The sequence below is a fragment of the Citrobacter sp. RHBSTW-00570 genome, assembly GCF_013739755.1.
GTDB classification, from domain to species: domain Bacteria; phylum Pseudomonadota; class Gammaproteobacteria; order Enterobacterales; family Enterobacteriaceae; genus Citrobacter; species Citrobacter braakii.
Genome location: NZ_CP056400.1, coordinates 1 through 57,671, shown reverse-complemented (window position 1 = coordinate 57,671; position 57,671 = coordinate 1). Strand labels below are relative to the sequence as shown.

Here is a 57,671-nt window from a genome sequence, read left to right as displayed (position 1 = left end):
CAGCAGCGTTGCACAGCGCTCGCGAAAACTACCTGGACTATGTCTCTACCGCTCGGCTCGATCGGAGCGAACCGATCGAAAACGACGAACTAGCTCAGGCCGAGGTCGCGAGCGACTTCGCTGAAGCGCTCGATGACACGCTCCATGACTACGCCAATAAACTCGAAAAGCTCAGGACGATCGATTTCGGCCCCAAGTTGGCCGTCAACGAAGGCGCTGTCGTCAAGCTGTCCGGCCGCCACTTTGTGATCGCGGTGTCAACGAGCAAGTTTACCTGTCAGGGGCGTGAGCTCATGGGCATTTCCACGATGGCGCCGATCTTCGAAGCGATCGAGGGTGCCCGAGCCGGGGAGACCGTGCAGTTCAACGGCCGGGACCTCACCGTAGAAGACGTGGAATAAAGCCCTCCACCGCAGCCGGCGCGCTAGTGCCGAACGCCCTGCATCTCTTTCTGCATGCATACGGTCACTTGCAGCCGCATTGACCTGGCTCATCAAAGGCAAACTCATGACAACACCTTCATTCTTCATCACCCCCGGATACGGGACGCGCCTGCATGACGCGCTTCATTATTCTCAGGCAATGCGCATTGGTGACCGCGTGGAGATCTCCGGACAGGGCGGATGGAACGACGATCTCGTCATTCCGGAGTCGATTGAGGAAGAGATCGAGCAGGCGTTCAAGAACGTGGAACGGACGCTCGCGACCGCCGGAGCACGCTGGCCGCATGTGGTCCACGTCAATTCCTATCACGTCGGTGGATTCCCTCCCGTGATCAACGAAACAATGGCCAAGCTGTATCGCCACTACATGCCCGACCGCGCTCCAATCTGGACGCAGTTGGGAATCGAAGCGCTGGGGCTTCCAACCATGCGTATCGAAATTCGCGTAACAGCTATCATCGCCTGACCCCGCGGTTCGTGCAGGCGCCGTGCCGCGCTAATCCCGCACGCCCTGCGCCCGCTTCTCCATGCATATCATCGTATCGAGAGATCCGGTTATCATCGGCGTGCTCGGAGAACGGGGGGCCGCCTTGGCCTGGTTGGCGCGCCTCGGCTGCCTGCGGGCGATGGCCAGCACTGCCAGGAGCGTGAGCAACGCCGCCGCATAAAGGAACAGGCCGCCAGGGCCGACGATATTCATTGCAGCTGCTCCTATTAGGGGTCAGTTTGGAGATCGGAAATTTTTGTACGTTAAGCACATTATTCAACCAATTCGGATGCGTAAGTGATTGATTTATCGTCAGTGGCTATCGCTTTTAGGTTGTCGCTCTTGCTGTATCGCATTTAGGTTATCCGATTAAGACAAAATCCCCTGAAAACGCTGTATAGCGCGGGAGTACACCCTATTGCTATAGGTAAGTCTGTTCAAAAAACAGGCTTACCGTACAATAATTCTCTATATCCAAACTGACCCCAATGGAACGAAATCACTCGTTAAGCTCAAAACGCTTAACGTAGGAAAATTTCCGTTTTCCAAGCGGACCCCATAATGCGTGCACTGGCGCGACATCCGACGCCATTCATGGCCATATCAATAATTTTCTGGTGTGTACCGGGCTGAGAGGCGGTGTAAGTGAACTGTAGCTGCCATGTTTTACGGCAGTGAGAGCAGAGATAGCGCTGATGTCCGGCAGTGCTTTTACCGTTACGCACCACGCCTTCAGTAGCTGAACAGGAGGGACAGCTGATAGAAACAGAAGCCACTGGAGCACCTCAAAAACACCATCATACACTAAATCAGTAAGTTGGCACCATTACCGCAAACTTATGTAGCATAAGGGGTCGGTTCCGGCTGAGGGCGAAATGACACCCTAAGCGTTAGCTCTGTGTCGTTGCACGATGTCAGCGACGGTATTCTTGCTGATACCGAGCTCGCGTGCGATCCAGCGATAGCTGCGTCCCTCGGCCCTCATCGCAACCACCTTAGGCAAAAGTCGGTCTGATTTTGGTCGCACTCCGGCCTGACGACCAAGCCTCTTACCACGTGCCTTCGCAACAGCAAGGCCTGACTTGACCCGCTCGCTGATGAGATCCCGCTCAAACTCCGCAATGCCGGAAAGAAACGTCGCCAGCATTCGTCCATACGGCGACGAAAGATCGAACGCCATTCCATTCATGGCTATCACGGAAACCTTCCAGTTCTCCAGTTCACGTAGCGTATTGAGCAGATCGAGCGTCGAGCGCCCCCACCGGGAAAGCTCAGTGACCAGGATTGCATCAATTTGTCTGGACTGGGCAAGCGCCAGGACTTTCTTTCGCTCGGCCCGGTCGAGTTTAGTTCCTGAACCTGTTTCCTTAAATATTCCCACCACGTCGTAGCCGGCACGGCCGGCGAAGGCTCGCAGATCAAATTCCTGGCGTTCACAAGACTGATCCGCTGTTGAAACCCGGCAGTAAATGGCGGCACGATGTCCCAATTGAACCCTCCTGGATTTTTGTATCGGAACGCCCTGATTTATATGGGCTGGCTGTTGTCCAAAACAGACTATACTTCAAAAGGGACGAATTTGTATGTCACGACGCCATATTTTCACCGAACGGCAGCGAGCAGCGCTGTTCGATCTGCCCACGGACGAACTGTCGCTACTGAAGTTCTACACGCTGGGCGATGATGACCTGGAAAACATTAGGCAGCGCCGCAGACCGGAAAACAGGATTGGCTTTGCCCTGCAACTTTGTGCCTTACGATATCCGGGCCGTGCACTGGCTCCTGGTGAGATGATCCCGCGTGAAGTCCTTTCCTTCGTCGGTGCTCAGCTTGGAGTTCCGGCTGATGCGCTTCTCACTTATGCCACACGGCGCCAAACCCGTCAGCAGCACATGGACACGCTGCGCGAAATTTACGGCTACAAGACCTTCACGGGCCGTGGTGCCCGTGATCTGCGGGAGTGGACTTTCGGCCAGGCCGAAGATGCCAGATCAAACGAGGATCTTGCTCATCGTTTTATTGTGCGGTGTCGGGAAACTTCCACCATTCTGCCCGCAGTATCGACAATCGAGCGCTTGTGCGCGGATGCTCTGGTCGCCGCTGAGCGGCGGATTGAAACGCGGATTGCGGAAAATTTAACAGCGGATGTTCGCGATCACCTGGACAAACTTCTGAGTGAAATGCTCGCCGGCAATATCAGTCGTTTCATCTGGCTTCGCAACTTCGAGGTTGGTAACAACTCGGCTGCTGCTAACCGTTTGCTCGACAGGCTCGAATTTCTGCGTACCCTGAATATCAATCATAGTGCTTTGGCCAGCATACCTGCCCATCGCATTGCCCGGCTGCGTCGGCAGGGTGAACGCTACTTCACCGACGGTTTGCGTGACATCACTTCGGACCGCCGCTGGGCGATCCTTGCCGTCTGTGTTGTGGAGTGGGAAGCGGCGATTGCTGATGCCATAGTCGAAACCCATGACAGGATCGTAGGAAAAACCTGGCGGGAAGCGAAGCGCCAGCATGACGAAACAATTTCCGGCTCTAAAGCCACACTCACGGATACGATCCGTACCTTCACCGCGCTGGGAGCTTCGTTGCTTGAGGCCCGCAGTGACGGAACCCCGCTGGAGATGGCTGTCGCCAGTTCGGTTGCATGGGACCGGCTCGCTCAACTGGTAGCGACAGGGACTCAACTCAGCAACACGCTAGCCGATGAGCCTCTTGCATATGTCGGGCAGGGATACCATCGCTTTCGTCGTTATGCGCCCCGCATGTTGCGCTGTCTGAAGCTCGAAGCCGCGCCGGTCGCCGGACCATTGGTAGCAGCAGCTTTGTCGATCGGAGAGATGAAAGGTGTTGCATCGCCAGAAAGGCGTTTCCTGCGGCCCAGCTCCAAATGGAACCGTCATTTACGAGCTCAGGAAAAAGGAGATACCCGTCTTTGGGAAGTGGCGGTACTCTTTCACCTCCGGGATGCTTTTCGTTCCGGAGATGTCTGGCTCGCTCATTCGCGCCGCTATGGTGACCTCAAGCAGGTACTGGTGCCGATGATCGCGGCGCAGGAAAATGCAAAACTGGCCGTGCCTTCCAACCCACAGGATTGGCTGGCAGACAGAAAGGCGCGACTCACGATCGCTCTTAAGCGGCTGGCCCGGGCTGCCCGTAACGGCACTATTCCGCACGGTAGCATAGAAGATGGAACGTTGCGGATCGACAGGTTGACAGCAGACGTGCCGGATGGTGCCGAGGCACTCATACTGGATCTGTATCGCCGAATGCCGTCCGTTCGGATTACCGACATGCTGCTTGAAGTTGATGCAGCCCTTGGTTTCACAGATGCGTTTACCCATCTGAGAACCGGGGCTCCATGTCGCGACCGGATCGGTCTGCTCAACGTCCTGCTCGCTGAAGGGCTCAATCTGGGCCTGCGTAAGATGGCGGAAGCTACAAACACGCATGATTACTGGCAGCTCTCACGCCTTGCCCGCTGGCATGTTGAAAGCGAAGCCATGAACCAGGCATTGGCAATTGTGGTGGCCGCGCAGGGTAAACTGCCGATGTCACGCGTCTGGGGGATGGGCACGTCAGCATCGAGCGATGGTCAGTTTTTCCCGACAGCGCGGCATGGCGAAGTCATGAACATGGTCAATGCCAAATATGGTTCTGTTCCCGGCCTCAAAGCGTATACTCACGTAAGCGACCAGTTCGCGCCATTCGCTTGTCAGTCGATCCCGGCGACCGTGAGCGAGGCACCGTATATTCTCGATGGACTACTGATGAACGAGGTCGGTCGCCATGTTCGCGAACAGTATGCCGATACAGCAGGATTCACCGACCATTTGTTCGGAGCCAGTAGCCTGCTCGGCTACAATCTCGTTCTGCGAATCAGGGATCTGCCATCGAAGCGGTTGTACGTATTTAATCCCGATACGACCCCCAGGGAGTTACGCAAGTTGGTAGGTGGAAAAGCCCGGGAGGATCTTATCGTTGCGAACTGGCCTGATATTTTCCGTTGTGCCGCGACGATGACCGCTGGCAAAATCAGGCCCAGCCAACTCCTGCGCAAGCTCGCTTCTTACCCACGACAAAACAACCTTGCAGTTGCGCTTCGTGAAGTTGGTCGTATTGAACGGACCCTTTTCATTATTGAGTGGATCCTGGATACGGACATGCAGCGGCGTGCTCAGATCGGTCTTAACAAGGGAGAGGCCCACCATGCGCTCAAAAATGCGCTCCGTATCGGGAGGCAGGGGGAAATTCGCGATCGCACGACAGAGGGGCAGCACTACCGAATCGCTGGGCTCAATTTATTGACTGCGGTGATCATTTACTGGAATACCGTCCATCTTGGTCATGCCGTCACGGAGCGGCGGAACGAAGGGTTGGATGTTCCCCCTGAATTTCTTCCCCACATATCCCCATTGGGCTGGGCGCACATTCTACTGACTGGCGAATATCTTTGGCCCAAGGAACCGAAAGCTTAGGGTGTCATTTCGCCCTCAGCCGGAACCGACCCCAAGCTCAAGGATGTGCGCGAGAAGATGGCCGACTTGGCACGCATGGAGGCCGTGCTGTCTGAACTGGTGTGCGCCTGCCATGCGCGGAAAGGGAACGTTTCCTGCCCGCTGATTGCGTCACTGCAAGACGGAACGAAGCTCGCTGCATCGGCGCGGGGGAGTCACGGGGTGACTACGCCTTAGCGTGCTTTATTTTCCGAATTCTGAGACGACCCCCACACGGCACCGGCGCCCGGCAAGGTGGGCCGATTCCCACACGGCAGCGGCGCCCGGCAAGGTGGGCGGATTCCCACACGGCAGCGGCGCCCGGCAAGGTGGGCGGATTCCCACACGGCAGCGGCGCCCGGCAAGGTGGGCGGATTCCCACACGGCAGCGGCGCCCGGCAAGGTGGGCGGATTTCCACACGGCAGCGGCGCGGGGCCAGTGGGATTCAGGAGAATAGGTGTTTTACCGAATGCCCTGACGAGGCGTAAAAAAACCGCTTGGCGGCGGCCTCATAAAGCAGAAAACCCGCTCAAGGCGGGTTATCTGCTCTGTAGCCTGTGATGCTTCGCGGGCATCCGGCATACAGCGAGGTGAAATTCTTCTTTTGGTTAAGTGAATGGCATAACCGGATGGGCGGATTAGAGGAAAGGGGATTGCCTAGTAACCTACGCGCCACAGAGATGGAGGTGCGGGGAATGATTGAGCTGATTATCGCTATTCTGACCTTAATTGCGGCTGTATTGCAGTTGATCAACTGGTTCCTTTAATGGTGCCGGAGTCTGTGAAGGTGAAAGCCTGAACGGGCAAAACTGAAAGGTTTATAGCCGTCCTTCGGGGCGGCTTTTTTTCGGCAAAATTAGGGTTTTACCGAATAATGCAGAGTTTTAAGGTGAGAATTTGCAGACTTGGCGTTTTACCGAACATAGATACTCCCTAGGCTGATAGGTGCATTAGTTATCACCCTACCTGAACATATTGTAAAAGATGTCAGTCTCCAGTGACTTGTGTACTATCAACTGACAAGACTCTTACACGCAACGCAGGGGGATGGAGTTTTATGCTTAGAAAAATAATCAGGGGTAGCGGATTCACTCAGTCAGAAGAAAAACTGATAGAGTTCGCTGATGATGCTTTTTTTGGTCTTTGGTCTTATCCTAATGTTTATAGCGATGAGGGTTACTCTAAAAATAAAATTGGGAAAGAAGTTAGTGACTTATTAGTTATTTTTGATAAAGATATAATAATTTTTTCCGATAAAGCTATTACATACAATAAAAACAAAGATCCTAAGGTTGCATGGCAGAGATGGTTTAAAAAATCAGTCATACAGTCTTGCACACAGTTATTTGGCGCAGAGAAGTTTATAAAAGATCATCCCGAAAGACTTTTTGTTGACAAAGAATGCTCAGTTAACCTCCCCATTAAAATAGATAATTCTTTTAATTTTCATTTGGTGGCCGTCACTAATAATATTTCAGATCCGGCGATCTCGTACTTTGACAAAATAGAAAAAGGCAGCTCTGCTACTTTAGTTAACATATTTCCTTTAAACGCCCATCAATGTCTAGAAAATCCATTTTGTGTCGGAGACGTTTATCCTGATAAGACTTTTGTCCATATACTTGATGAGACTGCCCTAAAACTACTGTTAACCGAGTTAAACACAGCAACTGATTTCATTGGCTACCTTAACGAAAAAGAGAGGGTTGTAAGAGAAAGAACATTATTGGTCAGCGCTGGGGAAGAAGAGACTCTTGCTGCTTACATTATGGGTGATAAAACCATAATATCAAAAGAAATTATTGGAAACGATCAAGGGATGACCATACCGGAAGGTGAATGGAAAAACTATAAAACCACTTTCAATTATCAATATCAGCTCTCAATGAAAAAGGGTAGCGTTTTCTGGGATAACCTAATCCACAACTTCTCGACAAGTATATTGTCAGCTAACGTTGGTTTTTTTAGTGAAATTGAATTTTCTACACATGAATTAGGTGTTAGAGAATTAGCCAAAGAAAGTAGGCAATCTAGATATTACCTTTCAAAGAACTTTAAAGAGAAATTAAAAACAACTCAGCCTCATCTAAGAACGTCAAGAATGGTCGAATCAATCGATGAGCCTGGAAAGTTTTACTTATTCCTTTTTTTTCCTAACGATAGCAAGTTGAGTTACTCTGATTACAGAATTCAACGTATATCTTATATAAATGCTTATGCTGAGGTTGCCTTTAATAAATACAGACATATTAAAAAATTAATTACTATTGCAACAGAGCCGCAAAATACAGAAGGAAGATCTGAAGACCTAATATATAGCATATCCCCAGAGAAATTTACCAAAGAGCAAAATGAAAAAGCCAAAAGATTATCAAGAGAATACAAAATACTAAGTGATTTTTTACCTACTAAAACGACAAAGAGCGATAACTTTAAATCAGTTATATCAAAAGGTGAAAAAATAGGGCGGAATACACCTTGTCCATGTGGCTCCGGTGTTAAATTTAAAAAGTGCCATGGTGCGAATAATTAGCATTATTGTATGTATAACGGTAATGGCGCGGCAGAGAAACCGGCGCGTTCTGCCCTAGTGTTGGCCTGCGGGTTCCCCCGCACCCGCTGTATGTAGTATCGGCAGCATCTGAGAAAACCACTACATGTAGTTATCAGCGCCACAACGGCGCGGGGACGAGTGCGGTTCGGAAAAATTGGGGTTTTACCGAATCCGGCAAAAGATTGCTTCCTATAACGTCCGCTTCTGGCACACAGCAGCCGTTAAGATGTAAGGCCTTACGCCAACTAAATCTAATGGGACAGATTTAGTTGGTGATGGTCAAGTAATCTGCAAACGGTCACCAAGTAAAATGCAAATGGGTAGTCAAGTCCGATGCAATTACGCACCCGGCAAGGTGGGCCGATTCCCACACGACAGCAGCGCCCGGCAAGGTGGGCGGATTTCCACACGGCAGCGGCGCCCGGCAAGGTGGGCGGATTTCCACACAGCACCGGCGCCCGGCAAGGTGGGCCGATTCCCACACGGCAGCAGCGCTCGGCAAGGTGGGCCGATTCCCACACGGCAGCGGCGCCCGGCAAGATGGGCGGTTTCCCACACGGCAGCGGCGCCCGGCAAGATGGGCGGATTTCCACACGGCAGCGGCGCCCGGCAAGGTGGGCCGATTCCCACACGACAGCGGCGCCCGGCAAGGTGGGCCGATTCCCACACGACAGCGGCGCCCGGCAAGATGGGCGGATTCCCATATCGACATGTATGTAGCTTGTGTTATCCGTGGATTGTGCAGCTCAGCGGGTCGCTTGTCGTATGGCGTAGTGTCCCCCGTAACCGGCCGCGTGCGGCCGCTAACGCGCAGTACGGCGCCGCGACCCGAAGGCGGGCCGCCGTTCCCGCGCGCAGGCGCGCGGCGCCCACTGCGCACCCCCGTGGGGGACGTACGGCAGCTGTGTGGCGGTGAGCGGGATTAGGGCTTTGCAGGGAGGGGGCTGGGTCGGGCGATACGTTCAGCATTGCGGTTTCCGGCGATTTGCGGCCGGTGCCCGTTTAACTCCGGCGTGGTCGCCTTCCATGCCCTGACGGCATAAGAAAATAAAACCGCCATGCTGCGGTCATTCATGATTTTGTGGTGTAGCGATAAATAGTCATGCGAGAAACGTTGAAGCGCTTAGCAACTGCACCAACTGTCATTTCAGGATCAGCAAGTAAGATTCTAATTTGTTTAACATCTTCTTCAGAAAGTGACGGTTTTCTCCCTCCCACACGGCCCCTTGCGCGTGCAGCTGCAAGGCCTGAGCGCGTTCTTTCAATATTGCGGTTGCGTTCAAAGCTAGAGAATATCGCCATCAGATGAGTATAGATTTCCCCTATAACTGGCGCATTTGTGTCTATTCTGTCCTTGATGGCTATGAAAGTTATTCCGCGTTTCTTCAGGTCGTCGAGTAAAGTAATGACTTGACCCAATGAACCACCGAGCCGATCTAGTGCCCAAACTACTAGGGTATCTCCCTCGCGCAATGCTTTCAGGGGCACTGTTGCAAAGTTAGCGATGAGGCAGCCTTTTGTCTTATTCAAAGGCCTTACATTTCAAAAACTCTGCTTACCAGGCGCATTTCGCCCAGGGGATCACCATAATAAAATGCTGAGGCCTGGCCTTTGCGTAGTGCACGCATCACCTCAATACCTTTGATGGTGGCGTAAGCCGTCTTCATGGATTTAAATCCCAGCGTGGCGCCGATTATCCGTTTCAGTTTGCCATGATCGCATTCAATCACGTTGTTCCGGTACTTAATCTGTCGGTGTTCAACGTCAGACGGGCACCGGCCTTCGCGTTTGAGCAGAGCAAGCGCGCGACCATAGGCGGGCGCTTTATCCGTGTTGATGAATCGCGGGATCTGCCACTTCTTCACGTTGTTGAGGATTTTACCCAGAAACCGGTATGCAGCTTTGCTGTTACGACGGGAGGAGAGATAAAAATCGACAGTGCGGCCCCGGCTGTCGACGGCCCGGTACAGATACGCCCAGCGGCCATTGACCTTCACGTAGGTTTCATCCATGTGCCACGGGCAAAGATCGGAAGGGTTACGCCAGTACCAGCGCAGCCGTTTTTCCATTTCAGGCGCATAACGCTGAACCCAGCGGTAAATCGTGGAGTGATCGACATTCACTCCGCGTTCAGCCAGCATCTCCTGCAGCTCACGGTAACTGATGCCGTATTTGCAGTACCAGCGTACGGCCCACAGAATGATGTCACGCTGAAAATGCCGGCCTTTGAATGGGTTCATGTGCAGCTCCATCAGCAAAAGGGGATGATAAGTTTATCACCACCGACTATTTGCAACAGTGCCGGCAGATTTACCCGCTGATCTGGTTACACAGGCCAGTGCTTCTATCAGTGAAACCATTCAGGTGGTCAATAGCCTTGGTGGGGACGAGCATCTACTGAGCAGCGCCAAACTGGCCTTTTCTGCCTCACATAGTCTGGTATTAGGTACTGCCAGCGTACTGTTAATTCTGCTGGCGGTAGTCGTTTGGTTTACCCTGCCAGAGAGGAAAATACGGCAATTGGGCAAACAGCGTGCCACACCTCACTGATTAGGGTGTGGTTAACACTTCATTAATTAAACAGTCATTACTCTTACTTAACTGTGTGATATACCTATTTAGGGTTTGAAACATTAGAGTTTGAAATAGGTAAGGTCTGAGCAATGACTGAGCAAACGTCCCCCGCACAACTTGATCTCGATAGCGCGGCTCAGCCCCCCAGAGTTTATATCCGGGGGGACTGGGTGTTGGCGCATTACTGCGTTTTGGAGCCGCGCGTTGCGCAATTGCGCGCTAATATGCCCAGTGGGGGGGTATTTGATCTCAACCAACTGGGGGCGTTAGATACCGCCGGTGCAACGTTGTTAGCTCTGCTTCTGGGTGAGGACCGTGTAGCAAATTTACGCGAACTTGCGCCTAAATTGCCAGAAGAGCGGAGGATATTACTTGAAACGGTAAGCCATGTATTGCCTGACTTAACCCCTGAGTTGTCTGAAAAACCCACACGGTTTTGGCTTGAGATGCTGGCTAATACCGGCCGTTCGGTAGATAACTTATGGCAAGATATTAAGTCACTATTGGGCTTTATTGGTCTGGCGCTGGAAACCTTGCTGGGAACACTTTTTCGCCCCTCCCGCTGGCGCATTACCTCATTAATTGCCAATATTCAACAGATTGGCCTCAATGCTGTGCCGATCATTATGTTGCTCACCTTTTTGGTGGGGGCAGTTATCGCCTTTCTCGGTGCAACCGTACTCACTACTTTCGGCGCGGGCATTTTTACCGTCGATTTGGTGGTATTTTCTTTTCTACGTGAATTTGCGGTACTGCTTACCGCGATCCTGATGGCAGGGCGAACAGCCAGTGCTTTTACCGCTGAAATTGGCTTGATGAAAGCCAATGAAGAGATTGATGCTATCCAAACACTGGGCTTGAATCCGGTCGAACTGTTGGTGCTACCGCGCGTCTTGGCACTATTGATCTCTCTGCCGATGCTAACCTTTATTGGCATGGTTTGCGGTATTTTCGGTGGCATGGTGGTGTGTGCCTTAACACTGGATATCTCTCCCACTATGTTTTTGTCGATTATGCAAAACAGTAATGGGTTGCAGCATTTTCTGGTGGGAATAAGTAAAGCCCCTATTTTTGCTTTCCTGATTGCTATTATTGGCTGTCTGGAGGGGTTCAAAGTAACCGGTAGTGCTGAATCAGTCGGGGTTCATACCACCACCAGTGTGGTGCATTCGATCTTTGTGGTGATTTTGCTTGATGCCGTGGCAGCGCTATTTTTCATGGAAATGGGGTGGTGAGCCAAATGACGCAAGATGCAATCATTCAAATTCGCGATCTGGTTAACTGCTTTGGCGTACAGTGCGTGCATCAAGGGTTGAATCTTGATGTTAAGCGCGGCGAAGTTCTTGGCGTGGTTGGTGGCTCGGGTACCGGTAAATCTGTTCTGTTACGCAGTATTGTTGGGTTACGTCGTCCGACTGACGGGAAAATTCATGTTTTTGGCAAGGATTTAATGGCACTGTCAGGTCAATCCCGCGCCATGGTCGAGCGCCGATTCGGCGTATTATTTCAACGAGGCGCACTGTTCAGTTCTCTAACCGTGACCGAGAACGTGGCATTACCATTAATAGAAAACGCCGGATTACCCCGGTCTGAGGCTGAGCGATTGGCTCAGGTTAAACTGGCACTGGCTGGGCTACCGCCGGGCACTGGCAGTAAGTATCCAGCATCTCTGTCGGGTGGTATGGTCAAGCGTGTTGCGCTAGCCCGTGCCTTAGCACTGGACCCGGATATTCTGTTTCTTGATGAACCGACTGCGGGTCTTGATCCCATTGGTGCGGCGGCGTTTGACAGTTTGATCCGCACCCTGCGGGATGCCCTCAATCTAACGGTATTCTTGGTGACCCACGATCTGGATACGCTGTATACACTGTGTGATCGTGTGGCGGTGCTTTCGCAGAAAAAAGTGCTGGTGGTTGATACTCTGGATAAAGTTGCAGCGACTGATGATGGCTGGATTCAGGCGTATTTTCATGGCCCACGTGGCCGGGCTGCTTATCAGGCAGCGGCAATTAACAGTGGAGAGAGGTTGTAATATGGAAACCCGTGCTCATCATGTCGTTATTGGTTTGTTCACTCTTATTGTGGTGAGTGCCGCGCTGCTGTTTTGCCTATGGCTGACAAATTCCGGTTCTGATCGCCAGTTCAGATTGTACGATATCGTTTTCAATGAGCCTGTGAGTGGCCTGTCACAGGGTAGCACCGTTCAGTACAGCGGGATTCGAGTCGGTGAGGTGACGCAATTACGCCTGGACCGAGACAATCCGAATAAGGTTTGGGCACGTATTCGCGTTTCTGCATCTACTCCGATACGCGAAGATACCCAAGCTCGTCTCACCGTCGCGGGTATTACCGGCACCTCAAATATTCAATTCAGCAGTGGCAGCCAGACCAGCCCGTTGCTGGAGGGCAAAGATGACGAGGTTCCTATCATTATTGCTACCCCTTCGCCGATGAGCCAGTTACTGGCTAACGGTGAGAATTTCATGACCAATGCGAATGAAGTGTTGGTGCGTTTGAACCAGTTGCTGGCACCGGATAACCAGCAGCGCCTAGTAACGACACTGGATAATCTCGCGCTGGTCACCCAAACTGTGGCTGATCAACGTGGTGATCTCCGTACCCTGTTGCAGCAGTTGGCGCAGGCCAGTAAACAGGCTAATGAGACACTGACTCAAACCAATCGCCTGCTGCGTAATGCTAACGGCTTAATGGATGGGCAGGGGAAACAACTGGTCAGTGATGCCGCCAAAACCATGGCATCGTTGCAAAATACCAGTACCATCCTCAATAAATTGGTGAGTGAAAATAAAACCTCACTCAATAACGGGATGCAAGGGATGAATGAGCTGGGGCCGGCAGTAGATGAGCTGCGCAGAACATTAGCGACATTACGTGCCGCCGTTTCTCGTTTGGAAGAAAACCCAGCGGCCTTGTTGCGCGGCCGTGAAAGAACACAGGAGTTTACGCCTTAATGCTCTCTTTTAATGTGATGCGCTATGCAGGCCGCCGCGTGTGGCTATTGATGATATCCGGGGGGGCGATACTGCTCTCTGCCTGCACCATTTTACCTTCGGCCCCTGTATCACAAGTTTATCTTCTGCCGGTGCCACCTGCAGTCAGTGTGCCACACGCGCAGACAGTAAACTGGTCATTACGGGTTTCACAACCGGCGACGAACCAGTTTCTTAATAGCTCACGCATAGCGGTGCAGCCTCAGGGCCAGGAGATTGCGGTTTATAAAAACTCCCGTTGGAGTGATTCGGCGCCGATTTTGGTGCGCAATCGTCTTATTCAGGCGTTCCGTAGCGATGGGCGAATCCGTGCAGTCAGTAGCGACGATGATAGCTTGCAGGCTGATGTGGAGTTGAGTGGTGATCTGTCCGCGTTCCAAGGGGTATACCATGTTGGTAGCAGCGAAGTGCTGATCCGTTTTGATGCTCGGCTGGTAAGAATTTCAGATCGTAGGATTATTGCGACTCGCCAGTTTGACATTCGCCAACCGATAAAAGGTAACGAGATGAACGAGGTGGTTCAGGCCTTTGGCCTGGCCAGTGACCAGTTAGCCACTCAAGTGCTCAACTGGACGATGCAGCAATCCCCTGCGCAGGGTTGATATCTAAACCAGCACCGGTTGGTTTTATCTGAGGCGAGTTGGCAGTAGCTAACTCGCCTTTTTTATCGTCTAGTTTAATGATTCAAGGCGAATAATTGCGTCTAAGGGGAAAATATTCTCTTTATTGTTTTGTGATTAGTATCTCATTGAGTAAGGGATTAATGGTGTTTGAGTTATCTATTTCATTGTTTTTAATATGTTTTTATTTAAATTGTTCTGTGGTTATCTTTTTTGTTAAAGAGAACAATATTCTCCAAGCATTAAAAACAACAAGAAAATAGGAAAAGTATTTCTCCCCGTAAAACCCTAAGATAAAAATAATCCAAATCACTGATTAATTACTTCAAATGCAAAAAATAACACATCAACAATTACTCGATTGGTTGAAAAAGGAAGTGAAACTTTCATTAGGTTGTACTGAGCCTATTGCTATTGCGTATGCTGCCGCAGTGGCTGCTAAATATCTCAACGCACCGATATTAAAAATAACGGGGAATATATCGGAGAATCTGTATAAAAATGCGATGGGAGTCACTATTCCGGGAACAAGCTATTGCGGAGTCACTCTTGCGGCGGCAATAGGGGCTATTGGTGGTAACGCGGATGCCGATTTAGAAGTATTAAAAGATATTACTGCGACACAAATTACCGAAGCCTATATATTTAATGAATCAGGTAACGTGTGTCTAAACGCAGTAGATGCTACGGATTTTATTTTTATCGATATTACGCTATATAGTCTTAGTGATCAGTGCCGGGTAGTGATTCAAGGTAGCCATACTAATGTCACTGAAGTTTATATTAATAATATAAAGCAAATATTAGTCCGAGACCTAATTGCCGCCAATGATAGTGGGGTACTACCCGAATTTTCCCTTAACGACGCATTTAAATTTGTAACCGATGTCGCCGCTAAAGACATCATGTTTATGCTGAAAAGTGCTGAGATTAATACCGCGCTTTCTGACGAGGGGCAAAGGAAGAACTATGGTTTGAACGTGAGTGGCGCGTTGTCGCAAGCCAGAAAAAATGGCTTTATCAGCACTGACTTACTGAGTCAAATGTTGATCAACACCACTGCGGCATCAGATGCCCGTATGGGCGGCGCACCCTTACCCGCGATGTCAAATTATGGCTCTGGTAATCAGGGGATTACCGTGACAATGCCGGTAGTGACACTTGCCCGACATCTTAATACAGATGATGAAACACTGGCCCGGGCATTAGCGTTGGCCCATCTAGCCGCAATCTCAATTCATATGCGTTATACCCGATTGTCTGCATTGTGTGCGGCGTCAACGGCAGCAATGGGGGCGGCGGCAGGTATGAGTTGGTTATTGACCCAAGATTTTCAAACTATCTCCTACGCGGTCAGTAATATGATCAGTGATATTAGTGGCATTATTTGCGATGGTGCATCAAATAGTTGTGCCATGAAAGTGTCTACCGCTACCGCCTGTGCATTTAAGTCGGTGTTGATGGCGCAACAAAATAGTGTTGCAGGGGAGCGTGATGGCATTGTTTCCTGCGATGTTGAAGGTTCTATCAATAATTTATGTAAATTAGTGTTATCGCCAATGAGGCAAACAGATAAAGAAATTATCAGTATAATGACACGTAAATAAATATTACGGTTTAACCGCGTGGCCTAACGTCATTATTAATAATGATCGGCGGGCTATCGTTAAAATTTAAAGGGACAAATAATGAGCAAATCAAAATCGATCGCGACTCTGGTTATCCATGCCGGAGATCAAGTTGACCGGGGCAATAATGCTATTTTTCCACCGATTACTACCGCCAGTTCCTTCATTCAGCCAAATTTAGGCGAAGAAGGGGAGTTTTGTTATTCCCGTTGCAGTAACCCGACAAGATATGCATATGAAACCGCCTTGGCTGAGTTGGAAGGAGGTATCTATGCTACGGCAACCGCTTCCGGTATGGCAGCAACTGCACTTATATTGGAATTGCTACCTAAGGATTCCCATGTATTAGTAATGAAAGGGGTCTATGGCGGTACTTATCGGTTGTTTGAACGTCTGCGTAAACAAACTTCAGGTACGACATTCAGTTATGTCGATCTTAATGATCTGGCGTCAGTAGAGCGCCATATTCAAGAGAATACAGGTCTAATCTGGATCGAAACGCCCACTAACCCACTGTTGGAATTAGTTGATATTGAAGCAGTATGCCAGGTTGCCAAAAGCAGGGGCATAATGAGCTGCGGGTGATGCTGCCAACTTACTGATTTAGTGTATGATGGTGTTTTTGAGGTGCTCCAGTGGCTTCTGTTTCTATCAGCTGTCCCTCCTGTTCAGCTACTGACGGGGTGGTGCGTAACGGCAAAAGCACCGCCGGACATCAGCGCTATCTCTGCTCTCACTGCCGTAAAACATGGCAACTGCAGTTCACTTACACCGCTTCTCAACCCGGTACGCACCAGAAAATCATTGATATGGCCATGAATGGCGTTGGATGCCGGGCAACCGCCCGCATTATGGGCGTTGGCCTCAACACGATTTTCCGCCATTTAAAAAACTCAGGCCGCAGTCGGTAACCTCGCGCATACAGCCGGGCAGTGACGTCATCGTCTGCGCGGAAATGGACGAACAGTGGGGATACGTCGGGGCTAAATCGCGCCAGCGCTGGCTGTTTTACGCGTATGACAGGCTCCGGAAGACGGTTGTGGCGCACGTATTCGGTGAACGCACTCTGGCCACACTGGAGCGTCTTCTGAGCCTGCTGTCGGCCTTTGAGGTCGTGGTATGGATGACGGATGGCTGGCCGCTGTATGAATCCCGCCTGAAGGGAAAGCTGCACGTTATCAGCAAGCGTTACACTCAGCGCATTGAGCGACATAACCTGAATCTGAGACAACATCTGGCAAGGCTGGGACGGAAGTCACTGTCGTTCTCAAAATCGGTGGAGCTGCATGACAAGGTCATCGGGCATTATCTGAACATAAAACACTATCATTAAGTTGGAGTCATTACCCGCTATCTGGCTATTATTGTTCCCTTACTTACGTTGCTCTCTGCCTGTAGTAGCAAACCGACACCTCCTGTTGCTGCCGAGCCCTCGGCGGGCCTGATACAGAGCGGTTTCTTGCTTGAGCCGCAACATGTGGGGCATTTGCAAAACGGTGATTTTGCTTATAAGGGGTCCGCTTGGAAAAAGGAAATTATCCTACGCTAAGCGCATTTTTTGCACAGATGGCTACCGACTGAACGTAACGTGTGAGTCATGATCAGAAATGTGTTAACTCTAGGAATTGACACGACTTACTGTTCGATGGGGAAATCATGTTTAGCTATCTCAAGGCTATGTATCATCAATCAAAAATTCAGGCTGAACTCAAGGCACAGATACATGAACAAACTACGGTTAATGCTATCTGTCATCACCCTGAATCAATCGAGATCATTGCGGTTTGTTCGACTGATGCGTATTACCGAAAACGTAAGGACGCTGCTTTTCTGACAACCTGTTCTGTGCTCATGCGTACTTTAAAAGATGAATCCGTACCGATGGTACTACGGAAAACAGCATGGCGATTATTGAACGAAAGATACCAACGAATTAAGTTAAATCAGGCTTATAGGATAGAAAATTTCTTGCTTGTTGCCGATTTTGAATATGCTCTCGAAGAACATGATGAACTAGCAGAGTAGTACTAGTGAGGCGATGAATACCGACAGTTAACGTGCATGTGACTTAAACGTCCGAAACCGAACGATTACGTACAGCATGTAGACAACATGTCCGAAAGTAAGCAAAACCATTAACGGACAGCCGGATCATTTCGTACATCCCTTACGGTCAGGGGTTCGCGCTCAATGGAACGAAATCACCCGTTAGCTTAAAACGCTTAACGAATGGAAGGGACTTCCCCTAGATATGTGCCTGATTAACTTTCGTGCAATCATAGGATAAACATTGACCCAGAGGGATTCGTTATGACCATCACCACAGTCGGTATCGATCTTGCTAAAAATGTGTTTGCTGTTCACTGCATTGACCAAAATGGTAAAGCTGTTCTGGTTAAACCCAAGGTGTCGCGTGCAGCACTTTCTGAACTCATCGCAGGTTTACCTCCCTGTGTCATTGGAATGGAAGCCTGCTCGGGTGCCCACTATTGGGCAAGATTATTCAGGCAGTATGGCCATGATGTCCGGTTGATGGCTCCGAAATTTGTCTCACCCTATCGCATGGCGGGTAAGACCGGGAAAAATGATGCAGCTGATGCAATAGCTATTTGTGAGGCAGTGCAGCGGCCGCATATGCGCTTTGTACCAGTCAAAGACGAAAGCCAGCAGGCAATGCAATGCTTACATCGGACAAGACAGGGATTTATCCAGGAAAGAACAGCAACGTATAACCGTCTTCGGGGCCTGATATCTGAATTCGGGGTTATTGCCCCACAAAGCACTGATGCTCTGCGTCATGTTGTTTCTGACCAGAAGGAAACTCTGCCAGTACAGGTTAGGCTGTGCATTGATGATCTATTGACACATGTCACTAATATTGAAGAGAAAATCGCCGAATATGACAGGGTATTATCTCGTGTGGCCAAAACAGATCATCGCAGCCAGCAGTTAATGGAACTGAAAGGTGTTGGGCCCACCACAGCGAGTGCGCTGGTCGCCAGTATTGGCAATGCCCATGATTTTAAGAACGGGCGCCAACTGGCAGCCTGGTTGGGGCTAACGCCATCACAATACAGTAGTGGCGGAAAATCAAAGCTTGGCAGGATAACAAAAGCGGGTGATGCCTATCTGCGAACCCTACTGGTCCAGGGAGCCCGTTCTGTAATGGTAGGGGCAGAGAATAGAACGGACCCGTTTAGCCGTTGGGTCTGCTCGTTGATTGGTAGGCGGGGATACTGGCGTGCTGTCGTTGCAATCGCCGCCAAGAATGCGAGGTTGTGCTGGGCATCATTACATTACGGCGATGACTTCAGACTGTATTCAACAACATGAAAAATTTAACTGAGTAGTAACTGAACTGTAAATTGTTGATGGTAAAGGGTTAGACCCCCGTGAGAAGTATCTGCATATCCTACTGGATATCACTATCCGATTAACGAAGGAGGATCTCACGAGCGTCTTTCATCAGGGTCCGAATCACTAGCGATTCAGCATGACCGTTTATAGTAGCGCAGTCTTATCCCTTGCCTTTCATTGATGAACAGACAGAAATTAAAAACCGGCGTTGACTGTTCGGGGAAGCCCTTATAGTAGGATAATTAATGAGATGGTCACTCCCTCCTTCCCGGTACTATGCTGAGGACAGGCTTTCATTCGGAGAACTATCATGGAAAACATTGCGCTCATTGGTATCGATCTGGGTAAAAACTCTTTCCATATTCATTGCCAGGATCGTCGCGGGAAGGCTGTTTACCGTAAAAAATTTACCCGGCCAAAGTTGATCGAATTTTTGGCGACATGCCCCGCTACAACCATCGCAATGGAAGCCTGTGGCGGTTCTCACTTTATGGCACGCAGGTTGGAAGAGTTGGGGCATTCCCCAAAGCTGATATCACCACAATTTGTCCGCCCGTTCGTTAAAAGCAATAAAAACGACTTTGTCGACGCCGAAGCTATTTGTGAAGCTGCATCGCGTCCGTCTATGCGTTTTGTGCAGCCCAGAACGGAATCTCAGCAGGCAATGCGGGCTCTGCATCGTGTCCGTGAATCCCTGGTTCAGGATAAGGTAAAAACAACCAATCAAATGCATGCTTTTCTGCTGGAATTTGGCATTAGCGTTCCCCGAGGAGCTGCCGTTATTAGCCGACTGAGTACCATTCTTGAGGATAATAGTTTGCCTCTTTACCTCAGCCAGTTATTGCTGAAATTACAACAGCATTATCACTATCTTGTTGAGCAGATTAAAGATTTGGAATCCCAGTTGAAACGAAAGTTGGACGAAGATGAGGTTGGACAGCGCTTGCTGAGCATTCCCTGCGTCGGAACACTGACAGCGAGTACTATTTCAACTGAGATTGGCGACGGGAAGCAGTACGCCAGCAGCCGTGACTTTGCGGCGGCAACAGGGCTTGTACCTCGGCAGTACAGCACGGGAGGTAGGACGACATTGCTGGGAATTAGTAAGCGAGGTAATAAAAAGATCCGAACTTTGTTGGTTCAATGTGCCAGGGTATTCATACAAAAACTGGAACACCAGTCTGGCAAATTGGCCGATTGGGTCAGGGATTTACTGTGCCGGAAAAGCAACTTTGTCGTCACTTGTGCTCTGGCAAACAAGCTGGCCAGAATAGCCTGGGCCCTAACGGCACGACAGCAAACTTATGTAGCATAACGGCAGAAATACACCGGTTTAAAGAATTACTGATCTGGTTTTGCGAATACTGATATTGATGATACTAACGGCCCACCGGCCTGTTGAGGAACCTGTAAAACGGAAAGGCTCATTGAAGCCGTATATTTTCTGGAGGTTCATCAGGCGCGGAACTCATCAAGGCGCGGGAATAAAATCCCATTCAGACGCCGGATAGATTCAAGCAAGCCAACTTGTCGTCAAAATCGGTGTTGCAAAAACGGGAGTGACCATAGATTCCGTTTTCCAAGCGGACCCCTAAACGTACAATAATTCTCTATATCCAAACTGACCCCAATAATTTCAATCTCCAAACTTGTCTATGCAGTGCTACGCAAAAAATCCGTTACTTTCCCCCTACCCTTCCCTCCGATTTCACGTAGTACACATATGCTGTTAAGAGATTCAAAAATATTGATGTTTTAATGTTGTGTAGTAAAATATGTAACCTAATGAAAATTATAGAAACATTAAAGCGCCGGTGGCACACATCAGGAGATGGCCAACACATCAGCGTGTGGTAATCACAACAATATAATTGAATGATAATTGCAGGAATAGCACTTTTTGACACGAAACTGGTTGTGGCATTTGCTATAACCTCGTAACTATGTCTGTAGACTGCAATAGGTGACTTTATGGGTGAAATTATTCGAGGCAACTATCCTGAACTGGATAAAGTGCTGTGGGATTTTCACACTCAGAAAATTCCCGCAATGTTGGCTTTTCGTATGTACGAAGAGCGTTGGAATTTTGTTGATGAAAAACATATAGGTCAAAATGAACGCCAGTTGATTGATGCCTTAACTGATTTTTACGGTAACGGTGTCTTTATGGCTGCATAAGGATTCATTCTGTAGTGAACGAATATAAGATTAAGCATCATAAACTAATCAGGTCGGTATTGAATAATTTCAATGCCGACTTTTTTTTTGCTAACTCTATTTATTTCGGAGGGGGAACTCGTATTGCCCTTGAAATAGATGAGTATAGAGAATCGATCGATGTTGATTTTTTGTGCCCTGATAAATCATCTTATCGAGCCGTACGGGAACAAGTTACATCCAACTCACTTGGCAACTTAGTAAAACAAGACTTCCAGTATGCCAGAGAAATAATGTTTGATAGATATGGAGTTCGCACCTTCATAAAAGAACAGGACGCAACGATAAAGCTTGAGATAGTTAGTTTCGATAACTACGATTTAGTAGCTGATACGCGCAAGTTGTTCCCTATTCCTTTCATAGATCAAGAAAGCTGTTTTTATACTAAATTATTAGCAAATTCAGATAGATGTATGCATGGGCAGTGTAAGGATATTTTTGATATTTTGGCTATGTATGATGCGTGGGGAGGCATACCACAAAGCGCAATTACAAAGGCCGAAAAACATTATGGTTCTTCTGTTTTAAGCGATCTAATCCGCTCGCTTAAAGATATACAAACCAATAGTGCTCATTATTATGAGCTTGCCGATGCTATGTTAATTCAACATGATTTTGCTCAAAAACTCATTGGTGATGTTGCTCCACAGGTACTAGCAAATCTATCTTAAAATGGTGGAGGCTAAAGATGCTAGCCTCCATTAACAGCACCTATCTACGCTTCGAGGCTGACACTTCATCAGCTTCTAATTGCTCTCTGTGTAGATAATCCCCTGCAATTGGAGGTGGAGTTGTAAGTATCCCTGAAAAACGAACCATTCACTTTTAGAGATCTTCCGACATACTGATTATGTCCCCTGAGGAGATCGCTATGCGTAAGATCCGATTCACCGAGCACCAGATCATCGCCGTCCTGAAATCCGTCGAAGCTGGCAGGACCGTCAAAGATGTGTGTCGCGAGGCCGCTATTTCCGAAGCCAGTTACTACAACTGGAAAGCGAAATATGGTGGGATGGAAGCCGCTGATATCAAAAAAATCAAAGATCTTGAGGACGAGAATCGTCGTCTGAAGCAGATGTTTGCCGATCTCAGCCTTGAATGTCGGGCACTGAAAGACGTTATCGAAAAAAAGCTTTAAAACCAGCGATAAAGCGGGAGCTTGTCAGCTATCTGACGGCACAATTTGCCATGAGCATCCGCCAGGCGTGCAGGACATTATCGCTGAGCAGGACGGTATATTTTTATCAGCCCGATACCCGGCGCGATGAACCGGTGATAGAGACGCTGGCAGAGGCGGCTGAACGCTATCCCCGCTACGGATTTAAGAAGCTTTTTCAGGTGCTGCGCAGGCAGGGCAATACCTGGAACCATAAAAGAGTTCACCGTATTTACTGCCTGCTGAAACTGAATTTTCGCCGTAAGGGAAAACAGCGCCTGCCGGTACGTAATCCGGCTCCGCTGGCGACGCCAGAGGCGATGAACCAGAGCTGGTCCATCGATTTTATGCACGATGCACTGGTGTGCGGCAGACGCTTCCGGACCTTCAACGTGGTGGATGATTTTAACCGCGAAGCACTGGCGATCGAAATTGACCTGAATATCCCCGCGCAGCGGGTCGTGAGAGTGCTGGAGAGGATCGTGGCGAACCGCGGATATCCGCTGAAAATGCGGATGGATAACGGTCCGGAGCTGATCTCGCTGACGCTGGCACAATGGGCAGAAGAGCATGGTGTGATGCTGGAATTTATCAGGCCCGGCAAGCCCACGCAGAATGCCTTTATCGAACGGTTCAACCGGACGTACCGGACAGAAATACTGGATTTTTATCTGTTCAGGACGCTGAATGAAGCACGGGAAATCACAGAGCGCTGGCTGGCTGAATATAACAGCGAGCGTCCTCATGAATCCCTGAATAACCTGACGCCGGAGGAGTACCGGCTGATGGCTGAAAAAACGGAAATCTCAAAAAGTGTGTGGAACTAAAACGGGTATGCTTACAAGTGGTATTGCCAATTCCTGGCAACACTGCTGCGCAAACGCATCCAGGCTGGAGAGCTCCTGGTCACAATCACTCGATGCACTCAGTCCCCCAACGGCCGTAATATCACAACAAAAACTTTCTGAGGTCTCGCTGTTTATCAGCCCATCCAGCTGAGGAATATGGCGCTGGAGGTAATCATAATCACCGTCGTGGCCGAGACGCAGGTAGCGAATACAGTGTTTTTCGTATTCGAGCCAGGTTTGCCAACAAACCACGGAACGCAGCCAGAACGTGTTCCGCAGTTGCGGGTGACTCACTGGCAAAATCCCGTTGTTTAGGCGACGGCGCAATGTGGCCGGATATCCCAGCGAATTTAGCAAGTCATCCAGGATGCCGTGGAGGATTTTACGCCACAGGGGCGGTGAGCTGCTTATTTCATCATCCATCATATCAATGATCCCAATTCAGTTCAGTTGCAACTGACCAACAGTTGTTGCTGGCCACCACAACCAGACTACCGCAGAAAAATTTAGGCCGAAGGGCCTCCAGACTCTAAAAGTAACTTTTAGAGAAATTTATTTTTGGGCATCATGAAATTCATGTAACTAACTGATATTTAACATAAAACGCATTAAGCGAAGTTGAGTTGTAATGGCTCAATAGTAATGTCCGCCTGTGGCTCAATTCAGATGTCCGCGCTATGGTAAGCTTCACTGGTCCGTTTAAACTACCGGGAGGCATATCATGAGCGCAGAAAGCTCAGGAGTGTTTACTTTGAAAGAGATCAACCGGATCAAGATTATACAGGACGTCATTGAACGTCGCATCACAACGCGCCGTGCGGCCGAGCACCTCGGTATCAGCGACAGGCAATGCCGCAGACTTCTTGCCCGTTACCGTGAAGGCGGACCGCTTGGTATGGCCAGCAGACGATGTGGCATGCGTGGTAACCGCCAGTTGCCACCCGGGCTCGCAGATCAGGCTCTGGAACTGATCAAGACGCGTTATGCTGATTTCGGTCCGACTCTGGCGCGTGAAAAGCTCGAAGAACTCCACGGACTGTTTCTTGGCAAAGAAACTGTCCGGCGCATCATGGTGCGGGCTGGCTTATGGGTTCCCCGTAAACAACGTGCCGCAAGGATCCCTCAACCACGGTACCGGCGTCCGTGTACTGGTGAGCTGATACAAATAGATGGCTGTGATCACGACTGGTTTGAAGGCCGTGGCCCGGCCTGCACCGCGCTGGTCTATGTTGATGATGCAACCAGCAAACTGATGGAACTGTTGTTTGTTAAATCGGAGTCCACGTTTTCTTACTTCGAAGCCACGCGGCGCTATATCGATAAGCATGGTAAACCGCTGGCACTGTACAGCGATAAAGCCGGTGTTTTTCGTGTTAACAATAAACACGCCACAGGCGGAGACGGGCATACTCAGTTTGGGCGAGCCATGCATGAACTGAACATCCAGACTATCTGTGCAGAAACCAGTCCCGCCAAAGGGCGTGTAGAACGAGCTCACCTCACTTTACAGGATCGTCTGGTCAAAGAGCTGCGGTTACAGGGCATTTGTTCAATGGAGGCTGCAAATGACTTCGCTGAGGCCTATATGGCTGACTATAACCGCCGTTTTGGCAAAGTACCGCGACATGATTTTGACGTACACCGTGCTGTAGAACATGATGAGGACCTGGGGCTTATTTTCACTGTTCGTGAAAAACGTAAAGTCTCAAAATCGTTGACGATACAATATGATAAAATGTTGTACCTGATTGAAGACAGCGAACTGAGTCGCCGTGCAATAGGTAAATATATCGATGTGTATCACTATCCTGATGGCAGAAAAGAGCTGCGCCTGAACGGTACGCTACTTCCCTACTCTACCTACGACCGACTGTCAGAAATCGACCAGGGCGCGATTGTCGATAACAAGCGTCTTGGCCGAACCCTGGAGTTTATCAGTCTGGTGCAGAGCAAGCGGGATAACACGCGCTCTCAGTCAATTCCCGCTGGAGATGGCCCTTCCCGACGACGGCCAAAGCAGGAAGGGAAGAAATCCCAGCGCTCACTGGATAATGATGACATGCTCGAAGCACTCAAACAGCTTCAGTCACGTTCAGAGGACATTTTTGGTAAAAGAGCCCGCTGATGGTACTCACTGGCCGGACAGTGGTTGCTCACCAGTTGATATTGTCCGGCCAGACCCATGATGTATTATTCATTTCGTTCAGCATCTTTATGTCCTGCTTTTCACGGGCATACTTACCCCATAATGAATGAAAAGAACGAACAATACTGATTAACTGCTTTTTTCTTTGCTCCGGAGATAGGCTGATAAAATAGCAGCACCTGCTGTCAATATTATCCTCAATGAAATTAAAATCAGAGTCTGATGCATATTTTACTGTTAGCATAATATCATTCGACGTTGTTCTCTCAGACTCTGTTAATGCTGATTCTATCAGGTATTCAAAGGCATACATGACAGACAGCTGGTTTTTGTCTGTCTGAATATAACCCATTGAGTTTCTGAGTATTGAGGACTGTACCAGGACCAGAGGCCATAAAAGCTCAACACCATAAAGCTTATATGTATCATGTTGATCATACTGATGTTGCTCAACACGACGATTACCTTCCCGTGCTTTACGAATATCATAGGCAAGGGATAACATAAATCCGTCTTTAACTTTAATCAGTGGGCTTTCATCCACGATGTAATGAATGAGTTCATGTAATTCATTCAGGGCTTCTGAATCTCCCCACAGTATAAAACCTGCATTGTTCGGCGTTAACTCGTATCGAAGCATGGGCTCAATCATCCTGTTGTTTCAGTCGGAGGAAAGTCTATCAGTAAAGAGAATGAGAGATCAAAGTGGTCATTTTAATTGAGCTGGATAACGGACATTTCAATTGAGCCTTGACATGAGTCAACGATAAAAATTCACATTGTTCGCTTTGAGTTGTGAGTTGTGAGTTGTGAGTTTAACCGATGCAACGATATCAATCGGTTAAACTCATAACGGGAAGCGGAGTTTCAAAAAATATTACTTACACTACTGTACAGTAAACAGGTAGACCGAAATAAACTGAGCACAACATTCAATCTTCCTCATGGTTTTCGCTCTTGCTCCAAAGCGGCTTTATATTATTAATTGCGCCGTTAAATGGATGTCTAGAATTACTTTTTCGCTGTCTTAGCAGCAAAGCATCAATGTCATTTTTAATGATTTCTTTTACGTCGGAATAGTATCGCTGGAGGGACATGTCACTGATGGTGTTATCTAAGCGCACGTTGGAGTCCTGTTTCACTAGATTGTAAATACCATCTTTGAATTTCATACCGTTACCGTCAAGTAAGCCCATTTTCAGATCATAGCATTTCAACCCGGCCAGGCGGGCTTCAACACTGATTAGGCTTATACGTTTTTTATTCTTCTTAATAAGAAGTACTTTATTATTTTCGTACCATTCTTCAAAAAAATGCAATCTATCTATGCACTTTTTATAATTGACTTGACTAGTGTTGTTAAAGTGATAACTGTTCGTATTGTATACGCAACTTTCCTGCTCAGAGATTTGCGGAATGGCTCCCTTCTCTTTGCGCATTTCATATGCAGACAGGCCATAAATACTCAATAAGCAGTCTGCGAGGGTGTCGGCGGCATCATGTAGTGCGTTGGCCTGAATGAGTTTCAGGAGGGTATCTCGCTTGATAGAAATTTGGCAATAATCGCTCTCCCATGCCACGGTCTGTTGCTGCTCTTCCGCCTCCGAGGAGCCGTCGATATCGGGCATAACGGTGGTGAACTTCCATGTAAATGGTAATGATTGTGTATTATTGAAATACATCTGAAGCTTAGTCACCCACTGCATTATTTCAGCAGCATAGATGCCCATATACTGGTGTAAAAGGTAGTCGACTAAGTCGAGATCGCTCTGTTTAGCAATCCTGTCAATAAACTCATTACGCCCTTCTTCGTTAATTAATTTTATGATTTTATGAAATGAACTCGTTTGCCGAATTTCTCCTGGCTGAAAATTTGTGTGACCTTTTTTAAATTCTGACAGCCAGTCAGGAGTGGTAACTTCGGTATCATGCAAATCGGTAATTAATTTGTAAATTGCTTCTGCGAGTATCGATAAAGAATCTATTTTATGGAAATCGTTTAAACGGGAAAGCAGTTCGTTGCTACATGAGTGAGCAATTGAAAGATCTTGATGGCAGTAGCCTTTTCGTGCCTCAGGAGGAATTGGTGTACAAAATGTCGGCCCCTTGACCAAGATGGCAAACAAGTCATCGTGAACAAATTTCTCTATAAGTTTGTATTTTTCCGCAAAGCGGACTCCTTGATTCGATTGCTGTCGGTTCATCTCTCCCCATGTTTTCAGGCTGACCTTCCCCTCATCAAAGCCTGTATAGAGTGGTTGCATGAAAATGAGTGCATTCATGATGCTGTCCTCTTTTTGTTCATGAAAAAAATATAAAGCATTGTTATAATTTAATATTTTTTTTATTTCATTACTTAAGGAACGCAATTCTGTCAGTGCTTGGTGCTGCTCAGAAAACCATTTGCTGAACTCAGTATCTTCATTCAGTTTCCGGGCCTTAAGGATGAGGAGAAGTATCTGTTCGCTAATTGCATCATAAATGTACGGAAATGGTGTGGCGGCGCCAGAGAGATACGTACAGAACTGGTTTCTTTTATGTTCAGAAGGGTGCATTAGCAGCTCCTTTATGTGATGCGGATCACAATTAATGATTGTTTTTATGCCACTCAGTTTCAATAGAGATAGCAAGTTTCATCAAGGTTACTACAAAGCAAGTTTGTACACCCTAAATTTCCAGCAATTAATAATCATCAATATATTTATCTTGGTATATATCATTATTTAATAATTATTAATAAAGTATATCTAATTTTACTAGATGCATTAATTAATATATCATCATTTATTCATCAAGTTATTTGATTGTTTTTATAACTTGATATATCCACTCACTGAATCAATCATGTTTCCGGCGAAGGATGTTCGTCGAGTTTCAAGAGAGAGTTAGAGATGAGTGATGTAACGATGAAAGAGATTGATGATGCACTGGATCGTGCTCAGGCGTTAAAGGGAATTGCTGAGGAATTTATAAGCATCGCTGATGCCATCAATAATGCCGAGCGTATAAGATTGGAGGACGTACGGGGTATTGACATCGATAGTAAACGTTGGGTTCCTCTCGAGGACTACCCTCTGGGTGAAGAAGTGCTTCGCGTTAAAGGGGATATGCCCGGCCTCGAAACCGCAATCCAGAGTTTGGAAGACTTGGCCAATGCTAAAAATCCAGATGCTGATGTTATTGAAGAATTCAAAGACGCTATGGAAGACTTGGATACCATCGAAGACACGCTTCAGGATGTCGGCGCAGAAGAAGTTATTAAGATCTCTCAGGCGTCTGACGACAACGACTTATATCATGAACAAGATGACGCAGAATACAGTGATGAGGAGGATGAATAACGGGTATAGCGACCCTCTAGCCTTGTAATCAATTTATGTAGGGCTTTGTTGAATAAATCGAACTTTTGCTGAGTTGAAGGATCAGATCACGCATCTTCCCGACAACGCAGACCGTTCCGTGGCAAAGCAAAAGTTCAAAATCACCAACTGGCCCACCTACAATAAAGCCCTCATCAACCGTGGCTCCATAACTTTCTGGCTGGATGATGAAGCTATTCAGGCCTGGTATGAGTCAGCAACACCTTCTTCACGAGGCAGACCTCAGCGCTATTCTGACCTTGCCATCACGACTGTGCTGGTCATTAAACGCGTATTCAGGCTGACCCTGCGCGCTGCGCAGGGCTTTATTGATTCCATTTTTTCTCTGATGAACGTTCCGCTACGCTGCCCGGATTACAGCTGTGTCAGCAGGCGGGCAAAGTCGGTTAATGTCAGTTTCAAAACGCCCACCCGGGGTGAAATCGCACACCTGGTAATTGATTCCACCGGGCTGAAGGTCTTCGGTGAAGGCGAGTGGAAAGTCAAAAAGCATGGCCAGGAACGCCGCCGTATCTGGCGTAAGCTGCATCTCGCCGTTGACAGTAAAACACATGAAATCATCTGCGCTGACCTGTCGCTGAACAATGTGACGGACTCAGAGGCCTTCCCGGGTCTTATCCGGCAGACTCACAGAAAAATCAGGGCAGCATCGGCAGACGGCGCTTACGACACCCGGCTCTGTCACGATGAACTGCGCCGCAAAAAAATCAGCGCGCTTATCCCGCCCCGAAAAGGCGCGGGTTACTGGCCCGGTGAATATGCAGACCGTAACCGTGCTGTTGCGAATCAGCGGCTGACCGGGAGTAATGCGCGGTGGAAATGGACAACAGACTACAACCGTCGCTCGATAGCGGAAACGGCGATGTACCGGGTAAAACAGCTGTTCGGAGGTTCACTGACGCTGCGTGACTACGATGGTCAGGTTGCGGAGGCTATGGCCCTGGTACGAGCGCTGAACAAAATGACGAAAGCAGGTATGCCTGAAAGCATGCGTATTGCCTGAAAACACAACCCGCTACGGGGGAGACTTACCCGAAATCTGATTTATTCAACAAAGCCTTTATGTAGTTTAAATTCGCGGGTCTGCTGTGTACAGTCAGGCCCCGAATTTCTAAAGAATACATAAAAATGTTGCTGGCAGTTACCTTTCGCCCCTGTTCCTGCCGTAGCTGGTCTGCAGCATAAGTGCAATGTGGGAAAAGTCAGTGACCTTATCAAACAGCTGCTTGATCAGATCTTCCATCAGCAAGCAGGCGCACTCGATGTGTGCTTGATTGATAGTGGCGTCGGAGTGGCTGGCGTGGTTACCTATGTCTTTCAGCGCGTGGAACGTTTCGTAGTGTGGCCCCAGCCTATCCTTGAATCGCTCAATCCGGTTTCCCAGCTTGATCTGCCACTCTTTCCCGCTATCCGTGTTGAAGCGGGGGATATTTATACTATCCAGCAGCAGTTCCAGAGCGATGCGCATGGAGTTTAGCGCGGCGCTGCCGCTGATGGGCAGTAAAGACGCCGCCAGCTTCAGCTGGCATTTCACATCTTCCGGGCAGTCTTCCGGAAGGCTGAAGACCGGTAGCGGTGGGTTGAAAGATTTAGCCCTGTAACGCTTGTAGTAAACCATGTCCTTCTGTCGTTTATCCGATTTACGCTCTACCCAGCCAATGCCAGATACTGCCACCGACTCCCTGCAACTGCTGCGCGAGCACAGCAGAATGCAGGTGAATACTAACTCTTCATGATCATAGTCGTACCAGTCCTCTCGCCGGTTGTGCTGCGAAAACGCAGAATACTGCGAATGGAAGCTACCGGGCAGCAGTTCCAGTGATGGTGCCATGCATGCTGGGCAGCACCATTCCGGAATTCTGTCTTCAGTAAACGCAACGGTTGGAAAGGGAGCTGGCATTAGTGATTTATCCGGGCAAAGTACGTATCGACACTATACACAATTTAAGCTCTGGTATAATCGGTCTCTCCACTGAACAAGATCAAAGTTCAGTCTTAACGGGGTCAGTTCGGATATCGAAAATTATTGTACTATAAGGGCTTCCCCGGCATGTCAACGCCGGTTTTTACGGTTTTTGTCTGCACTACAGTAAAAATAAAGGGGAGAGACTGCGGTACTATAAACGGCCATGATGAATCGTCATCGATTCGGACCCTGATGAAAGACGCTCGTGAGGTTCTTGTTCGTTAGTCGGGTACTCTTGCCCTGTACAATAAGCAGATATACCTCACGGGGTCTAACCCTTTATCATCAACGAGTTGCAGAATATATGGTTATACAGTGTTGTGCTTTATCCAACTGAATACAGCCTGAAATCATCACCGTAATGCAATGATGCCCAGCACAGCCTTGCATTTTTGGCAGCGATGGCCACCACAGCACGCCAGTATCCTCTTCGCTCAACCAGGGGTCAGTTTGGATATCGAAAATTATTGTACTATAAGGACTTCCCCGGCATGTCAAAGCCGGTATTTATGGTTTCTGTCTGCTCTTCAGTAAAAATAAAGGGGAGAGACTGCGGTACTATAAACGGTCATGATGAATCGTCATCGATTCGGGCCCTGATGAAAGACGCGCGTGAGGTTCTTGTTCGTTAAGCGGATACGTATATCCTGTACAATAGCCAGATAGGCCTCACGGGGTCTAACCCTTTATCATCAACGAATTGCAGGTCAGATGGTTATACAGCTTCGAGCTTTAGTTGACTGAGTACAGCCGGAAATCATCACCGTAATGTAGTGATGCCCAACACAGCCGCGCATTTTTGGCGGCGATGGCCACAACAGCCCGCCAGTACCCTCTGCGCTCAACCAACATACAAACCCAACGGCTGAATGAGTCAGTCCTTTTCCCGGCGCCAATAAGCACTGAACGAGCCCCCTGAACCAGAAGCGTTCGCAGATACGAATCACCGGCTTTTGTGATCCTGCCGAGTTTCGACTTTCCCCCGCTGCTGTATTGTGATGGCGTCAGCCCCAGCCAGGCTGCCAGTTGACGTCCATTTTTAAAATCATGTGCATTACCGATACTGGCGACCAGTGCACAGGCCGTTGTGGGACCAACGCCCTTTAGCTCCATCAGCCGCTGACTGCGATGATCTGTTTTGGCTATGTGGGACAAAATTCGGTCATATTCAGTGATGTTAGCTTCAATGCGATCAACGTGTTCCATCAAATCATCAACACATTGCTGAACCTGAAGCGGTAAAGAGCTCTTCTGCACAGAAACCATGTGGCGCAGGGCATCAGCACTTTGTGGCGCGATGACACCGAATTCAGATATCAATCCTCGCAGACGATTATACGTTGCTGTTTTCTCTTCGATAAAACCCTGACGGGTACGATGTAAACACTGCATGGCCTGCTGGCTTTCGTCTTTCACTGGTACGAACCGCATATGCGGACGACGAACAGCTTCACAGATAGCCTGAGCATCAGCTGCATCATTTTTTCCTGATTTTCCGGCCATACGATAAGGCGATACAAACTTAGCAGCCATCAGACGTGGCTCATGACCATACTGCCGAAACAATCTTGCCCAGTAGTGAGCCCCGGAGCATGCTTCCATCCCGATAACACAGGGAGGCAAACTTGCAATTAACTCAGGAAGTGCAGCACGCGATACTTTAGGCTTAACCAGAACAGTTCTACCATTTTGATCAACACCGTGAACAGCAAACACATTTTTAGCAAGATCGATACCGACAGTCGTGATAGTCATAACGAATTCCTCCGGGACGATGTGTACCCCATGATTGCACAAGAGTTAATCAGGCGCATAATCAGGGGAAGTCCCTTCCATTCGTTAAGGTTGTTTTTTGACCTTTCTACTTTAGCTGGCCTCAGCCGACGAAACTTACCGGAAGCGGGTATCCGGTTGCTTTTCCAGATATAATCACCTGTCAGATTGATGTGCTCCCAGCCTAAGGGCGACAAATGCGACAGCAGTTGCTCGTTGATCTTCACCCCTTTACGCTTCAGCGCATCGACCGCTCTTTCCATATAGACGGTATTCCACAGGGATATGGCAGCTGTCAGGAGCGTCAGTCCACTGGCGCGATAGCTCTGATTTTCCGGTTTTCGGTCCCTGATTTCACCCAGCCGGTGCAGGAATACCGCACGCGCCAGCGCGTTACGGGCTTCTCCTTTATTCAGTCCCGCCTGTACACGCCGACGCAGTGCCGGATCGCGGAACCAGTCGAGCATAAACAGAGTTCGTTCAATACGGCCAATTTCTCTCAATGCTTTGGCAAGTCCGTTTTGCTTGGGGTAGCTGGCAAGCTTTTTCAGCATCAGGGATGCCGTCACGGTTCCCTGCTTTATCGAGGTTGCCAGACGCAGCACTTCACGCCAGTGAATTTCGATCTCTTTCAGATTCAGGCTGGTCGTTGATATCAGTGACTGAAGCGCCGGGTATTGGTCTGCTTTCCCTTTGATAAACAGTTTCTTGTCGTGGAGATCCCTGATTCGTGGACAGAACGCAAATCCCAGCAGATGCATCAGGGCAAAGACATGATCGGTGAAACCCGCAGTATCGGTGTAATGCTCCCTGATTTCCAGGTCGCTTTCGTGGTACAGCAAGCCATCGAGAACATGGGTTGAATCCCTGACCCGGCTGATTATGCAGGTGTAAAACGGGCTGTATTGATCCGATATATGGGTATAAAACTGACGTCCAGGCTCCTGCCCATATTTCGGGTTAACCTGCCCTGCGTAGCGGCCTGAGCTGCCTGTTCTGAAATTTTGTCCGTCTGATGATGACGTTGTCCCGTCTCCCCAGAATGCCGCCAGAGACCTTTTTCCCTGCGCATTTACCAGCTCTGCAAGAGCGGCTGAATAAGTTTCATCACGGATGTACCATGCCTGAATATCTTCGAGTGATGATTTGGTGCTCCCGGGGCAGGCTTCTGCCATTTTGGTCAGGCCAAGGTTGATGCCATCCGCAAGAATGGTGGTGAGCGGGTCCGCTTGGAAAAAGGAAATTATCCTACTATAAGGGCTTCCCCGAACAGTCAACGCCGGTTTTTAATTTCTGTCTGTTCATCAATGAAAGGCAAGGGATAAGACTGCGCTACTATAAACGGTCATGCTGAATCGCTAGTGATTCGGACCCTGATGAAAGACGCTCGTGAGATCCTCCTTCGTTAATCGGATAGTGATATCCAGTAGGATATGCAGATACTTCTCACGGGGGTCTAACCCTTTACCATCAACAATTTACAGTTCAGTTACTACTCAGTTAAATTTTTCATGTTGTTGAATACAGTCTGAAGTCATCGCCGTAATGTAATGATGCCCAGCACAACCTCGCATTCTTGGCGGCGATTGCAACGACAGCACGCCAGTATCCCCGCCTACCAATCAACGAGCAGACCCAACGGCTAAACGGGTCCGTTCTATTCTCTGCCCCTACCATTACAGAACGGGCTCCCTGGACCAGTAGGGTTCGCAGATAGGCATCACCCGCTTTTGTTATCCTGCCAAGCTTTGATTTTCCGCCACTACTGTATTGTGATGGCGTTAGCCCCAACCAGGCTGCCAGTTGGCGCCCGTTCTTAAAATCATGGGCATTGCCAATACTGGCGACCAGCGCACTCGCTGTGGTGGGCCCAACACCTTTCAGTTCCATTAACTGCTGGCTGCGATGATCTGTTTTGGCCACACGAGATAATACCCTGTCATATTCGGCGATTTTCTCTTCAATATTAGTGACATGTGTCAATAGATCATCAATGCACAGCCTAACCTGTACTGGCAGAGTTTCCTTCTGGTCAGAAACAACATGACGCAGAGCATCAGTGCTTTGTGGGGCAATAACCCCGAATTCAGATATCAGGCCCCGAAGACGGTTATACGTTGCTGTTCTTTCCTGGATAAATCCCTGTCTTGTCCGATGTAAGCATTGCATTGCCTGCTGGCTTTCGTCTTTGACTGGTACAAAGCGCATATGCGGCCGCTGCACTGCCTCACAAATAGCTATTGCATCAGCTGCATCATTTTTCCCGGTCTTACCCGCCATGCGATAGGGTGAGACAAATTTCGGAGCCATCAACCGGACATCATGGCCATACTGCCTGAATAATCTTGCCCAATAGTGGGCACCCGAGCAGGCTTCCATTCCAATGACACAGGGAGGTAAACCTGCGATGAGTTCAGAAAGTGCTGCACGCGACACCTTGGGTTTAACCAGAACAGCTTTACCATTTTGGTCAATGCAGTGAACAGCAAACACATTTTTAGCAAGATCGATACCGACTGTGGTGATGGTCATAACGAATCCCTCTGGGTCAATGTTTATCCTATGATTGCACGAAAGTTAATCAGGCACATATCTAGGGGAAGTCCCTTCCATTCGTTAAGATGAGCAAACAACCGAGTTGTCTTTGGTGTCAGTTTGGAAAGTGTATGTAAGACGAACGGCCACCTGATCGGCGGCCTAATCTGGAGAATTTAATCTTTGCAGGCTACTACAGCGTTAATGATGTTTTGAACATCGCTGTTGTTAAGCATAAAGACCGGCAATCCCTCACTAGCATCTTTGCTACTCATGACGCAAAGCCCCGCATACATGCCGCGTGTACGGTCAAAATCACTGCTATCTGGGGCGAAAAAATCCCCCTTGTTAACCATCCCAGCAGCTTCGTAAAATGGTACTAATTCAGAAGAGCATAACAAGCCCATTTCATAGGGTTGAGAGAGAAGCGCCTCGAGCATTTGGCTACCGATACCATGCCCACGATACTGCTCATGTACATAGATTTTATGGCAGTAGCGTATCAGTGAGGCTTTTGGATGCCCGAAAATCAAAGCATACCCATAAAACTCACCCTCATTCGCTGCCCCCATAACTTGCAGGTGTCCAGCCTGATAGCATTCCTCAAGCACTCCCACGACGTACTTTTTTGCAACCTCCATTTGAGCTTCTGTAGCCATAAACATCAAAGCTGATAGCTCAGAAGAAAAAATAAGGTCTTGCAGGATGCCACCTGCTTCACTATCAAAAATTTCGGGTAGGTACGGTGCAATTTCTAATGCTGCGGAATCGGTCATTTTTACAGCCCCTGTTGTTATGGTTTAAGCAAATTAATCATACCAGCGAAGCAGAAAACTTTACCCGTCATTTCAAAGTCATCGGGGTCAATATGCGGGATCTTAACCCTCGGTTTCGGAAACAAAAACCCCTAGCCCCGCCATTCGGCAGTCAACCAGAAGCATTCTGGTTAAAAAGCAGCCTTAGCGTGGTTTATTTAATGAGATGGTCACTCCCTCCTTCCCGGTACTATGCTGAGGACAGGCTTTCATTCGGAGAACTATCATGGAAAACATTGCGCTCATTGGTATCGATCTGGGTAAAAACTCTTTCCATATTCATTGCCAGGATCGTCGCGGGAAGGCTGTTTACCGTAAAAAATTTACCCGGCCAAAGTTGATCGAATTTTTGGCGACATGCCCCGCTACAACCATCGCAATGGAAGCCTGTGGCGGTTCTCACTTTATGGCACGCAGGTTGGAAGAGTTGGGGCATTCCCCAAAGCTGATATCACCACAATTTGTCCGCCCGTTCGTTAAAAGCAATAAAAACGACTTTGTCGACGCCGAAGCTATTTGTGAAGCTGCATCGCGTCCGTCTATGCGTTTTGTGCAGCCCAGAACGGAATCTCAGCAGGCAATGCGGGCTCTGCATCGTGTCCGTGAATCCCTGGTTCAGGATAAGGTAAAAACAACCAATCAAATGCATGCTTTTCTGCTGGAATTTGGCATTAGCGTTCCCCGAGGAGCTGCCGTTATTAGCCGACTGAGTACCATTCTTGAGGATAATAGTTTGCCTCTTTACCTCAGCCAGTTATTGCTGAAATTACAACAGCATTATCACTATCTTGTTGAGCAGATTAAAGATTTGGAATCCCAGTTGAAACGAAAGTTGGACGAAGATGAGGTTGGACAGCGCTTGCTGAGCATTCCCTGCGTCGGAACACTGACAGCGAGTACTATTTCAACTGAGATTGGCGACGGGAAGCAGTACGCCAGCAGCCGTGACTTTGCGGCGGCAACAGGGCTTGTACCTCGGCAGTACAGCACGGGAGGTAGGACGACATTGCTGGGAATTAGTAAGCGAGGTAATAAAAAGATCCGAACTTTGTTGGTTCAATGTGCCAGGGTATTCATACAAAAACTGGAACACCAGTCTGGCAAATTGGCCGATTGGGTCAGGGATTTACTGTGCCGGAAAAGCAACTTTGTCGTCACTTGTGCTCTGGCAAACAAGCTGGCCAGAATAGCCTGGGCCCTAACGGCACGACAGCAAACTTATGTAGCATAACGGCAGAAATACACCGGTTTAAAGAATTACTGATCTGGTTTTGCGAATACTGATATTGATGATACTAACGGCCCACCGGCCTGTTGAGGAACCTGTAAAACGGAAAGGCTCATTGAAGCCGTATATTTTCTGGAGGTTCATCAGGCGCGGAACTCATCAAGGCGCGGGAATAAAATCCCATTCAGACGCCGGATAGATTCAAGCAAGCCAACTTGTCGTCAAAATCGGTGTTGCAAAAACGGGAGTGACCATAGATTCCGTTTTCCAAGCCGACCCCTACTCCGTCAATCAGTTTACCAGTATGATTTTTATGATTGGCTACGGAATAATCCAGGATAAACTCGGCCTCAAAAAGCATCTGATCTGGCTCCTGAGTGTCATTTTAGTTCTCACTGGTCCGTTCCTGATTTATATATATGAACCGCTGCTGCGGCACAACTTCTCGTTAGGTTTAGCGATCGGCTCATTGTTCTTTGGTATTGGCTACCTCGCCGGTTGCGGGTTACTGGATAGTTTCACTGAGAAAATGGCACGGGCATTTTGCTTTGAATACGGTACCGCCCGGGCGTGGGGCTCGTTTGGCTATGCGATTGGAGCCTTACTCGCCGGGATCTTTTTCGCCATCAATCCGCATATTAACTTCTGGCTGGTATCGCTGTTTGGTGTGTGCTTTATTATTATCAATATGTTATTTAAAAGCGAACAAACGGTCAGCGGTACTCACCACCTTGAAAAAGTGCACAAAGACGATTTTATCGCCGTCTTTAAAGATATTAAATTCTGGATTTTCGTGCTGTTCATCACCGGGACCTGGTCATTCTATAATATCTACGATCAGCAGATGTTTCCCGTGTTCTATGCCGGGTTGTTCTCATCCGTCGAGACCGGGACCCGGGTCTACGGCTATCTGAACTCCTTCCAGGTGGTGCTGGAAGCCATCGGAATGGCCGTCATCCCCTTCTTTGTAAACAAGGTGGGAGCGAAAAAAGCGCTGATTGCAGGAGGCATGATCATGATCTGTCGCATTCTGGTGTCAGCAACCTCAGAAAGCCCTTACATCATCTCGCTGATTAAGCTATTTCATGCGATTGAAGTACCGCTGTTTGTGATCTCGGTATTCAAATACAGCGTGTCCAACTTTGATTCTCGCTTATCTTCCACCATCTTCCTCGTGGGATTCCAGATCGCCAGCTCGCTGGGTATCGTGTTGTTATCGATCCCGGTGGGGATGTTGTTTGATGCGTTTGGCTACCATTTTGTATTCTATCTGTTCTCCGCCATCGTCTCGGTGATTCTTCTGTTTGGCGTGGTCTTCCTGAGCAATGGACGTAATACAGGCTCACGCAGTGCTGTGGTGCAAAACGAAACCTTATAATATTCGCGAGGCAATGTCGCCGCAGACATTGCCTTTTTCTTTGTCGTTTATCGATGGATAGTGTATCAGGAAAAATCCGTATCTCATTGAAGATGCAAATTTTTCCTGGCAAAGCTGTCAATGATGAGGCTTTTACAACGGTATATTTCACTTATTTTTGTGGCATTCAGTTTATGCAAAATAATATTGACATAAGACTGAACCGTTTTTATGGAGATTAGCAGGCGGCGGGAAATTTCCACCAGCGAGTAGCCATTTAAAATCAGATGGATGATATGCGCTTCTCTTTTGGTAAACGCCAACTTTTCCCTCTTCAGATGAATCCGCATTTTTTTAAAAACCTGCCTTATCATGAGATATTCATTACCTGTTAATTCGGTATCAATGAATACCGCTTCGCGATCTGCCCCCCTCATTCCTGACCGCGGTTTTAATAAAAAGATGATATTGACTGGTGAAATGTGCAGGTGTTTGAGACGCCCGGCATCGCAGGTTTTCAGCTCTGACTCCACAATCACCACATCGCTGTTGCTGAAAGCAATTTCGGTGATCCGGGAAAATAAAACCCTGTTGACGGAGAGGCTGTTGTCGCTAAACATACATTTCAGACCTTCAAGCATGAAATTATTATTGGTAACAACATAGATATTCATAGAGTCCCCGCAGCAATAACCTTTTGCGAATCGTACCGTTCCTTACGTTCTGACAAAGTGACGCCTGTACTGGTTGAATCGCCACGGGTTTAACAGACACCTCAGAGTCATTTAAGATGGCTTAAAGAGAGGTGCCCATGAGCGGTAAGCGTTATCCCGAAGAGTTTAAAATTGAAGCAGTCAAACAGGTTGTTGATCGCGGTTATTCTGTTGCCAGCGTTGCAACACGTCTCGATATCACCACCCACAGCCTTTACGCCTGGATAAAGAAGTACGGTCCGGATTCTTCCACTAATAAAGAAGAGTCAGATGCTCAGGCCGAGATCCGCCGTCTCCAGAAAGAGCTGAAGCGGGTTACCGACGAACGGGACATATTAAAAAAAGCCGCTGTAGATTCAATTGGTCAACGCAACAGTCATGTGAAAACATGGAGTTGCGGAGGATTTTTGAATGAGACGGACATTTACAGCAAAGGAAAAAGCATCTGTTTTTGAACTGTGGAAGAACGGAACAGGCTTCAGTGAGATAGCTAATATCCTGGGTTCGAAACCAGGAACAATCTTCACCATGTTAAGAGATACTGGCGGCATAAAACCCAATGAGCGCAAGCGGGCTGTAGCTCACCTGACGCTGTCTGAGCGCGAGGAAATACGAGCTGGTTTGTCAGCCAAAATGAGCATTCGTGCGATAGCGACTGCGCTTAATCGTAGTCCTTCGACGATCTCACGTGAAGTTCAGCGTAATCGAGGCAGGCGCTATTACAAAGCTGTTGATGCTAATAACCGGGCCAACAGAATGGCGAAAAGACCAAAACCGTGCTTACTGGATCAGAATTTACCGTTGCGGGAGCTTGTCCTGGAAAAGCTGGAGATGAAGTGGTCTCCAGAGCAAATATCCGGATGGTTAAGGCGAACAAAACCGCGTCAAAAAACACTGCGAATATCACCTGAGACAATTTATAAAACCCTGTACTTTCGTAGCCGTGAAGCGCTACACCACCTGAATGTACAGCATCTGCGCCGGTCGCATAGCCTTCGTCATGGCAGACGCCATACCCGCAAAGGTGAAAGAGGTACGATCAACATAGTGAACGGAACGCCAATTCACGAACGCTCCCGGCATATCGATAACAGACGCTCTCTGGGGCACTGGGAAGGCGATTTAGTATCAGGCACAAAAAACTCGCATATAGCCACACTTGTAGACCGAAAATCACGTTATACGATCATCCTTAGGCTCAGGGGCAAAGATTCTTTCTCAGTGAATCAGGCTCTTACCGACAAATTCCTGAGCTTGCCGCCTGAACTCCGGCAATCACTGACATGGGACAGAGGAATGGAGCTGGCCAGGCATCTGGAATTTACTGGCAGCACCGGAGTTAAAGTTTACTTCTGCGATCCTCAGAGTCCCTGGCAGCGGGGAACAAACGAGAACACTAATGGGCTAATTCGACAGTACTTTCCCAAAAAGACATGTCTTGCCCAATATACTCAACATGAGCTGGATCAGGTTGCAGCTCAGCTAAACAATAGACCGAGAAAGACACTGAAGTTCAAAACACCGAAAGAGATAATTGAAAAGGGTGTTGCGTTGACAGATTGAATCTACAGCGGCGTACTTCGCAAAGCTGTCCGACTGAGGTACGCCTTTATCCGTGACAACACCTGTTGCTGGCCTGTTCGCCTGCTCTGTCGGGTGCTGGATGTTCATCCCAGTGGTTTTTACGCCTGGCTTCAGCAGCCGCATTCACAACGCCATCAGGCAGACCTGAGACTGACAGGACAGATTAAACAGTTCTGGCTGGAATCGGGATGCGTCTATGGTTATCGCAAAATCCATCTGGATCTGCGGGACAGCGGGCAACAGTGCGGAGTGAACAGAGTCTGGCGACTGATGAAACGTGTCGGGATAAAGGCTCAGGTCGGATACCGGAGCCCGCGGGCACGTAAAGGCGAGGCCAGTATCGTGTCGCCCAACAGGCTCCAGCGACAGTTCAACCCGGATGCTCCGGATGAGCGTTGGGTAACGGACATAACCTACAGTGTGCCCGGAGTTCAGGGCGGGCATGGATGCTTAAATGAACCGCGAGTCTGTCTGGAATATTGAACCGGTAACTCACGATGAGAAACCCAACAATCCCACCGGGTGTGACGGTGGAGAACCTGAGCGGCAGTGACCTGCGGCATGCCCGCAGGGTGATGTAACCCGCTGACAACGGGGATTGAGGCGAGATCACTAAGCCGAGATGATCCTCAAGGTTAAGTACTGAAAGGCTGAAGAACATGAACCCGTTAATCCGCCTCTGTGGGTTGAAAACGTCACCACGGCCTACGTGATCTGACAGGCCGTGCAGGAGGAACTGGCAGTGATACGTAAGCACTGCCGGTCGAAGGTGTTTTGACATGTATGCGAAACACCGGGGCAGCAGCGTCTATCACGCTTGCGTTGCTGACTTCTGCCAACTTGCGGCAAGCAAGGATAAAGAGTGCGACGGGCAGCCTCCTCAGTATGCCTGAGTCCAGGCAGGTAAACCGGGGAAGGTCAGCGACGGATGTTAAGGGGGCATGGCTCCGATGACGCGCTGGCTGGCGGAGCTTCCGTAGTAGTCCGCGATGGGGAAAGCCCATTACATGGCGAAGGGAAGCAGTTTGAATGTGTTTGCGACGTGAATTAACTGACCTAACGAGGTGAAGACCTTTGATAATCAGCGAAATGCAACGCAAGCTTGCCACATGGGCAGCCACCGATCCGTCCCTACGGATTCAACGGCTGCTGCGTCTGATAACACAACCAGAATGGCTGGCTGAAGCGGCGCGGATCACGCTTTCATCAAAGGGGGCCCATACCCCCGGCGTTGATGGCGTGAACAAAACAATGCTACAGGCCAGACTGGCTGTTGAGCTGCAAATCCTCAGGGATGAATTACTCTCAGGCCACTACCAGCCCTTGCCCGCCAGACGGGTTTACATCCCTAAAAGCAACGGCAAACTGCGACCACTGGGTATCCCCGCGTTGCGGGATCGTATTGTTCAGCGGGCCATGCTGATGGCGATGGAGCCGATATGGGAGAGTGATTTTCATACGCTCTCATATGGCTTCCGGCCTGAGCGCAGTGTCCACCACGCGATCCGCACGGTGAAATTACAGCTCACAGACTGTGGTGAAACCCGGGGACGCTGGGTGATTGAAGGCGACCTGTCCAGTTACTTCGACACCGTACATCATCGACTGCTGATGAAGGCTGTACGCCGCAGGATCAGTGACGCACGTTTCATGACTCTGCTGTGGAAAACCATCAAGGCGGGACATATCGATGTCGGTCTCTTTCGGGCGGCCAGTGAAGGTGTACCACAGGGCGGTGTTATATCGCCGCTATTATCGAACATCATGCTGAATGAGTTCGATCAATACCTGCATGAGCGCTACCTGAGCGGGAAAGCCAGAAAAGATCGGTGGTACTGGAATAACAGTATCCAACGGGGCCGAAGTACGGCGGTCAGAGAAAACTGGCAGTGGAAACCCGCGGTGGCGTACTGCCGCTATGCCGATGATTTTGTCCTCATCGTCAAAGGCACCAAAGCACAGGCGGAAGCCATCAGGGAGGAGTGTCGGGGTGTGCTCGAAGGCAGTCTGAAACTCAGGCTGAACATGGATAAGACTAAAATCACCCATGTTAATGACGGCTTTATCTTTCTGGGGCACAGGATCATTCGCAAACGCAGTCGTTATGGCGAGATGCGAGTGGTCTCAACGATCCCGCAGGAGAAAGCCAGAAACTTCGCCGCATCGCTGACAGCACTGTTATCAGGCAACTACAGTGAAAGCAAAGTCGATATGGCTGAACAACTCAACCGAAAACTGAAAGGCTGGGCCATGTTCTATCAGTTCGTTGATTTTAAGGCCAAAGTCTTCAGTTATATCGACCGTGTCGTGTTCTGGAAGCTGGCTCACTGGCTGGCCCGCAAATACCGTACAGGTATCGCTTCCCTGATGAGGTGGTGGTGTAAATCACCGAAACCGGGTCAGAGCAAAACGTGGGTTTTATTTGGTAAAACCAATCACGGCAAGCTCAGCGGCGAAATACTGTACCGGTTGGTGGGGCAAGGCAAGAAGCTGTTCCGCTGGCGGCTACCCGAAGGTAATCCCTATCTGAGGACGGAGACCAGAAACACGTATACATCGCGCTTTACAGAAGTGGCAATGGCGTTCGCCAGCATTTAAATGGAGAGCCGGATGCGCTGAAAGGTGCACGTCCGGTTCGGGGAGGAGAGGCAGGGAAATAGTCCGACTACGCCCTGCCTCTTACTCTACTCAGGACCCACGAAGGCTGGCTGTATCTTGCCGTGGTTGTTGATCTGTTCTCACGCAAAATTATCGGCTGGTCCATGCAATCCCGGATGACAAAGGACATTGTCCTGAACGCACTGCTGATGGCTGTATGGCGGCGTAATCCCCAAAAACAGGTGCTGGTTCATTCGGATCAGGGCAGTCAGTACACAAGCCATGAGTGGCAGTCGTTCCTGAAATCACACGGCCTGGAGGGCAGCATGAGCCGTCGCGGTAACTGCCATGATAATGCGGTTGCAGAAAGCTTTTTCCAGTTGTTGAAACGCGAACGGATAAAGAAAAAGATCTACGGAACGCGGGAAGAAGCCCGCAGCGATATTTTTGATTACATCGAAATGTTTTATAACAGTAAGCGTCGGCATGGTTCTAGCGATCAGATGTCACCGACAGAATATGAAAACCAGTATTATCAACGGCTCGGAAGTGTCTAGATTATCCGTGGCGATTCAGGTGTCGGCGTAGAAGTGAATTTCATCGCCGGTTAACTGTGACGTACCCCGGCTCCCCGGAGTACGTCAGTTGCTCTAATGGTGCGCTGCTAGCACGCTATTTACGATTTCCACCGCTTCTTTCTCGATCTGCTTACGATGTGCTTCACCGAGGAAGCTCTCGCAGTAGATCTTGTAAGCGTCTTCCGTACCTGACGGACGTGCGGCGAACCAGCCGTTGTCGGTCATCACTTTCAGACCACCAATCGATGCGCCGTTGCCCGGCGCGGCGGTCAGACGTGCGGTGATCGGGTCGCCGGCCAGCTGGCTGGCGCTGACCATTTCCGGCGACAGCTTCGACAGCGCCGCTTTCTGTGCGGAAGTGGCCGAAGCCTGCAGACGGTTATAGCTTGGCGCGCCGAAGCGGGCAGCCAGCTCGTCGTAGTGCTCCTGCGGGTTTTTACCGGTGACGGCGGTGATTTCTGCCGCCAGCAGGCACATGATGATCCCGTCTTTGTCGGTCGACCACGGGGTTCCGTCAAAACGCAGGAACGAGGCGCCCGCGCTCTCTTCGCCGCCGAAGCCGAAGCTGCCGTCGAACAGACCGTCAACAAACCATTTAAAGCCCACCGGCACTTCCACCAGCTTACGGCCGAGGTCGTTCACCACGCGATCGATCATCGCCGAGGAGACCAGCGTCTTACCGACGGCGACATCCTGGCCCCACTGCGGACGATGCCGGAACAGGTAGTTAATCGCCACCGCCAGATAGTGGTTCGGGTTCATCAGACCTGCCGGCGTGACGATGCCGTGACGGTCATAATCCGGATCGTTAGCGAAAGCCAGATCGAACTTATCGCGCAGCGCCAGCAGCCCTGCCATCGCGCACTCCGAAGAGCAGTCCATGCGAATGGCGCCGTCTTTATCAAGGTGCATAAAGCGGAAGGTTTGATCGACGTGATCGTTGACGATGGTCAGATCGAGCTTGTAGTGCCCGGCGATACGCTTCCAGTATTCGATACCGGACCCGCCCAGCGGATCGACCCCGAGCCTGAGGCCGGCTTTCTGAATCGCCGCCATATCGACGATATCCGCCAGTCCTTCAATAAACGGCTGCACCAGATCCTGCTCTTTGACATGACCGGATGCCAGTGCCGCGTCGAGGGAGAGGCGCCTGACGCCCTGCAGACCCGAGGCCAGCAGTTCGTTAGCGCGATTCTCGACCACTTTGGTGACGTTGGTATCCGCCGGGCCGCCGTTCGGCGGGTTGTACTTGATACCGCCATCTTCCGGCGGGTTATGCGACGGCGTAATCACGATGCCGTCCGCCAGCGGACCGCCTTTTTTGTTGTGCACCAGGATGGCATTGGAAATGGCCGGCGTCGGGGTAAAACCGTTGTTTTCCTGCACGATAACATCAACGCCGTTGGCTGCCAGCACTTCAAGAACCGAAATAAAGGCCGGTTCGGAGAGCGCGTGGGTATCTTTACCTACGTAGCAGGGACCGGTAATCCCGTTCTTCGCGCGGTCTTCCGCAATCGCCTGAGCGATCGCCAGAATATGCTGCTCATTGAAGTTATGGCGCCCTGCGCTGCCACGATGGCCAGAGGTGCCAAACTTCACCGCATGCTCCGCGTTGCCCGCTTCCGGCTTCAGTACGTAGTACTGCGCGGTCAGCTGAGCGACGTTAATCAAATCACTTTGTTGCGCAGGCTCCCCTGCGCGTTTACTGTCCGTCATTTTTCTCTCCTGTCATATCCGTCAGGCTTATTAATGTGTTCCTGCTGGGTCGCTCACCGATGGTGCCCCCTTTCCCCCGGCGCTCCCGGGGGCGTGAATGTGGCCTAGAGCTGCGTTTTGTCGATATACCAGATCTTTTGCGCATACTCCCGCACCGTACGGTCCGATGAGAAATAGCCCATGTTGGTAATGTTGTGCATTGTTTTGGCAGTCCACTCTTCCGGGGTTCGGTAGAGCGCATCCACCCTGTCCTGACAGTCAACATAGCTGCGGTAATCGGCCAGAACCTGATAGTGGTCGCCAAAGTTAATCAGCGAATCCAGCAGACCGCGATAGCGGTCCGGCTCCTGTGGGCTGAACACCCCGGTCCCCATCTGGGTCAGCGCCTGGCGCAACTCTTCATCATGGTCGTAGTAATCATGCGGCTGGTAGCCGTTGCTGCGCAGCGCCTCAACCTGTTCGGCGGTATTACCGAAGATAAAGATATTCTCCTCCCCCACGAGCTCCAGCATTTCAACGTTGGCGCCGTCCAGCGTGCCAATGGTCAGCGCGCCGTTGAGGGCGAATTTCATGTTACTGGTCCCGGAGGCTTCGGTCCCTGCCAGCGAAATCTGCTCAGAAAGATCCGCGGCCGGAATGATGGTCTGCGCCAGACTGACGCTGTAGTTGGGAATGAACACCACCTTTAACTTGTCGCCGATCTGCGGATCGCTGTTGATGACTTTGGCTACATCGTTAATCAGATGGATTATCTGTTTTGCCGTGTGGTAAGCGGATGCGGCTTTGCCGGCGAAAATCACCACTCGCGGCACCCAGTCGGCCTGCGGGTCAGCCTTGATACGGTTATAGCGGGTGATCACGTGCAGCACATTCATCAGCTGGCGTTTGTATTCGTGAATGCGCTTAATTTGCACATCAAACAGCGCCTTCGGATTAACCACCACCCCCAGCTGGCGGGCAATATAATCGGCCAGCCGCTGTTTATTCGCCAGTTTGGCTTCGCTGACGGCCTGGTTAACCAGCGGATAATCCTGATATTCCCCCAGTTCACTCAGCTGACTTAAATCTGTGCGCCAGGTCTGGCCAATATAACGGTCCAGAACCCCGGAAAGGGACGGATTAGCGGCCGCCAGCCAGCGGCGCGGCGTGACACCGTTGGTGACGTTGGTGAAGCGTCGCGGAAAGATTTTGGCGAAATCGGCAAATAGCGACTCCACCATCAGCCGGGAGTGCAGTTCCGACACGCCGTTAACCTTGTGACTGACCACTACCGCCAGCCAGGCCATCCGCACGCGGCGACCATTGGACTCATCAATAATCGAGGTCCGGCTCAGCAACGCCATATCATCGGGATAGTGCTCCTGCATCGTTTTCAGAAAATAGTCATTAATCTCGAAGATAATCTGCAAATGGCGCGGCAGGATTTTCCCCAGCATATCGACAGGCCAGGTCTCCAGCGCTTCGCTCATCAGGGTATGGTTGGTGTAGGAGAAGACCCGACAGGTCACCTCAAACGCGTCATCCCAACTGAAGCGGTGTTCGTCAATCAGCAGACGCATCAGCTCCGGGATCGACAGCACCGGATGGGTGTCATTGAGGTGGATAGCAATTTTATCCGCCAGGTTGTCATAGGTTTGATACAGCTGGTAATGACGGGTGAGGATGTCCTGTACCGTCGCCGAAACAAGGAAATACTCCTGACGCAGGCGCAATTCACGCCCGGAATAGGTCGAGTCGTCCGGGTAAAGCACGCGGGAAACGTTCTCAGAGTGGTTCTTATCCTCCACGGCGGCGAAATAGTCCCCCTGGTTAAATTTACCGAGATTAATTTCACTGCTGGCCTGGGCACTCCACAAACGCAGGGTGTTGGTGGCATCGGTGTCATAACCCGGGATAATCTGATCGTAGGCCACGGCAATAATTTCTTCAGTTTCCAGCCAGCGTGAGTTTTTGCCCTCATGTTGAACACGTCCGCCAAAGCGCACGGTATAGCGGGTTTTATGGCGCTCGAATTCCCACGGGTTACCGTACTCCAGCCAGTAGTCCGGTGACTCCATCTGCCGGCCGTCGATGATGTTTTGCTTGAACATACCGTAGTCGTAGCGGATACCATAGCCGCGGCCTGGCAGCCCCAGTGTGGCCAGGGAATCGAGAAAACAGGCCGCCAGACGACCGAGACCGCCGTTGCCCAGCCCCGGATCGTTCTCCTCATCAATCAGCTCTTCCAGATCCAGCCCCATCCCTGCCAGAGCCGTTTTCACATCCTCATAGATGCCCAGCGACAGTAAGGCATTAGAGAGGGTTCGGCCGATGAGAAACTCCATCGACAGATAATAAACCTGCCGGGCCTGCTGCGAGATCCGCGCCCGATGCGCCCGCAGCCAACGTTCTACCAGCCGATCGCGCACGGCGAACAGCGTGGCGTTGAGCCATTCATGCTTATTGGCAAGTGAGGGATCTTTACCAAGAATAAATATGAGCTTATAAGCGATAGCATGCTGTAGCGCTTCTTCATTCAGACTGGGTGAAATATAACTTAAGCGTGGTTCCATTTTTCTTATCCGTAGCAATTAAATAATACGCTGATACAACTGGTGGAAAGACTTAGCGGCAATTTGCCAGCTAAAATCCATGCTCATTGCCTGACGTTGCACGTACCGCCACAGCGATGGACGGGACCACAGGACAAAGGCCCGGTGGATGGCATGTAATAGTGATTCAGTCTCGCTGTCGGTAAACACAAATCCGCTCGCGATCCCGTCAGCAAGGTTTTCGAGCGAACAGTCGGCGACGGTATCCGCCAGTCCGCCGGTGCGACGAACCAGCGGCAATGTGCCGTAGCGAAGGCCATAGAGCTGGGTCAGACCGCAGGGTTCAAAACGGCTGGGCACCAGGATGACGTCGGCGCCGCCAATCATCTGATGCGACAGCGCCTCGTCGTAACCGATCCGGATACTCACCTGCCCGGGGTATTGCGCCGCAGCGGCAAGAAAACGGGCCTGCAAATCCGGGTCGCCGGATCCCAGTAGCGCCAGCTGCCCTCCCTGCGCAATGATTCCCGGCAGTGCGCCAAGGAGCAGATCCAGCCCCTTCTGGCTGGTGAGCCGGCTCACGACGGTGAACAACAGCGCCCGGCCGTCCTCCTTCAGCCCCAGCGTCGTCTGCAACTGCTGCTTGTTCTTCGCTTTCTCAGCCAGCAAGTTCCGATCGTAAGGCGCAGCCAGCAGCGGATCGCGGCGCGGATCCCAGATGCTTTCGTCGACGCCGTTAAGGATCCCCGACAGTCGCCCTTCCCGCTGACGTTGCCGCAGCAACTCTTCCAGACCGAACGCGTACTGCGGTTCGGTAATTTCACGGGCATACGTCGGGCTGACGGTGGTGATATGGTCAGCGAAATAGAGGCCCGCCTTAAGGAAGGAGATCTGTCCTTTAAACTCCACCCCATGCATCTGGAAGAATGACCACGGTAAAGCGATCTCCGCCATATGCCGGGCGAGGAACAAGCCCTGATAGGCAATGTTGTGCACCGTAAACACTGACCTGGCGGGGTTGCCGCGGGCGGCCAGATAAGCCGGCGTGAGGCCCGCATGCCAGTCATGGGCGTGGACGATTTCAGGCCGCCAGAACGGATCCAGACCGCCAGCAAGCTCAGCCGCGACCCAACTCAACAGCGCGAAACGCAGGACGTTATCGGGATAATCCTGCATCTGCGGGTCATGATAAGGATTACCCGGTCGGTCATAGAGATGCGGGGCATCAATCAGATAGATGCCCACGCCGTTAAAGTCGCCAAACAACAGTGTCATCGGCCCGGCGAAGGTCTCCCTGCTGGCCACCACCTGCGGTTCCCCGACTCCGTCGCGGATCGCGGGAAACCCCGGCAGCAGCACGCGGGTATCCACGCCCTCGGCTATTTGCGCCGCCGGGAGAGCACCGGTCACATCAGCCAGCCCCCCCGTTTTCAACAGAGGGAACATCTCCGCTCCTACATGTAAAACTCGCATGGATGCTCCTTAATTATTCAGGCATGAAGGCGACGCGATGCCAATGACGGCAATCACAGCTGCGGCAGCTTTTATTTCCGCCAACGGCTTCATAGTTCAAGTCGGTTCAGCATTTCCTGGGTAACGAGGATGATCCCCTCTTCCGAACGATAAAAACGCTGCGCATCCTCAACGGCATTTTCGCCAATCACCATTCCCTCCGGAATAACACATCCCCTGTCGATCACGCAGCGTCTTATCCGGCAGGAGCGACCGACCCAGACGCCCGGTAATAAAACCGACGAATCAATATTACAAAACGAGTTAATGCGAACTTTGGAGAATAAAACCGACTGCACCACCACCGAGCCGGAAATAATACAGCCGCCGGAGACCAGAGAATTCATGGTCATGCCATGACTGCCGGAACGGTCCTGAACAAATTTAGCGCTGGGTAGCGACTCGACATAAGTCCGGATAGGCCAGTTACGATCATAAACATCCAGTTCAGGTACCACAGAGGCTAAATCCAGATTCGCTTTCCAGTACGCCTCCAGTGTCCCGACATCGCGCCAGTATGGCTCGGCATTATTATCGGACTGTACGCAGGAGCGCGGGAACGGATGCGCATACGCTTCACCTGCCGCCGTTATTTTGGGAATAATATCTTTGCCAAAATCATGGCTGGAGCCTTCATCCCGATCGTCTTCTGCCAGCAGCTGGTAGAGATATTCCGCATCAAACACATAAATGCCCATACTGGCAAGCGAGCGGGTTTCATCGCCAGGCATGGTGGGTGGATTAGCCGGTTTTTCAACAAATTCAATGATTTTGTCATTCTCATCCACGGCCATGACGCCAAACGCGTTTGCCTCTTCAACCGGGACCGGCATGCAGGCCACGGTGCAGCGCGCCCCTTTTTCAACGTGATCAAGCAGCATCCGCGAATAATCTTGTTTATAGATATGGTCCCCGGCCAGAATAACGACATATTCCGCATCATAGCGGCGGATAATATCCAGGTTCTGGGTCACAGCATCCGCCGTCCCCCGATACCAGTTCTCCCCATGCACCCGCTGCTGTGCCGGTAATAAATCCACGAACTCATTCATTTCTTCGTTAAAGAATGCCCAACCGCGTTGAATATGCTGCACCAGTGAATGCGACTGATATTGTGTAATAACCCCAATACGTCTTATTCCTGAGTTAATACAATTTGATAAGGCAAAATCAATAATTCTGAATTTACCGCCAAAATGCACCGCAGGTTTTGCGCGAATAGTGGTCAGGTCTTTTAATCGGGTTCCGCGCCCGCCGGCGAGGATCAGGGCCACGGATTTAAGCGGTAACTGGCGCGACAGCATTACGTTGTCAGTATATTCAATTTTACTCATAATTATGTCCTGCTATTTAATAAAAGCCATAAAAGAAAATAATGAAGAAAAAGCCTCACTCTTCTGCAAATGAATTCAGAAGTGATCACCTCCGGTAATAAGTAAACTGCAATAGATCGACTGCGTGTTTTATTGACCAGCAGACTCCCGCACCAGCCAGATTGTCGCCAGCGGCGGCAGCGTCACCGACAGCGAATGCTCCCGACCGTGGCTGGCGATCGCCTCGCTTGCCACGCCGCCGCCGTTGCCGGTATTGCTCCCGTGGTAGTGCATCGAGTCGGTGTTCAGCTCTTCACGCCAGCGCCCCGGCTGATTAACCCCGAAGCGATAGCCGTGACGCGGCACCGGCGTGAAGTTGCTGGCCACGATTATCTCGTTCCCGGCTTTATCGCGACGGACAAAGATAAATACCGACCGTTCGTGATCATCGACAACCAGCCACTCAAAGCCGTACGGGTCAAAATCCAGTTCGTGCAGCGCCTTATGATGACGATAGGTATGGTTCAGATCGCGCACCAGACGCTGCACCCCGTGATGCCAGTTGTCGTCCCCTTCCAGCAGATGCCAGTCGAGGCTGGCGTCGTGGTTCCACTCCCGTCCCTGGGCGAATTCATTGCCCATAAACAGCAGTTTTTTCCCCGGGAAGGCGAACATCCAGCCGTAGTAGGCGCGCAGGTTGGCGAACTTCTGCCAGGCATCGCCGGGCATGCGGTCAAGAAGCGATTTTTTACCGTGGACCACTTCATCATGCGACAGCGGCAGGACGAAGTTTTCGGTGTAGTTGTAGAGTATCCCGAAGGTCATCTTGTCGTGATGATGCCGACGATGGACCGGGTCGAGTTGCATATAGTCGAGGGTGTCATGCATCCAGCCGAGGTTCCATTTGAACCAGAAGCCGAGGCCGCCCGTCGACGCAGGGCGCGAGACACCGGCAAAATCGGTGGACTCCTCCGCCATCGTCACTGCCCCCGGCGTCTGCTCGCCCAGCACCCGGTTGGTATTGCGCAGGAACTCGATCGCTTCGAGATTTTCCCGGCCGCCGTACTCGTTGGGCACCCACTCACCCTGCTTGCGGCTGTAGTCGCGGTAGATCATCGACGCCACCGCATCCACCCGCAGCGCATCGATGCCGAAGCGCTCGATCCAGTACAGCGCGTTACCCACCAGGAAGTTACTGACTTCACGGCGGCCGTAGTTATAGATCAGCGTGTTCCAGTCCTGGTGATAGCCTTCGCGCGGGTCGCTGTGTTCATACAGCGCGGTGCCGTCAAACAACGCCAGGGCGAAGTCATCGGCCGGGAAGTGGCCCGGCACCCAGTCGAGGATCACGTTCAGGCCCGCGGCGTGCGCGGCGTGGAGGAAGTAGCGGAAATCTTCCCGGGTACCAAAGCGACGGGTCGGCGCGTACAGCCCGGTGGGCTGATAGCCCCAGCTGCCGTCGAACGGATGTTCGTTAACCGGCAGCAGCTCGAGATGGGTGAAGCCCATCCACTTCACGTAGGGCACCAGCCGATCGGCCAGTTCGCGGTAGCTCAGCCAGAAATGGTTATCGGTATGACGACGCCAGGAGCCGAGGTGGACTTCATAAATCGAAATCGGTGCATCAAACTGGTTGGCCTGCTTACGGGCCGGCGGTTGCTCAACTTTCTCCGGCAGGTCGCAGATCAGCGAGGCGGTTTCCGGGCGCATCTGCGCTTCAAAAGCATAAGGGTCGGATTTCACCCGCAGGTGCCCGTGGGCGTCAATCAGCTCGAACTTATACAGCTGGCCGTTGTGCGCGCCGGGAACAAACAGCTCCCAGATGCCAGACTCTTTGCGCAGGCGCATCGGGTGGCGACGGCCATCCCAGTAGTTGAACTGACCGACCACCGACACCCGACGGGCGTTCGGCGCCCAGACGGAAAAGCGCGTCCCGGTCACCCCGTCCATGATGTCGGCATGGGCGCCCAGGGTTTCGTAGGGCCGTAGATGGGTTCCTTCGGCGAGCAGCCAGGCATCAAGCTCCTGCAGCAGCGGGCCAAAGCGATAAGGGTCGTCAATCAGGTTTTGCTGGCCGTGCCAGGTGACCGCCAGCTGGTAACGAAAAGCTTTTTTTCGCCGCGGCAGAACGCCGCTAAAGAATCCGCGTGAATCGAGGCATTCGAGCTTGCCAGCTTTACGCCCGGTTTTCGGCTCAATCACCCATACCTCGGTGGCATCGGGTAATAATGCGCGCACTTCCAGACCAGCAGCGGTTGAGTGCATGCCAAGCACAGAGAATGGATCGGAACAATGACCTGCGAGCAGTGCTGAAATCGCACTTTTTTCATTATAATCAGACATGTCAGTCACCCTACTATCATCCTGCGGAAAGAATTAAAACGCCTCTTTCTGCTTTATTGATCCGGTAATATTCCGCTGCAATGCTGCGCATCGAAATATCAACACGTTATTCCAGAGCCTTAAGACATGTCGGTCGTCCACAAATATAGAGCGATTAACCTCCTGAAAAGTGAATTAAATGCGCCGTACGCTTTTTGTATTATCTGACTCCAGAATAATTACTCCTGATTTTCTTTCTGTGAGTAAGTACTCATTTCTTTATGAATTGAAAAACTTATTTTTAAGTTATTATCAGAGGGGCAGCACCCTTAATGGCAAAACCACTCGAATCTCATACAAAAAAATGAAAACAGGCCATCTGAGTAGAATAAAAAACCTTTTAACCACGCATTCAATAGCATTTATAACTGGTTGATGGGGCGTGCGGATACTCTGGAAACGGCAAGAACTCTATGCTAGAATTTTTTCGGATTTTTTTGACGGCCTCTCAGTATACTCAGTACTCAGGCAGTTCGCGGAAAGCCCCTTCCTTTTAAGCACGGGATGCAAAGCGGAGCCTCCGACAGGACGCCAGTGAAGGCGATTTGGCTCTTCAATTTATTATTTGCTCATCACTTCCAACGCAGTAAGGCGGTGGCCAGAGCGCGTCTGATTTCCACACGGGTTTATGCCATTCGGGTCGTGTCATTTGATCTTGCGACGGCTAACCCCCTTTCAAGCTGTTAGCTTGCTGATAGCCGCTTTGGGAGGAGTTAATCAGCAGATGCGCGTGATCTCGCTCGTCGTCCATTTCAACCAGCTCAACATCAAAATCAGCGCCCACACTGGCAAAGTATTTGCATAGCTTTTCGATGGCATCCAGATTAAATATATTCCGTCGATATTGGGTAACAAACCGCGCGGTCGGGAATGTAAAGAATCAGGGAGCAGTATGGCGTTTTTTTTGCACTGGGATTATGCGCTTTGTTTTTTTATGCATTTGGCCTGTTGGTTTGATTAATAGCTGAAACCGTTAACCGAAAGAAAGTAAAAAAGGAGCGGACATGGATATAGTCCGCGAATTGATCGCAATTTAAATCTTTATATTGAATGTCGCAGTGGTGATTTTAGTAAAAACGACGACATGTGAGTCAGGACTGCTGTGGCGGTGCAAATTTTGCAGCAATCATTTGAGATGTGGGTTGCATTCCTCCCAGACTCCACTGCTCAGGCTCATGCTCATCAATCCGGATCCATACCGAACGCCGAAACTCCGGATCACCTTTCCCCTCAATTTCAACAATGAGGTCAGTCATACGACGTAACAGCTCATTTTTTTGTTCCGAACTCATAATTCCTTTAATGGTTTGCACATTTACGAAAGGCATATTATTCTCCTTAAATATCTGGGTCTAAAAATCATACTTATGGTAGAAGGCAAAAGAACACATGTCAAAAGATAATTCATTACCCTACTTGTCACCTGAGCTTTGCGGGCTAGCAGCGGCGGCGGAACTACTTGGAGATCAATGGGTGTTGTTGATCCTAAGGGAGGTTTTTTACGGGGTTACTCGCTTTGAAACGATGCGTTCTCATACAAAAATGACGAAGCAGACATTGGCAAACCGATTAAAAAAAATGACTGAGCTCGATTTACTTTGCAAAATCCCCTATCAAGAAGAAGGCTCACGTGAGCGCTATGAGTATGTACTCACGCCAAAAAGCCGCAGTTTGGCGCCGATCCTTTTTTCCATAATGGAATGGGGGCATAAAAACCTATTGCACGATGAGCCGCATATTTCTTTAGTTGATAAGGAGAAAGGGGAATTAGTATACAGCGCTTTTATCTCAGCAACGGGGGCAGTTGTTGATGCTAAAAATATCCAGATAGTTCCTTTTAGACGTTAATTGCCACTAAGAACCTTTTTTAGGAAGAGATGGGCGTCGCCCTTGTACCTGAATCCGCCCTGCCGGAAACGTTGCGCAACCTCTGCGTAGTGCCTGTGACACCCGCTATACACCGTGAATTTGGGCTGGTTTGTTCGTCATCCGGAACCTCTTCTGATGCAACGCAGGCGCTACTTAATGCACTACGTAAACGAGGATGAACCATCAAGAGTTAATCATTTCGCCTTGCTAAACGACCGCTCCTGGCACAAAGCAGACATTAAAGACTACAGCATCGGATGCCGCGTTAGCGGCATGGAGGCGCCAGATGAAGCTGCATGTATTTGTGGAGTCAAATGGCGCCGAAAGCCCGGCGTAGCCGGTTGCCGGGCTATAAATTCTGCCACCCTACCCCCTGCCCTGATTAGCCTTAACCCGCTAACAGCAATTAAGAAGTTAAAGTAATCCCTTTTAACCCCGGTGAGCGGGCTTTACGGCGTTTACGACGTAAAGGGCGTGATTTCCGGGGCCTTGGCGGCGGCAGCTTGCTGCTGACGCTTAGGGGGATGTTCTTCAGTTATTTCAGCGGCACCAGGGAACCTAACACGGTAGCTGCAAAGCTGTACCCGCTTAAATCGGCGCAGAAGCCTCTGTGCGCGGTCGGAGTGGTCCCGACAAGGCGTTAGCCGCAGTCGGGGCGTATCTCCGCGTTGGCGCCGTTCAGGCGCTTACGAGCGTGTACTCCGGACCTCACCGCAGCACTACTCACAGCGATGACCAACCTGTAGTTACAACACCCATCATTAAAAGCGATGTCTTCCCCGGCCTTCGGCCGGGGCGGCTTCGCTTTTCAGTGGTGGGGAGGGGCTGTGATGGTTCAGGTGTGCACGGTTCACGTCTTTGCGTAAATATTTTGGATGTTGTAACTATTTGCTTCTGACTGATGCCCGCCGCGTAGTGGCGGGAGGTACATTTGTTGTTTCCGAACCGGCGCGGACGTAGTCCGCTGCAAGCGGCGGACATTATCCCCGTTTTCCACAGGAAAGCGGGGCTGAATAAGATCCGTTTTTTAATTGAATGTTTAAAAAGGGCAAAGGCGCGTAAGCGTTCGTTGGTGAGAAAGAGCCAAGGGCTTCCAGAAGATTAAGAAAAACTTGCGGGTAATACTTCCAGTCATTGCGGGTAAAAAGTCCTCTATATTTGCGGATATTTGTGCATAACTACTGAGACATGACCAGTTTGCTTCACCAGGGGGTTTTTAGCCGGTTATGCGTGTCGTAACGGCAGGTTTTATTGATGGTTTTTCAGCCAGTTTTTAAACGCGGGGAAGCACAAAAACCGCCAGCGGCGGTAGAGGAAAAACGTGGAGTGAAAGTTAAGTTAGCCTGGTGGCTCAGCGTCAAAATTGAGCTTGATCTGACGCAGGTAATGATAGACCAGCAACTCGAAATCATCCGGAGTCATGCCTGAGACTTCCGGCCGCGTGTTGATCAGCCAGGCTGCAATCTGGAACTGCCGGTCATCGAGCCGGGTAGAACGCGCAATTCTGGAAAGGCGCTTCTGTTCTATCGCTCGCTCGCGGCGAACCTTCAGGGCCTGCGCCACTTTCTCGTCAAAGAAGCGCTGTCGGGCCGCTTTTACGGACATCACTTCGCCTGGGGCAAGAATCCCCTCAGCCAGCGCGCGCAGACGTTCTTCACGCTCTTTGAACAGCAGATCGAGATTGACCTGGAGGAGCTTGAAAAACTGCTCTGTTAACGTGACATGACGCGGGAGGTATGTTTTTGTGTACGGGTCCAGGCGACGCATGTACGGCTCGATAAGGCCGTAATTTTCTAACAGATCGAGTGCGCGGCAAATGCGGGAAGGCGTGACCTCTTCACCAGGTATTACCTCACCCCGGGAATCTTTTGGACTTAATGCCTTGCATATCTGTGAACTGTTGAGGGCGACGTTAAACGTGGCAATGTCGCAGCCGCTGACCAGCAGAACGGCCAGTGCATCGAGGAGATGCTGGCGTTCCTGTCGGAAATCGCGCTCACGGCCAGCATTTGTGCGCATATGCACGAAATACGGATGCCACGAGAAACGGCGTTTCTGGGCACGATGATACCCGTCCCGAAGTACTTTCGGGAGCTCGCTAAAGTTCGCAGGTCGAAGATATTTAGGATCAGCACACTTACACACCGTCGAGTGTGTTCCGCGACGACGGCGAGTACGCTTCGGAGAAACAACAGCAGAATCGCGTACTTCACGCTGATTTACTGAGTCGTATTCCGACCAGTCGAAATAGGTAGCATCGGAAAATGTTCCGCTATTCAA

44 protein-coding genes and 11 pseudogenes (1 of these 55 running past the window's edge) are annotated in these 57,671 nt (G+C 50.1%); 32 read left to right on the top strand and 23 right to left on the bottom strand.

Features of this window, described 5'->3' with window-relative positions:
- On the top strand, positions 1–401 hold the 3' portion of the coding sequence (locus tag HV237_RS24460) for a hypothetical protein (RefSeq protein WP_004099042.1). It extends 49 nt beyond the left edge of the window; the window shows 401 of its 450 coding nt (coding positions 50–450); its start codon lies beyond the left edge, outside the window; its stop codon occupies positions 399–401.
- Positions 402–507: 106 nt separating this feature from the next.
- The gene (locus HV237_RS24455; RefSeq protein ID WP_004099044.1) at positions 508–909 is read left to right on the top strand and encodes a RidA family protein; all 402 of its coding nucleotides are present in this window, start codon (positions 508–510) and stop codon (positions 907–909) included.
- A 30-nt stretch (positions 910–939) separates the two neighbouring features.
- Here the strand turns inward: HV237_RS24455 and HV237_RS24450 are convergent, their stop codons facing one another.
- The 3 genes and pseudogenes from HV237_RS24450 to HV237_RS24440 all read right to left on the bottom strand — a co-directional run bounded on the left by HV237_RS24450 (position 940) and on the right by HV237_RS24440 (position 2,419).
- Positions 940–1,143 carry a hypothetical protein gene (locus HV237_RS24450; RefSeq protein WP_223366821.1) on the bottom strand — a complete coding sequence of 68 codons (204 nt, stop codon included), beginning with the start codon at positions 1,141–1,143 and terminating at the stop codon, positions 940–942.
- Positions 1,144–1,484: 341 nt separating this feature from the next.
- Positions 1,485–1,706, bottom strand: a pseudogene (locus HV237_RS24445) (IS1 family transposase); the annotation flags it as partial.
- A gap of 107 nt (positions 1,707–1,813) precedes the next feature.
- Positions 1,814–2,419: a recombinase family protein gene (locus HV237_RS24440; RefSeq protein WP_000509966.1), complete on the bottom strand. Its 606-nt coding sequence runs from the start codon at positions 2,417–2,419 to the stop codon at positions 1,814–1,816.
- Positions 2,420–2,513: 94 nt separating this feature from the next.
- On the opposite strand from HV237_RS24440, the gene HV237_RS24435 reads away from it, so the two are divergent.
- The 3 genes and pseudogenes from HV237_RS24435 (at position 2,514) to HV237_RS24425 (ending at position 7,963) form a co-directional block, all read left to right on the top strand.
- The gene (locus tag HV237_RS24435; RefSeq protein WP_023307208.1) at positions 2,514–5,411 is read left to right on the top strand and encodes a Tn3-like element Tn5403 family transposase; all 2,898 of its coding nucleotides are present in this window, start codon (positions 2,514–2,516) and stop codon (positions 5,409–5,411) included.
- 15 nt (positions 5,412–5,426) lie between these two features.
- Positions 5,427–5,627 (top strand): annotated as a pseudogene (locus HV237_RS24430) (MerR family transcriptional regulator); the annotation flags it as partial.
- A gap of 860 nt (positions 5,628–6,487) precedes the next feature.
- Positions 6,488–7,963: an SEC-C metal-binding domain-containing protein gene (locus HV237_RS24425; RefSeq protein ID WP_020324153.1), complete on the top strand. Its 1,476-nt coding sequence runs from the start codon at positions 6,488–6,490 to the stop codon at positions 7,961–7,963.
- Positions 7,964–9,055: 1,092 nt separating this feature from the next.
- On the opposite strand, the gene HV237_RS24420 is transcribed toward HV237_RS24425, so the two are convergent.
- Positions 9,056–9,514: a recombinase family protein gene (locus HV237_RS24420; protein WP_223571363.1), complete on the bottom strand. Its 459-nt coding sequence runs from the start codon at positions 9,512–9,514 to the stop codon at positions 9,056–9,058.
- Between the two features lie 5 nt (positions 9,515–9,519).
- Entirely contained in the window at positions 9,520–10,224 is a 705-nt protein-coding gene (locus HV237_RS24415) for an IS6-like element IS26 family transposase (RefSeq protein ID WP_001067855.1), read from the bottom strand.
- Positions 10,225–10,282: 58 nt separating this feature from the next.
- Between HV237_RS24415 and HV237_RS24410 the strand changes: the two genes are divergently transcribed.
- The 15 genes and pseudogenes from HV237_RS24410 to HV237_RS24345 all read left to right on the top strand — a co-directional run bounded on the left by HV237_RS24410 (position 10,283) and on the right by HV237_RS24345 (position 23,374).
- Positions 10,283–10,534 (top strand): hypothetical protein, encoded by a 252-nt coding sequence (locus tag HV237_RS24410; RefSeq protein WP_001515736.1) that lies wholly within the window; start codon positions 10,283–10,285, stop codon positions 10,532–10,534.
- Positions 10,535–10,647: 113 nt separating this feature from the next.
- Positions 10,648–11,793, top strand: a complete 1,146-nt coding sequence (locus tag HV237_RS24405; RefSeq protein WP_001325018.1) for an ABC transporter permease — start codon at positions 10,648–10,650, stop codon at positions 11,791–11,793.
- 5 nt (positions 11,794–11,798) lie between these two features.
- On the top strand, positions 11,799–12,590 hold the full coding sequence (locus tag HV237_RS24400) for an ABC transporter ATP-binding protein (RefSeq protein ID WP_001325019.1): 792 nt from the start codon (positions 11,799–11,801) through the stop codon (positions 12,588–12,590).
- 1 nt (position 12,591) lies between these two features.
- Positions 12,592–13,530: an MlaD family protein gene (locus HV237_RS24395; protein ID WP_000449980.1), complete on the top strand. Its 939-nt coding sequence runs from the start codon at positions 12,592–12,594 to the stop codon at positions 13,528–13,530.
- A complete protein-coding gene (locus HV237_RS24390) occupies positions 13,530–14,171 on the top strand; it encodes an ABC-type transport auxiliary lipoprotein family protein (protein WP_000948259.1) in 642 nt (213 codons plus the stop codon). Before HV237_RS24395 ends, HV237_RS24390 begins: the two co-directional genes overlap by 1 nt.
- A 347-nt stretch (positions 14,172–14,518) precedes the next feature.
- Positions 14,519–15,796: an L-serine ammonia-lyase, iron-sulfur-dependent, subunit alpha gene (locus tag HV237_RS24385; RefSeq protein WP_001515737.1), complete on the top strand. Its 1,278-nt coding sequence runs from the start codon at positions 14,519–14,521 to the stop codon at positions 15,794–15,796.
- A gap of 81 nt (positions 15,797–15,877) precedes the next feature.
- A pseudogene (locus HV237_RS24380) lies at positions 15,878–16,396 on the top strand (PLP-dependent transferase); the annotation flags it as partial.
- 56 nt (positions 16,397–16,452) lie between these two features.
- Positions 16,453–17,150 (top strand): IS1 family transposase gene (locus tag HV237_RS24375; RefSeq protein WP_223335778.1). Its coding sequence is split into 2 segments (ribosomal slippage): positions 16,453–16,702 and positions 16,702–17,150, totalling 699 coding nucleotides; the frame shifts between segments, so codons are not numbered across the junction.
- A gap of 9 nt (positions 17,151–17,159) precedes the next feature.
- A pseudogene (locus tag HV237_RS26270) lies at positions 17,160–17,327 on the top strand (murein transglycosylase B); the annotation flags it as partial.
- Positions 17,328–17,473: 146 nt separating this feature from the next.
- Positions 17,474–17,842, top strand: coding sequence for a hypothetical protein (locus tag HV237_RS24370; protein WP_032242306.1), 369 nt, complete (start codon positions 17,474–17,476; stop codon positions 17,840–17,842).
- 285 nt (positions 17,843–18,127) lie between these two features.
- On the top strand, positions 18,128–19,150 hold the full coding sequence (locus HV237_RS24365) for an IS110-like element IS5708 family transposase (RefSeq protein WP_000156884.1): 1,023 nt from the start codon (positions 18,128–18,130) through the stop codon (positions 19,148–19,150).
- Between the two features lie 334 nt (positions 19,151–19,484).
- Positions 19,485–20,489, top strand: coding sequence for an IS110-like element IS4321 family transposase (locus HV237_RS24360; RefSeq protein ID WP_117273198.1), 1,005 nt, complete (start codon positions 19,485–19,487; stop codon positions 20,487–20,489).
- Positions 20,490–21,145: 656 nt separating this feature from the next.
- Entirely contained in the window at positions 21,146–21,352 is a 207-nt protein-coding gene (locus tag HV237_RS24355) for a hypothetical protein (protein ID WP_032736819.1), read from the top strand.
- A gap of 14 nt (positions 21,353–21,366) precedes the next feature.
- Positions 21,367–22,062: a nucleotidyl transferase AbiEii/AbiGii toxin family protein gene (locus tag HV237_RS24350; RefSeq protein ID WP_032736820.1), complete on the top strand. Its 696-nt coding sequence runs from the start codon at positions 21,367–21,369 to the stop codon at positions 22,060–22,062.
- 200 nt (positions 22,063–22,262) lie between these two features.
- Positions 22,263–23,374 (top strand): IS3 family transposase gene (locus HV237_RS24345; RefSeq protein ID WP_088903424.1). Its coding sequence is split into 2 segments (ribosomal slippage): positions 22,263–22,524 and positions 22,524–23,374, totalling 1,113 coding nucleotides; the frame shifts between segments, so codons are not numbered across the junction.
- Here HV237_RS24345 and HV237_RS24340 read toward each other — a convergent pair.
- Positions 23,354–23,821 carry a hypothetical protein gene (locus HV237_RS24340; RefSeq protein ID WP_177339880.1) on the bottom strand — a complete coding sequence of 156 codons (468 nt, stop codon included), beginning with the start codon at positions 23,819–23,821 and terminating at the stop codon, positions 23,354–23,356. The genes HV237_RS24345 and HV237_RS24340 overlap by 21 nt on opposite strands.
- Positions 23,822–24,116: 295 nt before the next feature.
- On the opposite strand from HV237_RS24340, the gene HV237_RS24335 reads away from it, so the two are divergent.
- Complete coding sequence (locus HV237_RS24335) at positions 24,117–25,520, top strand: ISNCY-like element ISKpn21 family transposase (RefSeq protein WP_001567368.1); 1,404 nt, start codon at positions 24,117–24,119, stop codon at positions 25,518–25,520.
- 28 nt (positions 25,521–25,548) lie between these two features.
- Here HV237_RS24335 and HV237_RS24330 read toward each other — a convergent pair whose 3' ends face one another.
- Complete coding sequence (locus HV237_RS24330; protein ID WP_001567369.1) at positions 25,549–26,181, bottom strand: hypothetical protein; 633 nt, start codon at positions 26,179–26,181, stop codon at positions 25,549–25,551.
- Positions 26,182–26,473: 292 nt separating this feature from the next.
- On the bottom strand, positions 26,474–28,096 hold the full coding sequence (locus tag HV237_RS24325; protein ID WP_064154212.1) for a hypothetical protein: 1,623 nt from the start codon (positions 28,094–28,096) through the stop codon (positions 26,474–26,476).
- A 336-nt stretch (positions 28,097–28,432) separates the two neighbouring features.
- Between HV237_RS24325 and HV237_RS24320 the strand changes: the two genes are divergently transcribed.
- Together HV237_RS24320 and HV237_RS24315 are read left to right on the top strand one after the other, a co-directional pair.
- Positions 28,433–28,882, top strand: coding sequence for a hypothetical protein (locus HV237_RS24320; RefSeq protein WP_032420996.1), 450 nt, complete (start codon positions 28,433–28,435; stop codon positions 28,880–28,882).
- Between the two features lie 73 nt (positions 28,883–28,955).
- The gene (locus tag HV237_RS24315) at positions 28,956–29,924 is read left to right on the top strand and encodes an IS5-like element IS903B family transposase (RefSeq protein ID WP_077254959.1); all 969 of its coding nucleotides are present in this window, start codon (positions 28,956–28,958) and stop codon (positions 29,922–29,924) included.
- A 138-nt stretch (positions 29,925–30,062) separates the two neighbouring features.
- Here the strand turns inward: HV237_RS24315 and HV237_RS24310 are convergent, their stop codons facing one another.
- From HV237_RS24310 to HV237_RS24285, 6 genes and pseudogenes are all read right to left on the bottom strand, one after another.
- Complete coding sequence (locus HV237_RS24310; RefSeq protein WP_044351480.1) at positions 30,063–30,752, bottom strand: DUF4145 domain-containing protein; 690 nt, start codon at positions 30,750–30,752, stop codon at positions 30,063–30,065.
- Positions 30,753–31,212: 460 nt separating this feature from the next.
- Positions 31,213–31,326 (bottom strand): annotated as a pseudogene (locus HV237_RS24305) (IS110 family transposase); the annotation flags it as partial.
- Positions 31,327–31,619: 293 nt separating this feature from the next.
- A complete protein-coding gene (locus HV237_RS24300; RefSeq protein ID WP_000156887.1) occupies positions 31,620–32,642 on the bottom strand; it encodes an IS110 family transposase in 1,023 nt (340 codons plus the stop codon).
- A pseudogene (locus HV237_RS24295) lies at positions 32,639–33,880 on the bottom strand (Tn3 family transposase); the annotation flags it as partial. The pseudogene HV237_RS24295 and the gene HV237_RS24300, both read right to left, overlap by 4 nt.
- A 289-nt stretch (positions 33,881–34,169) precedes the next feature.
- Positions 34,170–35,192: an IS110-like element IS5708 family transposase gene (locus HV237_RS24290; RefSeq protein ID WP_000156884.1), complete on the bottom strand. Its 1,023-nt coding sequence runs from the start codon at positions 35,190–35,192 to the stop codon at positions 34,170–34,172.
- A gap of 179 nt (positions 35,193–35,371) precedes the next feature.
- Positions 35,372–35,971: a GNAT family N-acetyltransferase gene (locus HV237_RS24285; protein WP_032736817.1), complete on the bottom strand. Its 600-nt coding sequence runs from the start codon at positions 35,969–35,971 to the stop codon at positions 35,372–35,374.
- A 265-nt stretch (positions 35,972–36,236) separates the two neighbouring features.
- Between HV237_RS24285 and HV237_RS24280 the strand changes: the two genes are divergently transcribed.
- Positions 36,237–37,241 carry an IS110-like element IS4321 family transposase gene (locus tag HV237_RS24280; RefSeq protein WP_117273198.1) on the top strand — a complete coding sequence of 335 codons (1,005 nt, stop codon included), beginning with the start codon at positions 36,237–36,239 and terminating at the stop codon, positions 37,239–37,241.
- A 277-nt stretch (positions 37,242–37,518) separates the two neighbouring features.
- Positions 37,519–38,616, top strand: a pseudogene (locus HV237_RS24275) (oligosaccharide MFS transporter); the annotation flags it as partial.
- A gap of 83 nt (positions 38,617–38,699) precedes the next feature.
- Here the strand turns inward: HV237_RS24275 and HV237_RS24270 are convergent.
- Positions 38,700–39,269 carry a helix-turn-helix transcriptional regulator gene (locus HV237_RS24270; protein WP_040190629.1) on the bottom strand — a complete coding sequence of 190 codons (570 nt, stop codon included), beginning with the start codon at positions 39,267–39,269 and terminating at the stop codon, positions 38,700–38,702.
- Positions 39,270–39,406: 137 nt separating this feature from the next.
- Between HV237_RS24270 and HV237_RS24265 the strand changes: the two are divergent.
- From HV237_RS24265 to HV237_RS24245, 5 genes and pseudogenes are all read left to right on the top strand, one after another.
- Positions 39,407–39,652: pseudogene (locus HV237_RS24265) on the top strand (transposase); the annotation flags it as partial.
- Positions 39,653–39,719: 67 nt separating this feature from the next.
- A complete protein-coding gene (locus tag HV237_RS24260) occupies positions 39,720–40,871 on the top strand; it encodes an IS30 family transposase (protein ID WP_048242354.1) in 1,152 nt (383 codons plus the stop codon).
- Between the two features lie 9 nt (positions 40,872–40,880).
- Positions 40,881–41,309 (top strand): annotated as a pseudogene (locus tag HV237_RS24255) (IS3 family transposase); the annotation flags it as partial.
- A 672-nt stretch (positions 41,310–41,981) separates the two neighbouring features.
- Positions 41,982–43,490 (top strand): group II intron reverse transcriptase/maturase, encoded by a 1,509-nt coding sequence (gene ltrA, locus HV237_RS24250; RefSeq protein WP_001189111.1) that lies wholly within the window; start codon positions 41,982–41,984, stop codon positions 43,488–43,490.
- Between the two features lie 80 nt (positions 43,491–43,570).
- Positions 43,571–44,047 (top strand): annotated as a pseudogene (locus HV237_RS24245) (IS3 family transposase); the annotation flags it as partial.
- 93 nt (positions 44,048–44,140) lie between these two features.
- On the opposite strand, the gene pgm reads toward HV237_RS24245, so the two are convergent.
- The 7 genes and pseudogenes from pgm to HV237_RS24210 all read right to left on the bottom strand — a co-directional run bounded on the left by pgm (position 44,141) and on the right by HV237_RS24210 (position 54,850).
- Positions 44,141–45,784 (bottom strand): phosphoglucomutase (alpha-D-glucose-1,6-bisphosphate-dependent), encoded by a 1,644-nt coding sequence (gene pgm, locus HV237_RS24240; protein ID WP_032743938.1) that lies wholly within the window; start codon positions 45,782–45,784, stop codon positions 44,141–44,143.
- A 104-nt stretch (positions 45,785–45,888) separates the two neighbouring features.
- Positions 45,889–48,336, bottom strand: coding sequence for a glycogen phosphorylase (glgP, locus tag HV237_RS24235; RefSeq protein WP_181541872.1), 2,448 nt, complete (start codon positions 48,334–48,336; stop codon positions 45,889–45,891).
- A gap of 18 nt (positions 48,337–48,354) precedes the next feature.
- A complete protein-coding gene (gene glgA / locus HV237_RS24230; protein ID WP_040190721.1) occupies positions 48,355–49,788 on the bottom strand; it encodes a glycogen synthase GlgA in 1,434 nt (477 codons plus the stop codon).
- An 89-nt stretch (positions 49,789–49,877) separates the two neighbouring features.
- Complete coding sequence (glgC, locus tag HV237_RS24225) at positions 49,878–51,161, bottom strand: glucose-1-phosphate adenylyltransferase (protein ID WP_032690514.1); 1,284 nt, start codon at positions 51,159–51,161, stop codon at positions 49,878–49,880.
- Between the two features lie 129 nt (positions 51,162–51,290).
- Positions 51,291–53,483 (bottom strand): 1,4-alpha-glucan branching enzyme, encoded by a 2,193-nt coding sequence (gene glgB, locus HV237_RS24220; RefSeq protein ID WP_181541870.1) that lies wholly within the window; start codon positions 53,481–53,483, stop codon positions 51,291–51,293.
- A 751-nt stretch (positions 53,484–54,234) separates the two neighbouring features.
- Positions 54,235–54,378 (bottom strand): annotated as a pseudogene (locus HV237_RS24215) (transposase); the annotation flags it as partial.
- Positions 54,379–54,613: 235 nt separating this feature from the next.
- Positions 54,614–54,850 (bottom strand): tautomerase family protein, encoded by a 237-nt coding sequence (locus tag HV237_RS24210; protein ID WP_032695943.1) that lies wholly within the window; start codon positions 54,848–54,850, stop codon positions 54,614–54,616.
- A 61-nt stretch (positions 54,851–54,911) separates the two neighbouring features.
- Between HV237_RS24210 and HV237_RS24205 the strand changes: the two genes are divergently transcribed.
- Both HV237_RS24205 and HV237_RS26370 read left to right on the top strand, forming a co-directional pair.
- Positions 54,912–55,370: a helix-turn-helix domain-containing protein gene (locus tag HV237_RS24205; RefSeq protein ID WP_040190671.1), complete on the top strand. Its 459-nt coding sequence runs from the start codon at positions 54,912–54,914 to the stop codon at positions 55,368–55,370.
- Between the two features lie 29 nt (positions 55,371–55,399).
- Positions 55,400–55,570 carry a LysR substrate-binding domain-containing protein gene (locus tag HV237_RS26370; protein ID WP_323807419.1) on the top strand — a complete coding sequence of 57 codons (171 nt, stop codon included), beginning with the start codon at positions 55,400–55,402 and terminating at the stop codon, positions 55,568–55,570.
- Between the two features lie 1,159 nt (positions 55,571–56,729).
- Here the strand turns inward: HV237_RS26370 and repA are convergent.
- Positions 56,730–57,671, bottom strand: coding sequence for a plasmid replication initiator RepA (gene repA / locus HV237_RS24200; RefSeq protein WP_165690017.1), 942 nt, complete (start codon positions 57,669–57,671; stop codon positions 56,730–56,732).

Coding starts and splice junctions, on each gene's coding strand:
- HV237_RS24455 (WP_004099044.1), top strand. CDS start 508: ATGACAACACCTTCATTCTTCATCACCCCCGGATACGGGACGCGCCTG.
- HV237_RS24450 (WP_223366821.1), bottom strand. CDS start 1,143: ATGAATATCGTCGGCCCTGGCGGCCTGTTCCTTTATGCGGCGGCGTTG.
- HV237_RS24435 (WP_023307208.1), top strand. CDS start 2,514: ATGTCACGACGCCATATTTTCACCGAACGGCAGCGAGCAGCGCTGTTC.
- HV237_RS24425 (WP_020324153.1), top strand. CDS start 6,488: ATGCTTAGAAAAATAATCAGGGGTAGCGGATTCACTCAGTCAGAAGAA.
- HV237_RS24415 (WP_001067855.1), bottom strand. CDS start 10,224: ATGAACCCATTCAAAGGCCGGCATTTTCAGCGTGACATCATTCTGTGG.
- HV237_RS24405 (WP_001325018.1), top strand. CDS start 10,648: ATGACTGAGCAAACGTCCCCCGCACAACTTGATCTCGATAGCGCGGCT.
- HV237_RS24400 (WP_001325019.1), top strand. CDS start 11,799: ATGACGCAAGATGCAATCATTCAAATTCGCGATCTGGTTAACTGCTTT.
- HV237_RS24395 (WP_000449980.1), top strand. CDS start 12,592: ATGGAAACCCGTGCTCATCATGTCGTTATTGGTTTGTTCACTCTTATT.
- HV237_RS24390 (WP_000948259.1), top strand. CDS start 13,530: ATGCTCTCTTTTAATGTGATGCGCTATGCAGGCCGCCGCGTGTGGCTA.
- HV237_RS24385 (WP_001515737.1), top strand. CDS start 14,519: ATGCAAAAAATAACACATCAACAATTACTCGATTGGTTGAAAAAGGAA.
- HV237_RS24370 (WP_032242306.1), top strand. CDS start 17,474: ATGTTTAGCTATCTCAAGGCTATGTATCATCAATCAAAAATTCAGGCT.
- HV237_RS24365 (WP_000156884.1), top strand. CDS start 18,128: ATGACCATCACCACAGTCGGTATCGATCTTGCTAAAAATGTGTTTGCT.
- HV237_RS24360 (WP_117273198.1), top strand. CDS start 19,485: ATGGAAAACATTGCGCTCATTGGTATCGATCTGGGTAAAAACTCTTTC.
- HV237_RS24355 (WP_032736819.1), top strand. CDS start 21,146: ATGGGTGAAATTATTCGAGGCAACTATCCTGAACTGGATAAAGTGCTG.
- HV237_RS24340 (WP_177339880.1), bottom strand. CDS start 23,821: ATGATGGATGATGAAATAAGCAGCTCACCGCCCCTGTGGCGTAAAATC.
- HV237_RS24335 (WP_001567368.1), top strand. CDS start 24,117: ATGAGCGCAGAAAGCTCAGGAGTGTTTACTTTGAAAGAGATCAACCGG.
- HV237_RS24330 (WP_001567369.1), bottom strand. CDS start 26,181: ATGCTTCGATACGAGTTAACGCCGAACAATGCAGGTTTTATACTGTGG.
- HV237_RS24325 (WP_064154212.1), bottom strand. CDS start 28,096: ATGCACCCTTCTGAACATAAAAGAAACCAGTTCTGTACGTATCTCTCT.
- HV237_RS24320 (WP_032420996.1), top strand. CDS start 28,433: ATGAGTGATGTAACGATGAAAGAGATTGATGATGCACTGGATCGTGCT.
- HV237_RS24310 (WP_044351480.1), bottom strand. CDS start 30,752: ATGGCACCATCACTGGAACTGCTGCCCGGTAGCTTCCATTCGCAGTAT.
- HV237_RS24300 (WP_000156887.1), bottom strand. CDS start 32,642: ATGACTATCACGACTGTCGGTATCGATCTTGCTAAAAATGTGTTTGCT.
- HV237_RS24290 (WP_000156884.1), bottom strand. CDS start 35,192: ATGACCATCACCACAGTCGGTATCGATCTTGCTAAAAATGTGTTTGCT.
- HV237_RS24285 (WP_032736817.1), bottom strand. CDS start 35,971: ATGACCGATTCCGCAGCATTAGAAATTGCACCGTACCTACCCGAAATT.
- HV237_RS24280 (WP_117273198.1), top strand. CDS start 36,237: ATGGAAAACATTGCGCTCATTGGTATCGATCTGGGTAAAAACTCTTTC.
- HV237_RS24270 (WP_040190629.1), bottom strand. CDS start 39,269: ATGAATATCTATGTTGTTACCAATAATAATTTCATGCTTGAAGGTCTG.
- HV237_RS24260 (WP_048242354.1), top strand. CDS start 39,720: ATGAGACGGACATTTACAGCAAAGGAAAAAGCATCTGTTTTTGAACTG.
- ltrA (WP_001189111.1), top strand. CDS start 41,982: ATGCAACGCAAGCTTGCCACATGGGCAGCCACCGATCCGTCCCTACGG.
- pgm (WP_032743938.1), bottom strand. CDS start 45,784: ATGACGGACAGTAAACGCGCAGGGGAGCCTGCGCAACAAAGTGATTTG.
- glgP (WP_181541872.1), bottom strand. CDS start 48,336: ATGGAACCACGCTTAAGTTATATTTCACCCAGTCTGAATGAAGAAGCG.
- glgA (WP_040190721.1), bottom strand. CDS start 49,788: ATGCGAGTTTTACATGTAGGAGCGGAGATGTTCCCTCTGTTGAAAACG.
- glgC (WP_032690514.1), bottom strand. CDS start 51,161: ATGAGTAAAATTGAATATACTGACAACGTAATGCTGTCGCGCCAGTTA.
- glgB (WP_181541870.1), bottom strand. CDS start 53,483: ATGTCTGATTATAATGAAAAAAGTGCGATTTCAGCACTGCTCGCAGGT.
- HV237_RS24210 (WP_032695943.1), bottom strand. CDS start 54,850: ATGCCTTTCGTAAATGTGCAAACCATTAAAGGAATTATGAGTTCGGAA.
- HV237_RS24205 (WP_040190671.1), top strand. CDS start 54,912: ATGTCAAAAGATAATTCATTACCCTACTTGTCACCTGAGCTTTGCGGG.
- HV237_RS26370 (WP_323807419.1), top strand. CDS start 55,400: ATGGGCGTCGCCCTTGTACCTGAATCCGCCCTGCCGGAAACGTTGCGC.